Origin of the sequence: Neisseria perflava (assembly GCF_019334725.1) — a bacterium.
Lineage (GTDB): Bacteria > Pseudomonadota > Gammaproteobacteria > Burkholderiales > Neisseriaceae > Neisseria > Neisseria subflava_A.
On the sequence record NZ_CP079818.1, the window covers coordinates 859,844 to 917,514 of the forward strand.

51 protein-coding genes (2 of these 51 running past the window's edge) are annotated in these 57,671 nt (G+C 49.9%); 23 read left to right on the plus strand and 28 right to left on the minus strand.

Going from position 1 to position 57,671, the window contains the following annotated elements; translation table 11 throughout:
- The 3 genes from LPB400_RS04150 to LPB400_RS04160 form a co-directional block, all read right to left on the minus strand.
- Nucleotides 1-527, minus strand: the start of a protein-coding gene (locus LPB400_RS04150) for an NADH-dependent flavin oxidoreductase (protein ID WP_219089497.1). The gene continues 616 nt to the left of window position 1, outside the view; the window shows 527 of its 1,143 coding nt (coding positions 1-527); it begins with the start codon at nt 525-527; its stop codon lies off the left edge, out of view.
- A gap of 119 nt (nt 528-646) precedes the next feature.
- The gene (locus LPB400_RS04155) at nt 647-1,711 is read right to left on the minus strand and encodes a 2,3-butanediol dehydrogenase (protein ID WP_219089500.1); all 1,065 of its coding nucleotides are present in this window, start codon (nt 1,709-1,711) and stop codon (nt 647-649) included.
- A gap of 233 nt (nt 1,712-1,944) precedes the next feature.
- Complete coding sequence (locus tag LPB400_RS04160; RefSeq protein ID WP_219089502.1) at nt 1,945-3,003, minus strand: histone deacetylase family protein; 1,059 nt, start codon at nt 3,001-3,003, stop codon at nt 1,945-1,947.
- 178 nt (nt 3,004-3,181) lie between these two features.
- Between LPB400_RS04160 and yajC the strand changes: the two genes are divergently transcribed.
- The 4 genes from yajC (at nt 3,182) to LPB400_RS04180 (ending at nt 7,521) form a co-directional block, all read left to right on the plus strand.
- On the plus strand, nt 3,182-3,448 hold the full coding sequence (yajC, locus tag LPB400_RS04165; protein ID WP_003678762.1) for a preprotein translocase subunit YajC: 267 nt from the start codon (nt 3,182-3,184) through the stop codon (nt 3,446-3,448).
- Nucleotides 3,449-3,523: 75 nt separating this feature from the next.
- Complete coding sequence (gene secD, locus LPB400_RS04170) at nt 3,524-5,377, plus strand: protein translocase subunit SecD (RefSeq protein ID WP_219089504.1); 1,854 nt, start codon at nt 3,524-3,526, stop codon at nt 5,375-5,377.
- A 3-nt stretch (nt 5,378-5,380) separates the two neighbouring features.
- Nucleotides 5,381-6,316 (plus strand): protein translocase subunit SecF, encoded by a 936-nt coding sequence (secF, locus tag LPB400_RS04175; RefSeq protein WP_003686183.1) that lies wholly within the window; start codon nt 5,381-5,383, stop codon nt 6,314-6,316.
- 323 nt (nt 6,317-6,639) lie between these two features.
- A complete protein-coding gene (locus LPB400_RS04180; RefSeq protein WP_219089506.1) occupies nt 6,640-7,521 on the plus strand; it encodes a carbohydrate kinase family protein in 882 nt (293 codons plus the stop codon).
- A gap of 79 nt (nt 7,522-7,600) precedes the next feature.
- On the opposite strand, the gene LPB400_RS04185 is transcribed toward LPB400_RS04180, so the two are convergent.
- The 5 genes from LPB400_RS04185 to rimP form a co-directional block, all read right to left on the minus strand.
- A complete protein-coding gene (locus tag LPB400_RS04185) occupies nt 7,601-8,158 on the minus strand; it encodes a nitroreductase family protein (RefSeq protein WP_219089508.1) in 558 nt (185 codons plus the stop codon).
- Nucleotides 8,159-8,268: 110 nt separating this feature from the next.
- Complete coding sequence (locus LPB400_RS04190) at nt 8,269-11,007, minus strand: calcium-binding protein (RefSeq protein ID WP_219089510.1); 2,739 nt, start codon at nt 11,005-11,007, stop codon at nt 8,269-8,271.
- 351 nt (nt 11,008-11,358) lie between these two features.
- On the minus strand, nt 11,359-14,253 hold the full coding sequence (gene infB, locus LPB400_RS04195) for a translation initiation factor IF-2 (RefSeq protein ID WP_219089512.1): 2,895 nt from the start codon (nt 14,251-14,253) through the stop codon (nt 11,359-11,361).
- An 11-nt stretch (nt 14,254-14,264) separates the two neighbouring features.
- Nucleotides 14,265-15,770 (minus strand): transcription termination factor NusA, encoded by a 1,506-nt coding sequence (gene nusA, locus LPB400_RS04200; protein ID WP_219089514.1) that lies wholly within the window; start codon nt 15,768-15,770, stop codon nt 14,265-14,267.
- 27 nt (nt 15,771-15,797) lie between these two features.
- Nucleotides 15,798-16,229, minus strand: a complete 432-nt coding sequence (gene rimP / locus LPB400_RS04205) for a ribosome maturation factor RimP (RefSeq protein WP_219089516.1) — start codon at nt 16,227-16,229, stop codon at nt 15,798-15,800.
- A gap of 343 nt (nt 16,230-16,572) precedes the next feature.
- On the opposite strand from rimP, the gene serC reads away from it, so the two are divergent.
- Complete coding sequence (gene serC / locus LPB400_RS04210) at nt 16,573-17,679, plus strand: phosphoserine transaminase (protein ID WP_219089518.1); 1,107 nt, start codon at nt 16,573-16,575, stop codon at nt 17,677-17,679.
- Nucleotides 17,680-17,741: 62 nt separating this feature from the next.
- Here serC and LPB400_RS04215 read toward each other — a convergent pair whose 3' ends face one another.
- The 3 genes from LPB400_RS04215 to rnhA form a co-directional block, all read right to left on the minus strand.
- Nucleotides 17,742-18,935 (minus strand): LD-carboxypeptidase, encoded by a 1,194-nt coding sequence (locus LPB400_RS04215; protein ID WP_219089520.1) that lies wholly within the window; start codon nt 18,933-18,935, stop codon nt 17,742-17,744.
- 74 nt (nt 18,936-19,009) lie between these two features.
- On the minus strand, nt 19,010-19,408 hold the full coding sequence (locus LPB400_RS04220) for an HIT family protein (RefSeq protein ID WP_070843395.1): 399 nt from the start codon (nt 19,406-19,408) through the stop codon (nt 19,010-19,012).
- Nucleotides 19,409-19,729: 321 nt separating this feature from the next.
- Nucleotides 19,730-20,167 (minus strand): ribonuclease HI, encoded by a 438-nt coding sequence (rnhA, locus tag LPB400_RS04225; protein WP_070843396.1) that lies wholly within the window; start codon nt 20,165-20,167, stop codon nt 19,730-19,732.
- Between the two features lie 142 nt (nt 20,168-20,309).
- On the opposite strand from rnhA, the gene LPB400_RS04230 reads away from it, so the two are divergent.
- Both LPB400_RS04230 and tehB read left to right on the plus strand, forming a co-directional pair.
- Nucleotides 20,310-20,699 carry a PH domain-containing protein gene (locus LPB400_RS04230; RefSeq protein WP_049329817.1) on the plus strand — a complete coding sequence of 130 codons (390 nt, stop codon included), beginning with the start codon at nt 20,310-20,312 and terminating at the stop codon, nt 20,697-20,699.
- 12 nt (nt 20,700-20,711) lie between these two features.
- Entirely contained in the window at nt 20,712-21,581 is an 870-nt protein-coding gene (tehB, locus tag LPB400_RS04235) for an SAM-dependent methyltransferase TehB (RefSeq protein WP_070843397.1), read from the plus strand.
- A 56-nt stretch (nt 21,582-21,637) separates the two neighbouring features.
- On the opposite strand, the gene LPB400_RS04240 is transcribed toward tehB, so the two are convergent.
- Together LPB400_RS04240 and LPB400_RS04245 are read right to left on the minus strand one after the other, a co-directional pair.
- Nucleotides 21,638-22,138: a GNAT family N-acetyltransferase gene (locus tag LPB400_RS04240; RefSeq protein ID WP_070843398.1), complete on the minus strand. Its 501-nt coding sequence runs from the start codon at nt 22,136-22,138 to the stop codon at nt 21,638-21,640.
- 13 nt (nt 22,139-22,151) lie between these two features.
- Nucleotides 22,152-22,688, minus strand: coding sequence for an isochorismatase family protein (locus tag LPB400_RS04245; RefSeq protein ID WP_070843399.1), 537 nt, complete (start codon nt 22,686-22,688; stop codon nt 22,152-22,154).
- 153 nt (nt 22,689-22,841) lie between these two features.
- On the opposite strand from LPB400_RS04245, the gene argS reads away from it, so the two are divergent.
- Complete coding sequence (gene argS / locus LPB400_RS04250; protein WP_070843400.1) at nt 22,842-24,560, plus strand: arginine--tRNA ligase; 1,719 nt, start codon at nt 22,842-22,844, stop codon at nt 24,558-24,560.
- Nucleotides 24,561-24,717: 157 nt separating this feature from the next.
- Here argS and LPB400_RS04255 read toward each other — a convergent pair whose 3' ends face one another.
- Entirely contained in the window at nt 24,718-25,074 is a 357-nt protein-coding gene (locus LPB400_RS04255) for an STAS/SEC14 domain-containing protein (RefSeq protein WP_003745709.1), read from the minus strand.
- Nucleotides 25,075-25,092: 18 nt separating this feature from the next.
- Entirely contained in the window at nt 25,093-25,983 is an 891-nt protein-coding gene (locus LPB400_RS04260; protein ID WP_070713294.1) for a DMT family transporter, read from the minus strand.
- A 173-nt stretch (nt 25,984-26,156) separates the two neighbouring features.
- Here LPB400_RS04260 and LPB400_RS04265 point away from each other — a divergent pair, with 173 nt between their 5' ends.
- Nucleotides 26,157-26,504, plus strand: a complete 348-nt coding sequence (locus tag LPB400_RS04265; RefSeq protein WP_070583580.1) for a hypothetical protein — start codon at nt 26,157-26,159, stop codon at nt 26,502-26,504.
- Between the two features lie 73 nt (nt 26,505-26,577).
- Here LPB400_RS04265 and LPB400_RS04270 read toward each other — a convergent pair whose 3' ends face one another.
- Nucleotides 26,578-27,330, minus strand: coding sequence for a CPBP family glutamic-type intramembrane protease (locus LPB400_RS04270; RefSeq protein WP_070583579.1), 753 nt, complete (start codon nt 27,328-27,330; stop codon nt 26,578-26,580).
- A 206-nt stretch (nt 27,331-27,536) separates the two neighbouring features.
- On the opposite strand from LPB400_RS04270, the gene LPB400_RS04275 reads away from it, so the two are divergent.
- Nucleotides 27,537-27,935, plus strand: coding sequence for a DUF350 domain-containing protein (locus tag LPB400_RS04275; RefSeq protein WP_210389033.1), 399 nt, complete (start codon nt 27,537-27,539; stop codon nt 27,933-27,935).
- A gap of 201 nt (nt 27,936-28,136) precedes the next feature.
- Here the strand turns inward: LPB400_RS04275 and LPB400_RS04280 are convergent, their stop codons facing one another.
- Nucleotides 28,137-28,979 (minus strand): outer membrane beta-barrel protein, encoded by an 843-nt coding sequence (locus LPB400_RS04280; protein ID WP_219089524.1) that lies wholly within the window; start codon nt 28,977-28,979, stop codon nt 28,137-28,139.
- A gap of 406 nt (nt 28,980-29,385) precedes the next feature.
- Here LPB400_RS04280 and LPB400_RS04285 point away from each other — a divergent pair, with 406 nt between their 5' ends.
- From LPB400_RS04285 to LPB400_RS04305, 5 genes are all read left to right on the plus strand, one after another.
- Nucleotides 29,386-30,399 carry an SPFH domain-containing protein gene (locus tag LPB400_RS04285; protein ID WP_049335400.1) on the plus strand — a complete coding sequence of 338 codons (1,014 nt, stop codon included), beginning with the start codon at nt 29,386-29,388 and terminating at the stop codon, nt 30,397-30,399.
- A gap of 161 nt (nt 30,400-30,560) precedes the next feature.
- Nucleotides 30,561-32,081 carry a DUF4178 domain-containing protein gene (locus tag LPB400_RS04290; protein WP_199900398.1) on the plus strand — a complete coding sequence of 507 codons (1,521 nt, stop codon included), beginning with the start codon at nt 30,561-30,563 and terminating at the stop codon, nt 32,079-32,081.
- Nucleotide 32,082: 1 nt separating this feature from the next.
- The gene (locus LPB400_RS04295; protein ID WP_162837292.1) at nt 32,083-32,229 is read left to right on the plus strand and encodes a hypothetical protein; all 147 of its coding nucleotides are present in this window, start codon (nt 32,083-32,085) and stop codon (nt 32,227-32,229) included.
- Nucleotides 32,226-32,588 (plus strand): adenosylmethionine decarboxylase, encoded by a 363-nt coding sequence (gene speD / locus LPB400_RS04300; RefSeq protein WP_107768871.1) that lies wholly within the window; start codon nt 32,226-32,228, stop codon nt 32,586-32,588. The genes LPB400_RS04295 and speD overlap by 4 nt, the downstream gene beginning before the upstream one ends.
- Before the next feature lie 198 nt (nt 32,589-32,786).
- The gene (locus LPB400_RS04305; protein ID WP_107810239.1) at nt 32,787-34,391 is read left to right on the plus strand and encodes an NAD(P)-binding protein; all 1,605 of its coding nucleotides are present in this window, start codon (nt 32,787-32,789) and stop codon (nt 34,389-34,391) included.
- Between the two features lie 66 nt (nt 34,392-34,457).
- Here LPB400_RS04305 and LPB400_RS04310 read toward each other — a convergent pair whose 3' ends face one another.
- A complete protein-coding gene (locus LPB400_RS04310; protein ID WP_070461363.1) occupies nt 34,458-35,096 on the minus strand; it encodes a bifunctional 4-hydroxy-2-oxoglutarate aldolase/2-dehydro-3-deoxy-phosphogluconate aldolase in 639 nt (212 codons plus the stop codon).
- A gap of 90 nt (nt 35,097-35,186) precedes the next feature.
- Nucleotides 35,187-37,022: a phosphogluconate dehydratase gene (edd, locus tag LPB400_RS04315; protein ID WP_070461364.1), complete on the minus strand. Its 1,836-nt coding sequence runs from the start codon at nt 37,020-37,022 to the stop codon at nt 35,187-35,189.
- Between the two features lie 484 nt (nt 37,023-37,506).
- On the opposite strand from edd, the gene zwf reads away from it, so the two are divergent.
- The 5 genes from zwf to pgi all read left to right on the plus strand — a co-directional run bounded on the left by zwf (nt 37,507) and on the right by pgi (nt 43,385).
- A complete protein-coding gene (gene zwf / locus LPB400_RS04320; protein WP_070461365.1) occupies nt 37,507-38,952 on the plus strand; it encodes a glucose-6-phosphate dehydrogenase in 1,446 nt (481 codons plus the stop codon).
- A 63-nt stretch (nt 38,953-39,015) separates the two neighbouring features.
- Nucleotides 39,016-39,711: a 6-phosphogluconolactonase gene (gene pgl, locus LPB400_RS04325; protein ID WP_070461366.1), complete on the plus strand. Its 696-nt coding sequence runs from the start codon at nt 39,016-39,018 to the stop codon at nt 39,709-39,711.
- Nucleotides 39,692-40,672, plus strand: coding sequence for a glucokinase (locus tag LPB400_RS04330; RefSeq protein ID WP_070461367.1), 981 nt, complete (start codon nt 39,692-39,694; stop codon nt 40,670-40,672). The genes pgl and LPB400_RS04330 overlap by 20 nt, the downstream gene beginning before the upstream one ends.
- Nucleotides 40,673-40,749: 77 nt before the next feature.
- On the plus strand, nt 40,750-41,598 hold the full coding sequence (hexR, locus tag LPB400_RS04335; protein ID WP_004519348.1) for a DNA-binding transcriptional regulator HexR: 849 nt from the start codon (nt 40,750-40,752) through the stop codon (nt 41,596-41,598).
- Between the two features lie 143 nt (nt 41,599-41,741).
- On the plus strand, nt 41,742-43,385 hold the full coding sequence (gene pgi, locus LPB400_RS04340; RefSeq protein ID WP_070461368.1) for a glucose-6-phosphate isomerase: 1,644 nt from the start codon (nt 41,742-41,744) through the stop codon (nt 43,383-43,385).
- 52 nt (nt 43,386-43,437) lie between these two features.
- Here pgi and LPB400_RS04345 read toward each other — a convergent pair whose 3' ends face one another.
- The 7 genes from LPB400_RS04345 to LPB400_RS04375 form a co-directional block, all read right to left on the minus strand.
- Nucleotides 43,438-44,535 carry an NnrS family protein gene (locus LPB400_RS04345; RefSeq protein WP_070461369.1) on the minus strand — a complete coding sequence of 366 codons (1,098 nt, stop codon included), beginning with the start codon at nt 44,533-44,535 and terminating at the stop codon, nt 43,438-43,440.
- Between the two features lie 294 nt (nt 44,536-44,829).
- The gene (locus tag LPB400_RS04350; RefSeq protein WP_036491903.1) at nt 44,830-45,444 is read right to left on the minus strand and encodes a CadD family cadmium resistance transporter; all 615 of its coding nucleotides are present in this window, start codon (nt 45,442-45,444) and stop codon (nt 44,830-44,832) included.
- A gap of 309 nt (nt 45,445-45,753) precedes the next feature.
- Nucleotides 45,754-46,446, minus strand: coding sequence for an ATP-binding cassette domain-containing protein (locus tag LPB400_RS04355; protein ID WP_219089689.1), 693 nt, complete (start codon nt 46,444-46,446; stop codon nt 45,754-45,756).
- Nucleotides 46,446-47,243, minus strand: coding sequence for an ABC transporter permease (locus tag LPB400_RS04360; protein WP_219089526.1), 798 nt, complete (start codon nt 47,241-47,243; stop codon nt 46,446-46,448). The genes LPB400_RS04355 and LPB400_RS04360 overlap by 1 nt, the downstream gene beginning before the upstream one ends.
- Nucleotides 47,244-47,346: 103 nt before the next feature.
- The gene (locus LPB400_RS04365; RefSeq protein ID WP_070814351.1) at nt 47,347-48,189 is read right to left on the minus strand and encodes a GIY-YIG nuclease family protein; all 843 of its coding nucleotides are present in this window, start codon (nt 48,187-48,189) and stop codon (nt 47,347-47,349) included.
- Between the two features lie 147 nt (nt 48,190-48,336).
- Nucleotides 48,337-49,314 carry an ABC transporter substrate-binding protein gene (locus LPB400_RS04370; protein WP_219089528.1) on the minus strand — a complete coding sequence of 326 codons (978 nt, stop codon included), beginning with the start codon at nt 49,312-49,314 and terminating at the stop codon, nt 48,337-48,339.
- 57 nt (nt 49,315-49,371) lie between these two features.
- On the minus strand, nt 49,372-51,291 hold the full coding sequence (locus LPB400_RS04375; RefSeq protein ID WP_219089530.1) for a TonB-dependent receptor: 1,920 nt from the start codon (nt 51,289-51,291) through the stop codon (nt 49,372-49,374).
- A gap of 308 nt (nt 51,292-51,599) precedes the next feature.
- Between LPB400_RS04375 and fumC the strand changes: the two genes are divergently transcribed.
- Entirely contained in the window at nt 51,600-52,988 is a 1,389-nt protein-coding gene (fumC, locus tag LPB400_RS04380) for a class II fumarate hydratase (protein WP_219089532.1), read from the plus strand.
- A gap of 50 nt (nt 52,989-53,038) precedes the next feature.
- On the opposite strand, the gene LPB400_RS04385 is transcribed toward fumC, so the two are convergent.
- Nucleotides 53,039-53,437 carry a hypothetical protein gene (locus tag LPB400_RS04385; RefSeq protein ID WP_283122436.1) on the minus strand — a complete coding sequence of 133 codons (399 nt, stop codon included), beginning with the start codon at nt 53,435-53,437 and terminating at the stop codon, nt 53,039-53,041.
- Between the two features lie 294 nt (nt 53,438-53,731).
- Complete coding sequence (gene argH, locus LPB400_RS04390) at nt 53,732-55,111, minus strand: argininosuccinate lyase (protein WP_219089536.1); 1,380 nt, start codon at nt 55,109-55,111, stop codon at nt 53,732-53,734.
- 93 nt (nt 55,112-55,204) lie between these two features.
- Here argH and LPB400_RS04395 point away from each other — a divergent pair, with 93 nt between their 5' ends.
- Entirely contained in the window at nt 55,205-56,242 is a 1,038-nt protein-coding gene (locus LPB400_RS04395) for a sensor histidine kinase (RefSeq protein WP_049331614.1), read from the plus strand.
- Nucleotides 56,243-56,442: 200 nt separating this feature from the next.
- Nucleotides 56,443-57,671 carry the 5' end (the start) of a bifunctional aconitate hydratase 2/2-methylisocitrate dehydratase gene (acnB, locus tag LPB400_RS04400; RefSeq protein ID WP_219089538.1) on the plus strand. The gene runs 1,357 nt beyond the window's last position, so 1,229 of the gene's 2,586 nt are visible here — the first part of the coding sequence; it begins with the start codon at nt 56,443-56,445; its stop codon lies off the right edge, out of view.

Genomic DNA, 57,671 nt, shown 5'->3' on the forward strand with positions numbered 1-57,671 from the left:
AACTGTTGGATTAAATAGCCGTTCGCGCCGTGGATTTCCACGCCGTCAAAACCGGCACGAAGCGCCAAATCGGCGGCTTGCGCATAAGAGGCGATGAGTGCCTCGACTTCTTCTGCTGTCGCTTCGCGTGCGTGTTCGGCTTCGCTGGCGGAGGCGCTGATTTTGTCGAGACCGTCCAAAAGGTCATCAATGGCTTTGGAACCGCCGTGATGGATTTGCAAAATTGCTTTTGCGCCTTGCTGTTGCAGGATTTGTGCGGTTTCTTTCAGGCTGTCGAGGCAGTGTTCGCCTGTGGCTTCAGGTTGGCCGTGAAAGGCTTTGCCGTCTTTTTGAACCAAAGTGGCGGCAGTGATAAACATGCCCATATCGCCTGCGCGGTTGTTGAGGAAGGTACGCTCTTGGTCGCTGATTAAACCGTCGGCTTGTGAGCCGAAATGGGTCATGGGGGCGACGACAAGGCGGTTTTTGATGGTTACGCCGTTATTGAGGGTGTATGTTTGGAAGAGTGGGGCGTATTTTGGATTCATGGAGTTTGACTCTTGATAAGTGAATGGTCGGCATAGAATTGGGCCATTCGGTAATTTATCAAGTACACAGGCCGTCTGAAAAGTTTCAGACGGCCTGTTTTATTCTTTAAGCCTTAGGATTAAAGATTAGGATTGACAATGATTTTTACTGCGGATTCGTTGTTGTGGATCAAGCGCTCGAAGCCTTCGGAAATCAATTCGTCCAGTTTGATGCGCTGGGTGATGAAAGGCTCAAGGTTGATTTTGCCTTCTTCAACCAATTTGATGGTTTCGGCGTGGTCGTTGCAGTAGGCGATGGTGCCGCGCACGTCCAGCTCTTTCATTACAACGCTGTGGACGTTGATGGTGGCAGGGTGGCTCCAAATGGATACGATGACGACTTTCGCAGTCGGACGGCATGCTTCGACCATGGTGTCCAGCACTTTGTTGACGCTGGTGCATTCGAATGCAGCGTCTACGCCTTCGCCGTTGGTCAGTTTTTTCACTTCTTCAACGACATCGACTTCGGATGGGTCGAGGATGTAGTCGGCCACGCCGGCTTCGCGTGCTTTGTCTTTACGTGCTTTGCTCAATTCGGTGATGATGACTTTGATGCCTTTGGCTTTCAGTACGGCAGCCAACAGCAAACCGATTGGGCCTGCGCCGCCGACCAATGCGACGTCGCCTTCTTTCGCGCCACTGCGTACATAAGCATGGTGGCCGACAGACAGAGGCTCAATCAAAGCAGCTTGGTCTAATGGAATTTTGTCGGAAATAGGGTGTACCCAACGGCGTTTAACGGCGATTTTTTCAGACAAGCCGCCACCGCAGCCACCTAAACCGATGAAGTTCATGTCTTTGGAGAGGTGGTAGTTGCTGCCTTCGCCGGTCGGTACATCGTCGCGGATGATGTAGGGTTCAACGACAACGTGTTGGCCGACTTTGATGTCGTCCACGCCTTCGCCTACGGCATAAACCACGCCGGAGAACTCGTGCCCCATGGTTACAGGGGCTGACTCGCCGGAGATTGGGTGCGGATGGCCGCAAGGCGGAATGAAAATCGGGCCTTCCATGAATTCGTGCAGATCGGTACCGCAGATACCGCACCACGCAACATTAATGCCGACAGTACCCGGAGCTACGGTTGGCTCTGGAATGTCTTCGATGCGGATGTCACCTTTGTTGTAAAAACGTGCTGCTTTCATTGTAACGCTCCTTTTTTTAAAGTGGAGGCCGTCTGAAAAAGACGGTCAATTAGGGAAAGGGAAGCAGTGTGGCGTGTGAAATATTTTTATTGATATGTTTTATATTTGTTATTTTACTACTGATAATATGAAAATGGTTTGTCTTTGCTCAAATTAAAGTTTGTAAATGAAAAAAAGGCCGTCTGAAATGGATAATCTATTTTCAGACGGCCTGGGGCAATAGTTTGAATACGTTATGGTGTAGGATTGTTACTTTTGCCGCGCTTCAGATGCTTTTGGTAGGCGATGACGTAGTCGGCCTTGCTTAAGCCTGCCAATACGCGGATGTGGGCGGCGGCAGATTTAGACATGGATTCCAAGGTATATCCGCCCTCCAGCACGGAAACGATACGTCCTTGACAGCTTGCTGTTGCTTGGACGATTTTGTGTGTCAGCCAGGCAAAATCGGCTTCATGCAGGTTCAGACGGCCTGTTTCGTCTTGTTTGTGCCCGTCAAAACCGGCTGAAAGCAACACCAACTCGGGGCGGAAGGCCGTGAGCTTGGGAAGCCATTGTTCGCGGATGGTCGTACGGAAGATACGGCTGCCTGTGCCCGGTTTGAGGGGCGTATGCAGCATATTCTTATTGCCGGCGTATTGTTCCGCCTGAGGGAAGGGAAAGATGTCGGTTTCAAACAGGTTGAAAAACATCACGCGCGGATCGTCTTGGAGAATCTCCGCCGTACCGTCGCCGAAGTGGACGTCGAAATCGATGACGGCGATGCGTTGCAAGCGGTATTGGGCAATGGCGTGCATCACGCCGGCGGCGGTGTTGTTAATGAGGCAGAATCCGCCGGCGCTGTTGCTGTGGGCATGGTGGCCTGGCGGGCGGATGGCGCAAAAAGCATGCCAGGCTTTTTTGTTCATCACCATATCGACTGCCTTGATGACGGCGCCGGCCGCAAAACGGGCGGCTTGGAGGGAGTCGTGGCAGATGACGGTATCGTCGTCGATACGGTGGATTTTACCGGGAAGCGGCTGTGCGGCCTCTAATTCGTGCAGATAGTTGCGCGAGTGGACCAATGCCAGTTGCGCATCTTTGATTTCGGGTGCTTCAGCGGTTTGCAGATGACGCCAAATGCCTTCCTTTTTTAAGGCGGCTTGAATGGCGCTGATGCGTTCGGGCTTGTCGGGGTGGTTGGTGCCCGGCTGGTGCTGCAAAAATATCGGATGGGAAATCCATACGGTGCGGGCATTTTTGCCAAGTAGTCGACGCAGCAGGGTACGCACGCGCCAAATGATTTTTTTAAGCATGGAAAGTATGTATCGAACGAGTCGCACGGACTGCTAAATATGGTTAATAAATACGGAAATGCTTGGAAATTTTTCAGACGGCCTTTAGAATAGCTCAATTTTACAGTCCGACCAACTGCGTTTTGGGCTGTATGCAGTTTTTTTACTTTATCTTAAAACTCAAAAGAACGGATATATTATGAATCAAGCTGTGGCTCAATTTGCCCCTTTACTGCTGATTATGGTGGTGTTTTACTTCCTGATTATGCGTCCTCAACAAAAGAAATTCAAAGCACATCAAGCTATGCTGGCTGCTTTGAAAGTAGGCGATAAAGTCGTTTTGGCTGCAGGTTTCAAAGGCCGCGTGACCAAAGTCGGCGAGCAATTCTACACTGTCGACATCGGCCAAGGTGCGAGAATCGAAGTAGAAGTGGAACGCAACGCGATTGCCGCGAAAGCCGAATAATCCGTTTTTTTGCGAAAAGCCGCCTCATTTTCCGAGTGCGGCTGTTTGCCTTTATAAATAAAGCAAAGGTTTACCATGAACCGTTATCCTTTATGGAAATACCTGCTGATTGCGTTCACGATTGTGGTTGCGGCTGTTTACTCGCTGCCCAACCTTTTCGGTGAAACGCCTGCCGTACAGGTATCGACCAACCGACAAGCCATCGTGATCAACGATCAAACCCAGTCTAAAGTGTCTTCTGCGTTACAAAGCGCAGGTATTCAGACTGATGGTATGTTCATTGTCGATAATTCGCTGAAAGTGCGTTTTAAAGATACTGAAACGCAATTAAAAGCGCGTGATGTCATCGAAAACACTTTGGGCGAAGGCTATATTACCGCGCTCAACCTTTTGGCGGACAGTCCTGAGTGGATGGCGAAAATTAAAGCCAATCCGATGTTCTTGGGTCTGGACTTGCGCGGCGGTGTGCATTTCACCATGCAGGTGGACATGAAAGCCGCGATGCAGAAAACGTTTGAACGTTACGCCGGCGACATCCGCCGCGAATTGCGTCGCGAAAAAATCCGTACCGGTACGGTGCATCAGGCTGAAAATGGTCTGACTGTGCCTCTGCAAGATGCTGCCGATGTACAAAAGGCTTTGCCTCAGTTGCAAAAGATGTTCCCTGAAGCCACTTTGCTTGCAGACGGCAACAATATCGTGCTGACTCTGTCTGAAGAGGCGATCAATAAAGTACGTTCTGATGCGGTAAAACAAAACATCAACACTTTGCACAACCGTGTGAACGAATTGGGTGTGGCAGAACCGGTTATCCAACAATCCGGTCTTGACCGCATTGTTGTACAGCTGCCGGGCGTGCAAGATACTGCCAAAGCCAAAGACATTATCGGTCGTACCGCGACTTTGGAAGTGCGTATGGTGGAAGACGATCCGATTAAACTTCAAGAAGCCTTAAACGGTAATGTACCGACTGGTTATGAGTTACTGTCAAGCGGTGGCGATCATCCGGAAACTATTTTGGTCAACAAACAAGTTGAATTGACCGGCGACAACATCAACGACGCGCAACCTAGCTTTGACCAAATGGGTGCGCCTGCCGTGAGCCTGAGCTTGGACAGCGCAGGTGGCAGCATTTTTGGCGAATTGACTTCGGCCAATGTGGGTAAACGTATGGCTATGGTGTTGATCGACCAAGGTAAATCCGAAGTCGTGACTGCGCCTGTCATCCGCTCCGCCATTACCGGTGGCCGTGTGGAGATTTCCGGCAGCATGACAACTGCCGAAGCCAACGATACTTCATTGTTGCTGCGTGCCGGCTCGCTGGCTGCGCCTATGCAAATTGTCGAAGAACGTACCATCGGCCCGTCTTTGGGTAAAGAAAACATTGAAAAAGGTTTCAATTCCACCTTGTGGGGCTTTGCCGCTGTTGCTGCATTCATGGTGATTTACTATCGCTTGATGGGTTTCTTCTCTACCATTGCCTTGAGTACCAATATCTTGTTTTTGGTGGGTATTTTGTCTGCCATGCAGGCAACGCTGACCCTGCCGGGTATTGCCGCGTTGGCATTGACATTGGGTATGGCGATTGACTCTAACGTATTGATTAACGAGCGTATCCGTGAAGAATTACGCGGAGGCATACCACCTCAACAGGCCATCAACCTCGGTTTCCAACATGCTTGGGCAACCATTGTCGACTCTAACTTGACCTCTCTGATTGCTGGTATCGCTTTGTTGGTATTCGGTTCCGGCCCGGTACGTGGTTTTGCTGTTGTGCACTGTATCGGTATTCTGACCTCGATGTACTCGTCTGTGGTCGTGTTCCGTGCTTTGGTCAACCTGTGGTACGGCCGCCGTCGCAAATTGCGGAATATTTCCATTGGTGCGGTATGGAAGCCGAAAGCTGAAATGGCAGAAGGCAAGGAGTAAAACATGGAATTATTTAAAATCAAACGCGATATTCCGTTTATGAGCTACGGCAAACTGACGACCTTTATTTCGTTGGTTACGTTTATCGCCGCCGTGTTCTTTTTGGTAACCAAAGGCCTGAATTTCTCCGTCGAATTTACCGGCGGTACGGTGATGGAAGTCCAATATCAGCAGGGTGTTGATGTGAATAAAACACGCGAACGCCTCGATACGCTGAAAATGGGCGATGTACAGGTTCAGGCATTGGGTACGAACAAGCACATCATGATCCGCCTGCCGAACAAAGAAGGCGTAACCTCCGCCCAGTTGTCCAACCAAGTGATGGATTTGCTGAAAAAAGACAATCCTGACGTTACCTTGCGCCAAGTCGAATTCATCGGTCCTCAAGTCGGCGAAGAATTGGTCACTAACGGTTTGATGGCATTAGGTTTCGTGGTGGCAGGTATTATTATTTACTTGTCCATGCGTTTTGAGTGGCGTTTTGCAGTATCGGCGATTATTGCGAATATGCACGATATCGTGATCATTCTCGGCTGTTTCGCCTTCTTCCAATGGGAATTCTCTCTGACTGTCTTGGCAGGTATTTTGGCAGTTCTGGGTTATTCCGTGAACGAGTCTGTGGTGGTGTTTGACCGTATTCGTGAAAACTTCCGCAAACCGCATATGCGCGGCCATACTGTTCCGGAGGTCATCGACAATGCGATTACCGCAACCATGAGCCGTACCATCATTACTCACGGTTCGACCGAGGCAATGGTTGTTTCTATGCTGGTGTTCGGCGGTGCGGCCTTGCACGGTTTCTCTATGGCGCTGACCATCGGTATCGTGTTCGGTATTTACTCTTCCGTATTGGTTGCCAGCCCGCTCTTGCTGATGTTCGGTTTGAGCCGTGAGAACATTGCCAAAGAAGTGAAGAAAAAAGAAGAAGTGGTAGTTTAAACCTGCAATAATTCGATAAAGGCCGTCTGAAAATTGATTGAATCAGTTTTCAGACGGCCTTTTGTATTTAAATTTCAAAATGTTTTATTTTGATGAAATCAGAGGGGATAAATGTGAAAGAAAAAGAAAAAATATGGACGATATAATTTTGTGATGAATCAAGTTTATTGTCTGATATTCCCTTAATTGCTTGTCAGTCCTAATATTTTAAAACATAATACTTTTGCCCCCGATGCTGGAGTTTTACTACAAGTACATGATTTGCAAAAAATCTGTCGGGAGTGCAGACCCTGCCAATCAACCTCAAAAAAGGAAGGCCAAGAATGAAAGTAACCAGTTTCGGCGAAGTGCTGTGGGACGATTTTCCAAACGGAAAGGTATTGGGTGGCGCACCCTTGAATGTTGCTGTCCGTTTGCAGTCTTTGGGTATCGATGCTGCCATCATCAGCCGTCGCGGCGATGATGCCGATGGCGAAGAATTGCTACGTCAAATTCAAAGTAAAAACGTCAATACTGATTATTTGCAGGTTTGTCACGAATGTGCGACCAGCTTGGTGAAAGTACACTTGGACAAGTCTGGCAGTGCGTCTTATGAGATTGTTTATCCTTGCGCGTGGGACAGGATTGCGGTTAATGATGCGGCAATCAAACGTGTAGCAGAATCAGATGCTTTCGTTTTTGGCAGCTTGGCAACCCGCGATGAAGTTTCGCGTAAAAGCTTGGCGGTTTTGCTGAAAGAAGCCAAATTCAAAATTTTTGACGTTAATCTGCGTAAGCCTCATTACGATATTGACCGCTTGCTTGAGACCATGAAACAGTCCGATATGGTCAAACTCAATGATGATGAGTTGTATGAATTGGCTGCGGCTTATGGCTCTCCTTATCACAGTATCGAGCAAAATATCAGCTACCTCGTTGAGCTGACCGGCGTCAAAATCCTTTGCGTGACTTTGGGAAGCCATGGCGCGGTTTTGTATAAGGATGGCGAGTTATACCGTCATTGCGGTTTCCGTGTCAAAGTGGTGGATACTGTCGGCTCCGGAGATAGCTTCCTTGGCGGTTTGACCTACAAACTCCTGAACAATGCGCCTCCTCAAGAAGCCATTGCTTTTGCTTGTGCGCTGGGTGCATTGGTGGCTTCACGTCATGGCGCGACGGCGGATATTTCTTTGGAAGAAGTTGAAGCGTTTATGAATCCTGCTTGATATTTTGACAAGAGACATAAAAAGGCCGTCTGAAAACCATTAAATTAGGTTTTTCAGACGGCCTTAGTATTTTCAGGCTTTACCAATAAGTTGTAAAACATTCTAAGTTGGTATTTTTCGGGCCGCTTCCTTCTTCGGTCGGCGAACCAATCATCATCAGGCCGATGATTTTGTCTTTGTCGGCACACTCAAATGCTTCTCGCAACAATGGGCTGTTGACCCACATGCCCGTAATCCAAACATTGTCGAAGCCTTGAGCAGAAGCAGCCAGTTGCAATGCGTAGGCGGCGCAGCCGGCAGTCAACATTTGTTCCCATTCAGGTTTCGGTTTTGCTACTTCACGGTTCGGCGCGAATGTAACGCCGATAATCATAGGCGCCATGTTGCCGACGCGTTCGGCCTTTTTCATGGCATCATCGCCGAAGTTGAGTTCGGTAACGGTCTTGCCCAAAAGCTCGCGGAAACGTTGCAAACCGGCTTCGCTTTGAATCACAGTAAAGCGGAAAGGGCGCATATTGCCGTGATCGGGTACTTGTGTTGCCGCTTGCAGCATTTGTTCCAGTTGCTCGGCGTTGGGCGCCGGAGCAGCCAGTTTTTTGGAAGAGCGACGCGTGGTGAGGAGATTTAAGGCATCCATTTTTATTCTTTCTTGTGAATTCGAATGAGAATAATTATATAGCAGAACGATAAATAAATCAGCAAAGGACTAAGGCCGTCTGAATTAAGGTTTCAGACGGCCTTTGAGTTTTACAGGATACCGTTGTTTTGTGTATTTTCAGTCATCAGTGCTTTGCTGATTTCATCGGCGGTATAGCTCTTACCGTTTCCGAATACAAAGCTGTCGACATTATTGTTGGCAATGTCATGGATGGTCAGGGTTTCGCCTGTATCTTTGATGGTTAAGACCCAATCATCGCCGGTTTTCAACTGTAAATCTTTCAGCGTAAGCCCTTCTTTGAAAAGGACTTGGGTATTGCTGCCACCATACGGATTAAAGGTGTCGTTGCCGCTGTTTCTGCCAAACATGATAACGGTGTTTTCGGCACCCAGGTCGGTAATGGTATCGTTGCCGCCGGCCGTATCAACGATGTTGATGCCTCGACCCAAAGTAATGGTTTCATCGCTGCGGTTGCCCCTGTATTCGACAACAGAAGTGTAACGCGACAAATCTAAATCGCTGTTGTCGCTATTGGCGTGAATGGTGTGGTTGAAGTTGTTGTATACATCACGGTTGAGTTCTTCAACGGGTTGGCCGGTGTATTGGACGATGTTTGTATTGCCGATCATGTGCGGGATAGACAGTTTGAAGTGGTTGATCAGCTCGCCCATGCTGTATGAGGTATTGCCGTCAAACTGAAACTCGGAAATTGCACCATAAATACCGCTTTGGTTTTTGATGGTTAAAACATCGTCTGTGCCTTTAATGCGGATATGCCAAGTATCACCATCCAGCAGGGGATTGGTCACAAATTGAGAGCTGTCAGGCATGTTGATAATACTGGTTTTGTCGTAACCTTTTTCAATGGTAATTTCGAGGTCGTCAAGGGTAATGCCGCCGGTAAATTTCACGACGTTGGCGTTGAGTCTGTGTAGGCTTGCTTTGCTATCAAAACCGAAGTTGAAGTCAAAAATGGTGTCGTGACCGTAACCTTTGCCGAAAACATAGGTATCGTTGTGTTCGCCGCCTTCCATGTAATCATTGCCTGCGCCGCCGTCAAGCAGGTCGGCACCTACATGGGCATAGAGTTTGTCGTTACCGTTGCCGCCGTAGAGTTTATCGTCGGAATCTGGCTCAGTGCTGTAATAGGTTGCACTGTGTTCGCGCAAGATGTCATCGCCGTCGTGGCCATAGAGGGTGTCATGGCCGTCGTTGCCGCCGTCGATTTCATTGTTGGCTGCATTACCATGCAAAGTGTCATCGCCGTCAGTACCGGCAAATTTAATGGTTTCAGCTTTCACAGGTTGAAAGGCTTGTTGGAACTGAGTGGCAGTGTAAGTTTGGTCGTTAAACTGGAAGCGGTCGATGGAAATGCTGCCATCCGCACCGATTTGGTTTTGAATCAAGGCTGAACCTTGTTCTGAAGTAATTTCCCAGCTTTGGCTGCCATCATTGTTATGAATGGTCTTCAGGTTGAGCTTGGCATTGTTCAGGCCGTCTGAAAACTTGAGGGTATTGATGCCTTGGTTGTCGATAATGGTATCGTTGTCGCCGTAGATATAGGTATCGTTTCCGGCGCCACCTTTCAGAATGTCTTTACCTTTGCCGCCCACCAAAATGTCGTCGCCTGCATCACCGTTGATGACATCGTTACCGTCGCCGCCATCCAGATAATCGTTGCCCTCGCCGCCGTTGAGGTTGTCGTTGCCACCCATGCCGTAAACGGTATCATCACCGCGTCCGCTGTTGAGGCGGTTGCGGCCTTCGTTACCGGTCAGAATGTTATTGCTATTGTTGCCGGCGGCAAAAATATTGGCCGAGCCGGTCAAGGTAACATTTTCGACGTGGGTAGCGGCGGTATGGGAAATGCTGCTGAATACGGTGTCTTCGCCGCCGCCAGCTTGTTCGATAACCACGTCTTTTACATCATCAACGTAGTAAGTGTCATTGCCGTCTCCGCCTTCCATAATGTCGGCACCGGCTTTTCCGTCGATAATATCATCGCCGGATGTGCCGATAAGATGGTCATTGCCGTCGCTGCCATCTATGGTCTTGCCGCTTTCGGTATGCTCTGTCAGGGAAATATCGAAATATTTGGCAAAGCTGTTTACATCCAGTTTTTGTGTGCCAATGATGAATTGGGAGACTGCCGGTGTTGTACCGTTTTGAGTGTATTGGTTTTTGATGGTTAAAACGGCGTTGCTGTTTTTTACGGCAATCAGCCAGTCGTGACCACCAGTTTCGTTGTTTCGGACTTCAACGGTTAAATCGTTAAGGCTCAGGTCAGTATGGAAGCGGATGCTGTTGTGGCCTTGGTTGTCGATAACGGTGTCTTGCTCGCTTTTGGCAGAGAAAAGGTAGGTGTCGTCGCCTTCGCCACCTTCAAGCACATCATTACCTGCTTCGCCGTTGAGGGTGTCATTGCCTGTTTCGCCGAAAAGACGGTCGTTGCCTTCGCCGCCGTTGATGAAATCGTTGCCGCCGCCGCAATAAACGATGTCGTCACCGCGACCGCTGTTGAGGCGGTTGCGGCCTTCATTGCCGATGAGGATGTTGTTACTGTTGTTGCCTGCGCCGAAGATGTTGGCTGTACCGGTCAAAACAAGGTTTTCAACGTGGTTTGGAAGGGTATAGCTGACGTTGCTGTAAACCGTATCATCTCCGCCATTTGGGTTTTCAATGATTTTATCGTCGCTGCGGGTTACATAATAAACGTCATCTCCCGATGTGCCTGTTGTTGCTTGTGCAAGTGGGGATGGCTGCAATTGCTCTAAATGTCGTAATTCAAATTGCGCATTGCGGATGCGCATTGCTTTTTCGATTGTCATGATATTTTCTTTAGATATTGATGAGAGTAACAAGGAAGTAAACGTATCCGGCATATGGCCGGTATTGCTTAATTTGTATTGTGTTTAGACTGTATATACTAGTGCCGAAATTTGATAAAAACAACAGAAACGTTAAGATATGACAATATATAGAGAGCCTTATCAGGCTTAGTTTGCCGTCTATTCTTTTGCCAAATGGCTTTGCCTTGTGCGGCTGTTTTGTTTCTTATATACCACACATCAATTTCCATAGTTTCAAACTATGAATGGTTGTAAAAAGGCCGTCTGAAAAAAAAGAAGCAGGTTTCGCATTGCAAAACCTGCTTCTTTTTTTTCAGACGGCCTGTCTGATTACAGAGTACGGGCAACTTCGACGATGTCGAAACATTCGAGTTGGTCGCCTTCCATAATCTCGTTGTAGCCTTTGAGCATCAGACCACACTCGAAGCCCATGCGGACTTCTTTGACGTCTTCTTTGTAGCGTTTCAAAGAAGACAGCTCGCCGGTATGGATAACCACGTTGTTGCGGATGAGGCGGACATGGGAATCGCGTTTGACCACACCGTCGGTAACCATACAGCCTGCAATGTTGCCGACTTTGGAAACGGAGATAACCTGACGGATTTCGACCGTACCGGTTACTTGCTCTTTCTCTTCCGGAGAGAGCATACCGCTCATGGCGGCTTTCACGTCGTCGATGGCATCGTAAATGATGTTGTAGTAACGGATTTCCACGTTTTCATTCTCAGCCAGTTTGCGGGCGGAAGCATCTGCACGGACGTTAAAGCCGATGATGAATGCGCCGGAAGCGATGGCCAAGTTGACATCAGATTCGGTAATGCCGCCAACGCCGCTGTGCAACACGTTCACTTTCACTTCGTCTGTGGACAGTTTTTTCAGGCTGCCCGCCAAAGCTTCGTAAGAACCTTGTACGTCTGCTTTGATGATGACGGACAAGGATTGGGCTTGGTTTTCGCCCATGTTGTTGAACATGTTTTCCAGTTTTGCGGCCTGTTGTTTGGCCAAGCGCACGTCGCGGTATTTGCCTTGACGGAAGAGGGCGATTTCGCGCGCTTTTTTCTCGTCGGCCAATACCATTGCATCTTCGCCTGCGTTCGGAACGTCGGACAAGCCGAGGATTTCGACAGGGATAGACGGACCGGCTTCATTGATGGCTTTGCCGTTTTCGTCAACCATTGCACGGATTTTACCGAATGCAGTACCGGCCAGCAGCATATCGCCCTTTTTCAGCGTACCGCTTTGTACCAAGAGGGTGGCAACCGCGCCGCGGCCTTTGTCCAAACGTGCCTCTACGATGATACCTTTGGCAGGTGCATCGACTGGGGCAGTCAGTTCCAAAACTTCGGCTTCGAGCAAGACGGCTTCGAGCAATGCATCGATGTTCAGGCCTTTTTTAGCGGAAACGTCGATAAATTGTACATCGCCGCCCCATTCGTCCGGCACGACTTCGTGCGCGGTCAGCTCTTGGCGGATACGCTCTGGGTTGGCGGCTTCTTTATCGATTTTGTTGACGGCAACCACAATTGGTACGCCCGCAGCTTTAGCATGGGCAATCGCCTCGATGGTTTGCGGCATCACGCCGTCGTCGGCTGCTACAACAAGAATCACGATATCGGTTGCTTTCGCACCGCGCGCACGCATGGCGGTAAACGCTTCGTGACCCGGAGTATCCAAGAAGGTAATCACGCCGCGAGGGGTTTCAACGTGGTATGCGCCGATGTGTTGGGTAATGCCGCCCGCTTCGCCTTGTACCACTTTGGCGCGGCGGATGTAGTCCAGTAGGGAAGTTTTACCGTGGTCAACGTGACCCATCACGGTAACAACCGGAGGACGCGGCAATGCTTCGGCTTCTACTGCTTCAACGCCTTCATCCAAGAAGGCTTCAGGATCGTCGGCGGCGGCAGGTTTGCCGATGTGGCCGAGTTCTTCCACAACAATCAGGGCAGTGTCTTGGTCGATGGATTGGTTGATGGTTACCATCATGCCCATTTTCATCAGGGCTTTAACCACTTCGACGCCTTTAACGGCCATTTTGTGTGCCAAGTCGGCAACGGTAATGGTTTCAGGCACTAAAACTTCGTGTACGACAGGTTCGGTCGGCGCTTGGAAGGCGTGTTGGTTTGGCTCAAGTTTGAGTTTTTTGCCTTTTTTGCCGCCGCGTACGCGCTCGTCGTCGCCAGTGCGTGTATTGTTGCGGTCGCGACCACCTTTGCCGCCTTTGCCTTTAGCATTGCGGCCTTGAGTGTCTTCATCACGCTCACGACGGTCTTCTTTTTTACTGCGCGCGTTGTGTTCGGATTTGCCTTCGCCGGATGCTGCTTTAGCTTTCTCGGCAGGTTTACTGCGTTCGCCTGATTTGGCTTCTTTAGTAGGTTTTGAGTCTTTCTCGGCCTGTTGTTTTATGGCTTCACGGCGTGCTTGACGCTCTTGTTTTTCTTTCAACAAGGCTTCTTGATGCGCACGCAGGGCGGCGGCACGACGGGCTTCTTCATCGCGTTGAGCCTGTTCTTCCACGCTGACGACAGGTTGCGGTACGGCAGGAGCGGCAGGTTTAGCTGCCTTTTTCGCTTCTTTGCCTTTGCCGCCTTTGTCTTGTTTGGCTTTGGCAGGTTTCTTGGCTTCGGCTGGTTTTTCAGCTTCAACGGATTTTTCAGACGGCTTGTTGTCTGCTTTAGCTTCAACTTTTACTTCGGTCTTGGCTTCTACAGCTTCAACCGGTTTGGCTTCTTCTTTTTTAGCTTCGGCAGGTTTGCCTTCCGCTTTTGGTGCGGCTTTGGCTGCTTTCAGTCTGGCTGCTTCGGCCTCTGCTTTGGCGCGGGCTTCGGCTTTTGCGGCTGCTTCTGCTTCAGCTTTGGCTTTTTCTTCGGCAGCTTTTGCGGCTGCTTTTTCTGCTTCGGCTTTTTGGTTTTCAGCCGCTACTTTGGCTTTGGCTTCCGCGGCCAATTCTTCGGAAGAAGGAATGGTAACGGCACGGCTGCGGCGGCGTGTTTCCACTTTTACGCCGTCAACGGTGCTGACTTCGGTTTTTTTGCGGCGGATGCTGATGGTGCCGCTGTTGCTGCCATTTTTCTTTTGCAGGTAAGCGGTCAGCAATTGTTTGTCGTCAGTGGTCAGGCTGTCATTACCGCTGTTTTTGTTGACGCCGGCTTCTTTCAATTGTTTGAGCAAATCATCGACGGGGCGGTTTAGTTCGGCGGCAAATTGTGCTACGGTTGTATTACTCATTCAGTACCCCCTTAGTTGTTTTCTTCAGTAAACCAGTGTTCGCGTGCAGCCAAAATCACTTTTTTGGCTTCTTCTTCGTCAACACCGGTAATTTCGACCAATTCGTCAACAGACAATTCGGCTAGATCGTCGCGTTGGGTCACGCCTGCTTCGGCAAGCTTGCGCAACATATCGGAATCTACGCCGTCCAGATTGCGCATGTCTTCAGACACTTCGCCCAGTTTTTCTTCTGCCGCGATGGTCATGGTCAGGATGGCGTCGCGTGCGCGGTTGCGTAGGGTTTCAACGATTTCTTCGTCAAAGCCTTCGATGGCGAGCAATTCTGCCGCCGGAACGTAAGCCACTTCTTCCAATGTGGCAAAACCTTCTTCAACCAAAATATCGGCGGTTTCGTCGTCGATGTTCAAGTGGGTGGTGAAGAGGTTGCGGATAACGGCGTCTTCGGCGGCATTGCGCTCGTCGGCTTCTTCAACGGTCATGATGTTCAGCTGCCAGCCGGTCAGGATGGAAGCCAGGCGGACGTTTTGACCGCCGCGGCCGATGGCCAGCGCCAGTTGGTTTTCATCAACAATCACGTCAACGGCGTGTTTATCTTCGTCAATCACGATGCGGCTCACTTCGGCAGGAGACAGCGCGTTCATCACGAATTGGGCAGGCTCGGGAGACCACAAAACGATGTCGATGCGTTCGCCGGACAATTCGTTGCTCACGGCGTTGACACGGGAACCGCGCACGCCGATACAAGTACCTTGCGGATCGATGCGTTGGTCGTTGGCTTTAACGGCAACTTTGGCGCGTTGGCCTGGATCGCGTGCTACTTCGCGGATTTCCAACAGGCCGTCTGCAATTTCAGGCACTTCGTTGGCGTAGAGTTTGGCCAAGAAGTCGCCGCTGGTACGGCTCAAAATAACTTGTTTGCGGCCGGTGTTGCCGATTTCGTCCACACGCAGGAAGAGGGCGCGGATGCGGTCGCCGCTGCGGAAGTTCTCGCGCGGAATCATTTCTTCGCGTGGAATCAGTGCGTCAAGTTTGCCCGTGACGACTTCAACGATAATACCGTGGCGCTCGACGCGTTTTACGGTACCGGAAACGATGTCTTCTTTAGAAGCGAGGAACTCGTTCAGGTTTTGCTCGCGCTCGGCATCGCGGATGCGTTGCAGGATGATTTGTTTGGCGGTTTGCGCTGCTTGGCGGCCGAAGCCTTCGTTTGGCAGCTGCTCTTCGTAGTATTCGCCGATTTGGATGGTGGTGCCGGGGATTTCTTCTTGGATTTCCTCGATGGTTTTTTCTACGTCAGGGTAGGTGTAGTCTTCATCGGCAACAATCAGCCAGCGGCGGAAGGTTTGGTATTCGCCGGTATCGCGATCGATTTCGACGCGCACGTCCATGTGCTCGCGGTCGGCTTTTTTCTTGGCGGCAGTAGAGAGGGCGAATTCAAGGGCTTTGAATACGACTTCCGTTTCAACGTTTTTTTCACTTGCCAGCGCTTCGGCCAGCTGTAACATTTCGCGACTCATTTTCTAGAATCTCCAAGTAATCGGTTTTTAAAATTTAAATTCGGGGCGCAAACGGGCTTTGTCGATGTTGCTCAATTCGATTTGGGCGGTTTTGCCGTCGAAAGAGACGGTAACGATGTCGTTTTCGCAAGATTCGATGCGGCCGATGAAGTTTTTCTGACCATCAATCGGCAGGCGTGTTTTGATTTTGGCGTTCTGGCCGGCAAAGCGCACGAAGTCGGCGGCTTTTTTCAACGGTCGGTCAAGGCCCGGGCTGGAGATTTCCAAGCGTTTGTAGTCGATGTCTTCAACCATAAACACGCGGCTCAGATGGTTGCTGACAGTGGCGCAGTCTTCGACGGTGATGCCGCCGTCTTTATCAATGAAAATGCGCAAATCGCCTTGCGCGGTTAGTTCGAAATCGACCAGCTCGTAGCCCAAGCCGGGCAGGGTTTTATCAAGAATGCTTTGAATATCCATGCTTCTCCAGAAGTACATAAACAAAAAAATGGCCGCGCGGCCATTTTTCGTGTGATTTGAAAAATTGGCCTATTATAACTGTTTTCCAGATAAAAGAAAAGCGTTGATTTGGCGTGGATTTTTTGAAGTGATTGCTTAAATGGAAGAGATTGGGATGAGGCCGTCTGAAAAGGGAATTGTTGACAAGTTTTAATTTGGCTTTTCTGAAATTTTTTTAGAAAACAAAGAATTGGTATTGCTTTGTTTTCAGACGGCCTTGGATTTCCTGATTTTTCGTGCTTGCACAATGTGCAAGGCGGTTCTACAATTTCTTCATACCCTCCGAATAAGAAAGATGGCCGCTATGTCCGCACACCCGATTTATAATTTTTCCGCAGGTCCTGCCGTATTGCCGGAAGCCGTATTGCGTACCGCGCAACAGGAAATGCTCGACTACAACGGTACGGGTTTTCCCGTGATGGCGATGAGCCACCGTTCGGATATGTTTTTGAGCATTCTGCATCATGCCGAACAAGACTTGCGCCAGCTTTTGAATATTCCGTCTAACTATAAAATCCTGTTTTTACAGGGCGGTGCGACCACGCAATTCAATATGGCGGCCATGAATTTGGCGCACGGTTTTGCGACTGCCGACACGGTGGTAACGGGCAACTGGAGCCGTATTGCCTATGAACAGATGAGCCGTTTGAGCAATGCCGAAATCCGTTTGGCCGCGCATGGTGGCGAGCAATATGCCTATAAAAACCTGCCTGCGGTTGAGGATTGGGATGTCAACCCGAATTCCGCGTTTGTTCATTTTGCGATTAATGAAACCGTAAACGGCTTGCAGTATCAAAACGTCCCCAAACTTTCAGACGGCCTGCCGCCGCTGGTGTGCGATATGTCCAGCGAGATTTTGTCGCGTGAGTTTGATGTATCAGATTACGGCTTGATTTATGCCGGCGCGCAAAAAAATATCGGCCCTGCCGGTGCGACCGTGGTCATTATCCGCGAGGATTTGCTGGAGCGTTGTCCGAACGATATCCCCGATGTGTTCAACTACCGTTCTCATATCAACCGCGACGGTATGTACAACACGCCGTCCACTTATGCGATTTATATGTCGGGCTTGGTGTTCCGCTGGCTGCAAACGCAGGGCGGTGTGAAAAAAATTGAAGCGGTCAATCGAATGAAGGCGCAAACCTTGTATGAGGCGATAGACGGCAGCAGCGGTTTTTACATCAACGATATTCATCCTGATGCGCGTTCCAAAATGAACGTGGTCTTCAAAACCACAAGCGAGGATTTGGACCGCCGCTTTGTGTTGGAAGCCGAGTTGCAGGGCTTGTGCCTGCTCAAGGGCTATAAAACCGTCGGCGGCATGCGCGCCAGCATTTACAATGCGATGCCGCTTGAAGGTGTGAACGCGTTGGCCGAATTTATGAAAGATTTCCAACGACGTTACGGTTAAGACTTAAGATAAAAAGGCCGTCTGAAACTGGGTTTCAGACGGCCTTTTTATTTGAATTAGCCTTATTCGGTCACTTCTTCAGTGATGCTGTCGCGGTAGATGGTGCTGTCGTAAGTCGGCACGGGAGGCGGCAGCAGGTTGTTGAGTGTCAGCGCGGACGGGTTCAGCGTCGGGTAGCCGCTGAAGGTTACGGAATAACCGCCGTTGCCGGTACTGCGGACTTTGGCGTGCGCGCCCAACGGGAAAGTGGTTTTGTTGGTGATGTGGCCGAATGGGAAACCGGTCAACACAGGAATCTTGGCGATGCGCGAAATGTGGTTGACGACGGCGGAGAAGTCGTAGCTGGAATCGTACGCGTCGCGGATGGTGCCCATGCGGAAATCGCCGAAGATGATGGCGCGTTGTTTTTGCAAAACACCTGACAGATAAAGTGTATTGAGCATACGCTCGATGCGGTAAGGCTGCTCGCTGACGTCTTCGATAAAGAGGATGCCGCCTTGAATGTCGGGCATGTAGGGCGTACCGGCGAGGGAAGCGAGAACGCTGAGGTTGCCGCCCCACAATGTGCCTTCGACGTTGACATCGGCGCGTTGGATGGTCGGAACATCAACGATGTTGACGTTGTTGGTCGTGCCGCGGATGAAGGAATCCATGGTAAAGACGCTGGGGTCTGCTTTGCCGAATTCGCTGTACACCATCGGGCCTGCAAAGCTCATCATATTGCCTTTGGCCAACAGGGCGAGTTGGACGGCGCAAACGTCGCTGAAACCGAAGAACAATGTGCCGCGTTCGCGCATTCTGGCGCCGAGTGAGGCAAAGTCGATTTGCGGCAGGATGCGTGCCGCGCCGTAGCCGCCGCGCAAGCCCATGAGGACTTTGGGTGTTTCAACACGGCCGCTGGCAACGTCTTGGAAGTCGGCGGAACGTTGGGCATCGGAGCCGGCAAAGCGTTGATAGCGTCGGCTGCCTGCTTGTTGGTTAGTCACGGTAAAACCTGCGTTGTAGAGGCGGGTCAGGCCGGTGGTTACGCGGTTGGGGTCTTCGGCGAAGCCTGACGGCGCAACAACGCGCAGGAGGTTGTCGCCGGAACGTGGCGGATGGGGTTGCTTAGGTTGCACGGTTTGGGCTTTCGCGGTGGTGGAAGTGGTTTTGGTTTGCGGCGTGGTGGTCGTGCCTGTACCGCAGGCTTGCAACAACCCTGCGCCTGCCGCGGCAGAGCAGGTGCGCAGGAAATGGCGGCGCGTGGTGGAAGTCATTGAGGTTTTTCTTTCGTTATATGTTCAGACGGCCTGAAGTTCGGCGTGTCGGACCTTGCAGGCCGTCTGAAAGTTTAAGCGATTAAGTTTTTGATTTGTTCCGGCCAGTTTTCGGGCAAGGCCATACCGTGTTCGCGGACGGGCGCAGCCCAAATCGGCGCGGGGAAATTGGCGTCGTTTTCAAAACGGGCGATGACGTGCCAATGCAGGTGTGGCACAACATTGCCGAGGCTGGCCAGATTGATTTTGGCCGGGCGGAAGACTTGGCGCATTGCGGCTTCAACCTGATACACCATTTCCATGATTTCGTTGCGTTCGGCAGGGGAAAGGTCGGTCATCTCGGAGACATGGTTATTCCAAATAACGCGGCAGAATGCCGGTGCGCCGGCTTCATTGTGGACGGCGATCACGCGCAGGTTTGGCGTTTGCAGCAAAATATCTTCGTTGTCGGCAGTGCAGATGGGGCAGGTCATGGTTTTCTCTTTTTTAGTCTGAATAGGAATCGGATGATTGCCATCAGGATTTTTAGAATGAGGTAAATAGCAGTCAGCGTGATGAATGTGAACAGCCACGGTTCAGGTATAAACCACCAAAATAAATAGGTAGGCGTGATTCAGTCGGCACATTCTTCGGCACTCTTAACGTGATCGCATAAGCCAAAGCGAAAAAAATCATCGACATCATGAAAGGGCGAATAGGCGGACATAAGTGCTTTTGGCGTCACACAAATCAATGCAATGATAGCAATCCAAAAGAATGGTTTGAGATATTTGAGTACAGTCATGGGTGAAGTGTTATGCAAATTTTGCCGCCCCTTGATTAGCAAGCTCGTCGGCTTTTTCGTTTTCAGAGTGTCCGGCGTGGCCTTTGACCCACGTCCAGCGGACATCGTGCTGTTGAACCAGACTATCCAGCTCTTTCCATAAATCGTCGTTTTTAACCGGTTTTTTGGCGGCAGTTTTCCAGCCGTTTTTTTTCCAGCCGTGTATCCAGCTTTCCATGCCGTTTTTGACGTATTGCGAGTCGGTGCAGATAACGACTTGGCAGCGGCGTTTTAAGGATTTCAGTCCTTCGATAACGGCGGTCAGCTCCATGCGGTTGTTGGTGGTTTCGGCTTCGCCGCCGAACAGTTCTTTTTCGTGTGTGCCGTAGCGCATAAATACCCCCCAGCCGCCTGCGCCGGGGTTGCCTTTGCATGCGCCGTCTGTGTAGAGGTAAACGGGTTTATCCATGGGCATGTCTTTGTCGAATAAGGCGGTATCATAACATAAGGCCGTCTGAAATATCGGCAAATGCCGTCTGAAATATCGGCAAATACGGTTTGCGCGTGTAAAATACCCTGCACTTTATCACTCGTATAGAAAGCAGGTAGATATGGGATTGTTCAGCGGCCTTTTGGGCAATGCTTCGCAAAAAGACGCAGATGCGGTGGAACGCGATTTGGCAAATATCCTGATTGATGGCGAACAGGTAAAAATGGCATTCAGCCTGGTGCGCGATTTGATTGTGTTTACCGAATATCGGCTGGTGTTGGTGGACAAACAGGGTTTGACCGGCAAGAAAGTGTCTTACCGTTCGATTCCGTACCGTTCCGTATCGCGCTTTTCGGTGGAAACCTCGGGCCATTTCGATTTGGATGCCGAGCTGAAGATTTGGGTTTCTTCCAGCGAAGCACCAACCGAAACCTTGCAGTTTAAAAGCGACAAGAGCGTGATTGCCATTCAAAAAGCCTTGGCAGAAGCTGTGTTGAAACCGTCAAAATAGAAAGGAAATATGATGAGCGAACAGCAAGAATTGTTTTGTTACAAACAGATGCCGGTGTGGACGGCGGACGAGATTCCCGAAGCTTTGTTGTCCAAACACAATACCGCCGCCGGTACTTGGGGCTGCCTCAATGTCCTCCAAGGCCGTCTGAACTTCAATGAAGTGGACGAGGCGGGCAATGTTACGGCTACGCACGAGCTGACGCCTGAAAGCGATGATTGGATTATCCATCCGCAAGCATGGCACTTTATCGCGCCGCAAACGCAAGATACGGAAATCCAACTGTCGTTTTACTGCGAGGCGGCGGACTATTTTAATAAGAAATACGGCATGAGCGCGACACATTCGGCCGTCCGTGCCGCCGAAGGCATCGTGCCCGTCGGCAAGGTTTTGGATATGGGCTGCGGTCAGGGGCGCAATGCGCTGTATTTGGGTTTGAAAGGTTTTGACGTTACCGCTGTCGATAATAATCCCCATGCGGTTCAAAACGTGGAAGAGCTGGCGCGTATTGAAGAGTTGAATGTCCGCGCGTTTGAATACGACCTCAACGCCGCCAATATTCAGGAAAACTTCGATTATATGGTGGCGACCGTGGTGTTTATGTTCCTGATGCCGCGTTACGTTCCTGACGTGATTGCCAATATGAAGGAACACACCAACCCCAGCGGCTACAACCTGATAGTGTCTGCGATGGATACTGAAGATTTCCCTTGCCCGATGCCGTTCCCATTCAAGTTCGGCGAGGGCGAGTTGCGCGAATACTATAAGGATTGGGAATTGGTGGAATACAAGGAAGAGCTGGGCTCGATGCACGCGAAAGACGAATTTGGCAATCCGATTCAGTTTAAATTCGTTACCATGCTGGCGAAGAAACCGGAATAAAGGTTTTGCCGTCAAAAGGCCGTCTGAATTCAGTTTTCAGACGGCCTTTGTCGTAATCAATCCACAATCCTTTTGCCCAAAATCACCACGTCTGCCAACATGGTGTCCAAATCGCAGACTTGCGGCAGCCGCCCCCATTCTTCAAAACCGAAACGGTGAAACAGGTTCAGGCTCGGATAGTTGTGGCCGAACACAAGCGCGATGACGTTGCGGATGTCTAAGGATGGCGCGCGTTCGAGCATATGCCGCAACAGGATTTTGCCTACGCCTGCGCCGCGCATATCGTGGCGGACATAAACGCTGACTTCCGCACTGATGTGGTAGGCGTAGCGCGGATGGTAGTCGCTGAAACTGCCCCAGGCCAATACGGTGCCGTCGGCATCGTAAAGGGCGTAGATCGGGCGTTTGTCCGTGTGCGCGGCAAACCACATTTCACGCTCGGCAACCGTGGTCGGCGATAAATCGGCGGTGGATTGGCGCGTGGCCACGGTGCTGTTGTAAATATCGACGATGGCGGGCAAGTCTTGGCGCAGGGCAGGGCGGATGGTGTATTGCATTTCAGACGGCCTGTTATTGAATCAGTTTGGAGATAGTCTTAAAGGCCGGATGTTTGGCATCGCCGAGCAGTTGGAACAAAATACTTTCGACATTGGAAACGGTAATGCCCTGACGGCTTAGTTGCGCCAAACCATTGTCGCGGTTGGCTGTTGTGCGCGAGGCGGTGCATTCGAAAGGCAGGGATACGGCGTAACCTTGCGTCTTCAAATCCAAGGCCGTCTGAAGCATACAGATATGCGCTTCTGCTCCCACTAAAATAACGTTTTTGATGTCGTTTTTGCGTAAGATTTCCTGAATTTCAGGTAAAAACGCCGAGAATCGGGTTTTCTCGACAACAGGCGTACCTTCTGGCAACAGCAGCGATACGGCGGATACGGTGCTGCCCAAACCTTTCGGATATTGTTCGGTTACGGCAAAGGGTACGTCCAAAGCCGTCAAACCTTGAATCAGCAGGCGGCAGCGTTCCACCATTTCGTCCGCGCCGGAAAGGGCGGGCAGCAGGCGTTCTTGAATATCGACAATCAGACAAAGCGTATTTTTGGGGTTCATGGCTTTTCCTTTCAGACGGCCTTTACGGCAAGATCGTTGAATCAGAATGCAATCATATAACAAGCCGCTGGAAAAGTATTGCAGCTTGCCCTGTTTTAAAGCCCGAAATTCTTTTAAAATACCGCCTGATTTGAATTGATAGAGACCGACAACATGAATTTATACCAAACCGTCGAACGTGAAGCCCAAGCAGCCTTTGCCGCTGCCGGTTTGTCCGACAGCCCCGTCGTATTGCAGGCGGCGAAAAATCCCGACTTCGGCGATTTCCAAATCAACGGCGTGATGGGTGCGGCGAAAAAAGCCAAACAAAATCCGCGCGAATTGGCGCAAAAAGTGGCCGAGGCATTGGCGGACAACGCTGTGATTGAAAGTGCGGAAGTAGCCGGCCCGGGCTTTATCAACCTGCGCCTGCGTCCTGAGTTCCTCGCCCAAAACATTCAGACGGCCTTGAGCGACGCGCGTTTCGGCGTAGCGAAAACCGACAAACCTCAAACCGTCGTTATCGACTATTCCTCTCCTAATCTTGCCAAAGAAATGCACGTCGGCCATCTGCGTTCCAGCATCATCGGCGACAGCATTTCGCGCGTGTTGGAATTTATGGGCAACACCGTTATCCGTCAAAACCACGTCGGCGACTGGGGTACGCAGTTCGGCATGTTGGTCGCTTATTTGGTTGAGCAGCAAAAAGACAATGCCGCGTTTGAGCTGGCGGATTTGGAGCAGTTTTACCGCGCCGCCAAAGTGCGCTTTGACGAAGATCCTGCCTTCGCCGACACCGCACGCGAATACGTTGTGAAGCTGCAAGGCGGCGATGAAACCGTTTTGGCATTGTGGAAACAGTTTGTCGATATTTCACTCTCGCACGCCCAAGCCGTTTATGACACGCTGGGCTTGAAACTGCGTCCTGAAGACGTGGCAGGCGAATCGAAATACAACGACGATTTGCAACCCGTAGTCGATGATTTGGTCGAAAAAGGTTTGGCAGTCGAAGACGACGGCGCGAAAGTCGTGTTCTTGGACGAGTTCAAAAACAAAGACGGCGAACCTGCCGCATTTATCGTGCAAAAACAAGGCGGCGGCTTCCTTTATGCTTCCACCGACTTGGCATGTTTGCGCTACCGTGTCGGCACGCTTCATGCAGACCGCTTGCTGTACGTCGTCGACCACCGCCAAGCCCTGCACTTTGAGCAACTCTTTACCACTTCCCGCAAAGCAGGCTATCTGCCGGAAGATGTAAAAGCCGAGTTTATCGGCTTCGGCACCATGATGGGCAAAGACGGTAAACCGTTCAAAACGCGCAGCGGCGACACCGTAAAACTGGTTGACCTGCTGACCGAAGCCGTTGAACGCGCCACCGCTTTGGTGAAAGAGAAAAACCCTGAATTGGGCACAGACGAAGCAGGTAAAATTGGTAAAACCGTCGGCATCGGTGCAGTCAAATACGCCGACTTGAGCAAAAACCGCACCAGCGATTATGTGTTCGACTGGGACGCCATGCTTTCGTTTGAAGGCAATACCGCCCCCTACCTGCAATACGCCTACACACGCGTACAAAGCGTATTCCGCAAAGCCGGCGAATGGGACGCAACTGCGCCAACCGTTTTGACCGAACCTTTGGAAAAACAACTGGCCGCAGAGCTGTTGAAATTTGAAGACGTACTGCAAAGCGTGGCAGATACCGCTTATCCGCACTACCTCGCCGCCTACCTCTATCAAATCGCCACTCTGTTCAGCCGCTTCTACGAAGCCTGCCCGATTTTGAAATCAGAAGGTGCAACCCGCAACAGCCGCCTGCAACTGGCGAAGCTGACCGGCGACACGCTGAAACAAGGCTTGGAGTTGTTGGGTATTGATGTATTGAGTGTTATGTAAGTTTTTGAATAAAAACGATGAAAGGCCGTCTGAAACCTTGCAGGTTGCAAGGTTTCAGACGGCCTTTTTGATGCTTTAAAAAATATTGTGATACCGTTGATTTTGAGCCTAAGCGGTTTTGAATTTGCTCAGGTAATGCGTTCAGACGGCCTTGTCTTTATTTCAAATTGCTTGCCAACAACCAAGCCTGCGCTTCGGTAGCATCGCTGAAATATTTTGGGTGTTGGTTGGTCAGGAGACTGGAAAGGCGCGCGCCGAGTTTGATCCAGATGTCGTCGGTAATGACGGCAACGCGGCCGAAGTCGGTTTCGTGTTGGTTGAGGAATTTGATTTGCTCGACCGCCATATCGATGGTGAAGTCTTTTAGCATGGACAAATCCAACAGGATGTCGGGCAGATGGATTTTTTGTTTTGCGGCCAACAAGGCTTCTTCCAATTGGCGGAAATCGTCCAAAGTGAACTCGTTGTACAGCGCTACGTTTAAGCCGTAAGATTGTTCGCGGATGGAAATCATGGTGTTCTCCTTGTTAAATTATTGCTTCATCAGAAATTTTTTGATTGAGGCCGGAGTAAAACTGCTGAACACGCCGCCTGCAACAATGATAACCATGCCGGCGGCTTCCTGCCAAGTGATTTTATCGCCGAAAAGCAGTACGCCGGATAGGGCGGAGAAAACGACGGTTAGGTAGGAAAGCGAGGCAACGGTAAATTTCTTCCCGACCTTATAGGCGCGGGTCATGGCCAATTGTGCAATCATGGCGGAGATGCCGATGCCGGCCAGATAGGGCAGGGAAGACGCGGTCAGCGGATGCCAGCCGGTAAAGCAGCTCCAAATGGCGGACATAATCAGGCCGGTAAGCGACAGATAAAACACCACGCGCCAGCCCGGTTCGCCCAAAAGCGAGAGTTCGCGCACTTGCAAATACGCCCAGCCTGACATGGCGCCGCCTGCCAAACTGACCAGTGCGGCAAATTCTTGTCCGCCTTGAAAAGATGGGTTGAGCAACAGGATAACGCCGATAAAGCCCATAACCAAAATGGCTTGGGTATAAAGTGTAATTCGTTCTTTTAAAATGAAAAATGAAAAAATGGCAAGCCAGATGGAGGACGTGTAGTTGAGCGTGACGCCTGTTGCCAGCGGCAGATGTATGACGGAATAAAGCGTGCACATCATGGCAAGCGTGCCGATGACGCTGCGGTTGAGATGGGTTTTCCAATGCGGCGTGGAAAATGTGTTGCCTTGCGCTTTGGCCATGATGCCTAAGAACAGGGTGGAGACCAGCATGCGCCAAAAGACCAGCTCGCCGCTGGAAAAGCCGAAATGTGTAGAGGCGGCTTTGACGGAGAGGTTCATGACGGTAAAGCCGAGCGCGGCAATAACCACCCATGCCGAGCCGAGCGGATCTTTTCTGATGGTTTCCATTTGATGGGTATGTAAAGCGATTTTATTAATAAGAAAATATTATACAGGTCAATCAGGCCGTCTGAAAAATATCGTTGGGCTTCAACGGCCTTTTATTAGAAAATGAGAATTATTATTGAACAATGAAGTGGGTTTTTATAGAATGGGGGTTCTGTTTTTAAGAAAGGCTTGCCATGAAAGTATCCAATATTTCTGCCGTATTGCTGTCCGCTTTGTTTTCCGTTGCCGTTTCTGCCGCGCCTTTGGGGGAGGTTTCTTCCGAAAACGGTAAGATTTTCAGCGGCGAAAATTACATGGTCGTTAAGAAAGACATGAAGAAAGGGGAGCAGATTAAGCCGCACGATCATCCGGGTTTTAAAACGTTGATTTTTGCCGTTGGAAAAGGAAGCTTTGACGTGACGCTGAATCAGACTGAAAAACATACGGTCGGCGCAGGCTCGATTTTGCGGTTTGGCGGCGATGCAGTGATTGAGGCAGTTGCAACCGAAGATGCTGATGTGGCAATTACTTTGATTAAGTAAACCGATAGATAATAAAAGGCCGTCTGAAAAATGATGTTTCAGACGGCCTTGTTTATTCATACAACCGTTGCCATTAAGCGCAAATCAAATAGATGAAGCCGGAGCCGAAGATATCTGCCAAGGCGTGAATCAGGAAAAACGGCAGCAGGTTTTTGACTTTGTATTTGTAGAAGAAGTAGTACATCAAGCCGAAAACAACGCCGATAACGGTCGCCCAAAGCATGCCTTGGTAAGTATGGAAGGAGACGCGAACCAAGGTCGAATAGGCCAATGCTTGCCATTTGTATTTGTCTTCCACGCAGGTTAAAAGGCCGAGGAAACAGAATTCTTCGTAAAAGCCGTTTAAAAGGCCGTAGAGGATGGCCATCGGCGCAAGGGCGGCGAATTTGTCGAAGATGGATAATGGTTTGATGTATTGGAATATTTCAGTGGTAAAGTAATTGTAGCCGCCGCTTAACGAAGTCACCGCATCGGCGGTCAGACCCATCAGGATAAAAATTACAGGCGTCCAAAACAATACGCCTAAATTAAAGCGAATCGGCAATTGTTTGAAGTCGAAACGGCGAATAATGAGGTAAATCAGAGCAATAGCAAGCAGCGTCAACTGCAGGCTCATGTTTTCCGAATAAGCCACGCCGGTTACCGCAGTATCGCGCACTTCTTCGGTAGCAGCAGCTGTTTCCACTTGCGGCATCAGGCTGGCGATATAAAGTTGGGTAGAACGGTAGGCAAATTGACCGAACAGGATGGCGGTAACAATCAGCATGTCAAACCAGCGCAGATGGCGCAAAGGCTCTTTAGGGCGGATAGCGGCGAGCATGCTCATAATTCTCCTCTTTACTCTAATTAAATGGCAGTGCGCAATAGTTACATAAACATACAAAAATCGTCAACAATTATCGTAATAAAACATGAATTAAAAATCAGGCTGTTTCAGACGGCCTGAAGCGCTTCTAAAATGCCGTATTTTCAGAAGGGTTTATCTTCAAAAATATGGCATAATCACTTTATTGCAAACTAAGGAATCTTATCGTGAGTATTTCTCTGTCCCAATATCTGCTGTACCTGCAATATATGTTGGCAGGTATCGCCATGACTGTAGTTTTCGGTGCCGTATATCTGCGGATTACCCCCGCCGAAGAATTGCGCCTGATTAAAAACGGCAACCTTGCCTGCGCCTTATCGTTTGGCGGCGCGTTGGTCGGTTTCTGTCTGACGCTTGCCTCAAGCATTGCACACAGCGTCAGCTTCATCGATTTTATCCTGTGGGGACTTGCCGCAGCAGTGATTCAGATTTTTGTCTATTTCGCTGCAACAATGATGATTAAAGACGCTACCCCAGAACTTATCGGCAACAATGTCGCCGTCGGCGCGCTGTTTGGTGCAGTGTCCATCTCGATCGGCATTTTGAATGCGGCTTGCTTGACTTGATTTTGATGGTCGGTTGGATAGCAAAAGATGTGCTGATCCTGACTCCTGCCTGGAGAAATTATCGGTAGATTTTTTTGACTGATAATGGCTTATGCCTGATGGTATTGGCGTTATAGTGAAATTCTGAAAGTATCAAAAAATTCAGACGGCCTGTTATATACAAGGCCGTCTGAAACGTTTTAACTACTTAAACTCATCAAATTAGAAAGAGTATTGCAATCTTATGCCCGCTTCGTGGGTGTGGTTTTTAGGTTCTATAGATCCCAATCCATATGAGTCATACTCTTCCGTAACGGTAAGGTTCGATTCTTTAACTTTCCAGCCGCGATAGAATGGAGTGAGGCTGATTTTGGAGCCGTTAGCGAATTTTTTAGATATAGGCACTTCAACCTCAATCCCTTGTCCGCCGCCTTGTTTCATTCGGGTTTCTACCTGGTCGGGTTCGTAAGAATATTGGCGGCCTTTTACGGCACGATTGTAGGCAATGCGGGGAGATATCTCAAAGTTTGCAGGAAGGGCGATATTTACTCCGGTATTGATTTGCGCATATGTAGTTCGGTTTTTGCGGTCATAATCATTTGGATCAATGCGGCTGCTTAAGTCTCTCAGAACGCGGTGTCCCAAGCCGGCTCCGGCAGTAATGCTAAAGCGATCGTTAATCGGGAGTGTATATTCGTATAAGGCACGGATATCGTATGCGCGGCGTGGTGCATTTTTGAGTGTGGCTGAGCCATAACTTGCTGAATCGTCGATATAATCCTCAGTTATATATTGTACGCTTCCCGTGTAATCTGTTTTACCGCGCGAATAACGGCCTTCTAATTTTGCCGCATGGCGATCGTTGAAACGGTATTTTACGCCGGCATTAATAGACCATAAGTTGCCTTTTTGCTGCATTAAGCGACTACCATCTTTTTCGTATTCGCGATAGGTCTCGTTGTAATATTCGCTACCAACGGTAAATTCAACAGGGCGGGCAGCCTGTGTACTTACGGCAGCAGAGAGTGCTAACACTGCAAAACAGAAATGAGCAGAATTTTTCATATAAATTCCTTTTACTTTATGAAAGCCAATGTGATAATTTGACAATACATCATGATGAATTTCTAGGATTTGGTAAATATTAACAGGTGTAGTGAACGCTTGGTATAGTGTTTAATGATTTTCTACCTGTATTTGTCTTTTTTATGATATAGCGCAGGTAAAAGCAGAAAAATAGTGTAAAACAGAGTCTGCATGAATTTTAATGATATGTTAATGTTTCTGGGTCGGCTAGTGGGTTTAACACTAAAAATAGATAGAGCAACCCACTCTATTCCCATGCATAAAGACATTTTGAATGTTTATATCATATGACATTCTATTTATATAAAATAAGCGATATAACCGACTAGGCAAATTGACCTGACTGCCCATAAGTTATCCCTTCTTCTTCAAATAAGGAACTGCGATGTTCAACTTTATCAAGAAACAGTTTATCGACGTTATTCAATGGCCGAATCCCGATGACAGCCTGCTGATGTGGCGTTTTCCGATTGCCGATGAGGAGATCCAAAACGGTGCGAGCCTGACTGTGCGTGAGGCGCAGATGGCGATGTTTGTCGATGAAGGCGTAACCGCCGACGTGTTCGGTCCGGGGCGTTATACGCTAAATACGCAAACGTTGCCTGTGCTGACCAACTTGAAAAACTGGGACAAGCTTTTTGAGTCTCCGTTTAAATCGGATGTTTACTTTTTCAATACCAAACAACAGCTTGCACGTAAATGGGGTACATCCCAACCTGTTACCGTGCGCGATGCCGAGTTTGGCGCGGTGCAACTGCGTTCGTTCGGTATGTATTCTTACCGCATCAGCGATCCGGCAAAATTCTTTAAAGAAGTCAGCGGTGTGGCGGCGCAATACAGCGGCGTAGACTTGGAAAACCAACTGCGCAATATCGCAGTCACCCAGTTGGCGGCCGCGTTCGGCAGCTCCGGTATCCCATTCTTGGATATGGCGGCGAACCAAGTTTTGCTGTCGCAAAAAATCGGCGAATTGCTTGGCGCGGAATTTGCCAAGCTGGGTTTGGCACTGGAAAACTTCACTGTTGAAAGCATTACTTTGCCCGCGTCTATTCAGGCTGCGTTGGATAAGAAAATTTCGATGGGTGTTATCGGCGATTTGGGACGCTACACCCAATATCAAACCGCCGAATCTATTCCGCTTGCGGCACAAAATGAAGGCGGACTTGCCGGAATCGGTGCAGGTTTGGGCGTAGGTGCCGGTATTGGTCAGGCGATGGCGGGTGCCATGGCTGGCATGATGCAGCCGAATGCGCAACAGGCTCAGCAAAATGCTCAGCCGGTTGCCGAAGATCCGCAGGCTAAATTGGTGAAACTCAAGTCTTTGCTGGATGGCGGTTTGATTTCGCAAGAAGATTTTGACAAAGCCAAGGCTGAAGTGTTGAAACAGCTGATTGGTTGATCAATTGAAGGCCGTCTGAAAAATATCATTCAAAAGAAGCGTTGAGCTGCTTCTATGAAAAGGTTTCAGACGGCCTTTCAAATGATTTGATTAAGCCTGTCCGACTTCAAAAACGTTAAGGCCGTCTGAAACACTCCAACCCATTCTGAAAAAGCAAACCCATGTCTCAAACTCCTTTCTTCAAAACCGACTGCCCAAGCTGCGGAGCACCTGTCGAGGCGCATTCTGCTTCTGCCGTGACGCTGGTGTGCGGCTATTGCAACAGCATGCTGGTGCGGCAAGATAACGGCGTTGTCGACTCCGGCCGCGATTCCGCGTTGCTGGAAGATTTTAGTCCGCTGCAAATCGGAACCAGCGGTACATTTGTCGCACAACGCTTTACCTTGGTCGGACGGCTTCAGGTGCAGTACGACGATGGCGCGTGGAACGAATGGTATGCGCTGTTTGACGACGGCAGGGCCGGTTGGCTTTCTGAGGCGGGCGATTTGTATGTGATGACCATGCCGGTCGAAATCGATAGTCCGCCGAGATTTGAAGACACGCGAGCCGGGTTTAGCGAGCTGATTTTTCAAGATAAACGCTATATTGCCTCCGATGTCCGCAACATCAGCTTGAAACATGCGGCCGCGCAGGGTGAGTTGCCGTTTGTTTTGAAAGAGGATACAGAAAATCGGGTTTCCGACTGGCGTTGCGAAAACCTTTTCATCACGCTCGATTACAGCAGCGAAACACCTGAAGCCTTCTTCGGGCGGATGGTAAACCTAGATGATTTGAAGCTGGAAAACACCCGCAGCGAAGACGAAATCAAAGAAAGCGCAGGCCGTCTGAAAGGCAGTATTTCCTCAGAAAACTGTCCCAACTGCGGCTCGTCCGTCCACTGGGTCAACGGCCTCACCGCCCATCTCAACTGCCCAAGCTGCGGCAGCGAATTGGCAATCGGCAAAGACAAAGCCGAACTCATTACCGCCAACGCCATGCGAACGGCGCAGCAAAGCCTGTTTACCCTGCCCGTCGGCAGACAAGGCCGTCTGAAAAATCGCGAATTTTACGTTATGGGCGCAGTCAGATACGCCGAAACAGACGCGCAGGAAACATTTGAAAACCTGTTCAGCGGCCTCAACCGTACGCTCACGCCCGAAGGGCAATGGACGGAGTATCTGCTTTACAACCCTACACAGGGTTTCTTATGGTTGGTTGAATCTGATGAAGGTTGGAATATTTCCGAAACCTTGAACGATTGGCCGCGCCTCGACCGCAACCGCCAACCGCAAGGCTATGGCAAACTTTATGACTATGGCGGACAGGTCAAGGTTGCCAGCGGAGCGTTTTATTGGCGTGTCCGAAACGGTGATTTGAACTATTACAGCGATTACCGAGACGGACAAAGCCGTAAGATTGGCTCCGAACTAAACAGTCACGAAATGGCATGGACTAGAAGTGCCCCAATTGCTTATCGGGAAATTGCAGATGCGTTTAATCTGACCAGCCAAGCTCCGCATTACACTGCAAACATGGCGGCGGACGGCATTGATAAATCATTAAGAATGATAATGACCGCCATCTTGGTTGTCGTCAACCTCCCTGCGCTTTTGACCGGCGACAGTTCTGCTGCACTTACCGTCATCTTTGTAGGATGCTGGTTGTTGTGGAGCATGGGTAAAAAAGACGAGGACGAGGATTAATATGTCAAGAATCACTTACATCATTTTCAGCACCATCATCATCGTCATCTCCATGATCATCAGCTACGGCTCTTCCGACTCCGACGGCTCGCGTATGCACTCCGGCGGCTATTACGGCGGCAGCGGTTATTCCGGAGGCCATAAATGACCCATGCACCCGGTAATCATGGCCTATTGGACTTATACGGTTGCGACGAAGCCATCTTAAAAGATGAAGGCCGTCTGAAAACCGCTTTGGCAGCTGCTGCACAAGCCGCAGAAGCCACCATATTAACCGAACATTTCCACACCTTCGGCGGCGCAGGCGGCGTAACCGGCGTTTTACTGCTCGCCGAGTCCCATATCAGTATCCACACTTGGCCGGAACACCGCTTCGCCGCCATTGATGCATTTATCTGCGGCGGCATGAAATTGGAAAAAGTGAAGGAAATCTTGTGCAGGGAGTTGGCGGCGGAACGGGTGGATTGGACGGTTGTAAATAGAGGCAGTGATTTGACTTTATTTTAGTTTTATCAATATTGGCAAGAGGGGCAAAAGTTCAACGCCAAGCATACGCCATTTGATATTTCAGGAGATGTTAATTTATTGCTGGTTAAGTGTTATCGGTTCTATAACATGAAGGCATTTGGAAATAATGGGTATCTTACAGAGAAAAGGGTGTATGACTTGCTTTCCTAAAAAAATACTGAAAAGCAATAATTTATTATGCTAACCCGCCGTCAATTTCTCAGTTATACCGCCGCGCTTGGTGCCGCTTCTGCTTTCTCTTGGCAGACTTACAAATACCTCAACCGCAAACCGCCGGTTTCTATTAACCGTGTCGGCTTGCCGTTGGGGCATTTGTTGCGCGATCGGGAATTGTTGCAAGCGCCGCCCCGTCGTTATGAATGCAATACGTTGATACTCGGCGGCGGTGCGGCTGGGTTGGGGGCGTTGTGGTATTTGGCGAAGCATAATCACTGCGATGTATTGTTGGCAGAAGGGTTTGAACGCAATGGCAACAATGCTGCCTATACGTCTTCAGACGGCCTGAAAGCGCCGAGCGGTGCGCATTATTTGGCTTTGCCGTCGAAAGAAAGCGTGTATGTGCGCGAGATGTTGGTAGATTTCGGTATCTTGCAGTCGGACGGCAGCTTTAGGGAAACCGATTTGGTCTATGCGCCCGAATCGCGCCTCTTATATCAGGATAAATGGGTGGAACATTTATTGCCGAAAGAAGATGCGGATTCCAAACGGTTTTTTGATTTAATCGGCCGTCTGAAACAGTCTTACGGCGATGACGGTAAGAAAATTTTTGCTATTCCGATTGCGCTGTCATCGGCAGATGAGACATGGCGCAAACTCGATCATCTGACGTTTAAACAATGGCTTGATCAAGAGGACTACCACTCGCCTGAGCTTTTATGGTATCTCGATTATTGTTGCCGCGACGATTACGGACAAGGCATTGGGCAAGTGTCTGCCTTTGCCGGGCTGCATTATTTTGCCGCCCGCAACAATGCAGAAACCGTCCTCACTTGGCCCGAAGGTTTGGCACATCTTTCTGAAAACCTGCGCCGTCATGCCGGTTTGCAGGAAGGTTGGCAATGGCCGTCTGAAAATAGTATCCGTTTGGAGAAACCTGCTTCGGTTAATGCTTCTGCCGTCAAAATCAAACCGCTTTCAGACGGCCGGATTGAAGTGTGGCTGCGTGATAATGCAAAAGGGGAAACCGTTGCTGTCACCGCGCAACACGTTATCTCCGCCATGCCGCTGATGGTTGCCGCCTGCATTATTGAATTTCCCGAACAATTTGGTCTGGACATCCCAGAATACGCGCCATGGCTGGTTTCTAATTTTGAACTGCACAGTTTCCCGAAAGAAAAAAACAACAGCGAACTTGCGTGGGACAATGTGGTTTACGGCAGCCAAGGGCTGGGCTATGTTGTTGCGACCAACCAGTTTATCCGGGTTGCCCGTCCTGAACGCACGATTTTTACCGCCTACGCCGCGCTCAATCACGATGCGCCACAAGTCGTCCGCCGCCAGCTGCTTGAAGCAAGCGACGAAGAGCTGCTCCAGCTTGCCGCCCAAGATCTGCTTACCGCTTACGGCGAAGGCTTTTGGCGGCACGTTTCCCATGTTGATATTACCGTTCGCGGGCATGGTATGAGCGTGCCGAAGCCCGGCTATTTAAGCGATGAGGCTTTATTAAAAATCAGAAACCGAAATGGCGGATTGTTGTTTGCACACAGTGATTTAAGCAGCTATTCGGTATTTGAAGAGGCTTTGTATTGGGGTGTGGAAGCGGCACGGAAAGTGTTGGCTTAATTGATATAAAAAGGCCGTCTGAAATCATATTCAGACGGCCTTTTCTCTTTTAACTTAATAACCTGATTAGGCTTTTGGTTTCAAAGCGGCAGCTTCGCGAGCCAGACGGGTGATGGTATCCCAGTCTTTGTTTTTGATGGCTTCTTTCGGAGTCAGCCATGAGCCGCCGACGCACAAGACATTAGGCAGCGCTAAGTACTCGGGTGCAGTTACCAGGCTGATGCCGCCGGTCGGGCAGAAGCGAACGTCGGCATAAGGGCCATAGAGTGCTTTGAGCATGGCTTTGCCGCCAACGACTTCGGCAGGGAAGAGTTTGAGGGTGTCGATACCGTGTTCCAAAGCCAGTTGGACTTCGCCCGGAGTGGCAACGCCGGGAATCAGGGGGATGCCGCTGTTGTGGCTGGCTTTGGCGAGGGATTCGTGCAAACCAGGGCTGATGGCGAAAACTGCGCCTGCGTCTTCGACGGCTTTGAGCTGTTCGGGATTGGTTACCGTACCCGCGCCGACGATGGCGTTAGGCACTTCTTTGGCAATCAGGCGGATGGCGTCGAGGCCGACGGGGGTGCGCAGGGTGATTTCGAGGGTGGGGATGCCGCCTTCGACAAGGGCGTGGGACAAATCGACGGCGGTGCTCAAGTCGTCAATCGCCATCACAGGCACAACTGCGCCGGCTGTCAGAATTTCACGAGGGGTCAGTTTGGACATTTTAGGTCTCCGTTGGGGACTGTATCGTAATAGGGTTGTTAACATGGTTTCAGACGGCCTGATTGTTTTAAAAGGCCGTCTGAAAATGGTTTAGGCAAATTCGCCGCCGAAGCTCATAGCACCGGTTTCTGCGCTACTGGTCATGCTGCGGAAGTTGGCGAAAAGTTCGCGGCCGCAACCTTGTTGGTTAGCGCTCAAATCGATGCGTTCGACTTCGCGGGCATTCCATTCGGCTTCGTTAATCAGGACGTTGAGTTCGCCGGTAACGGAGTCGAAGCGGATCAGGTCGCCGGTACGGATTTTGGCGATATTGCCGCCCATCAGGGCTTCAGGCGTCATGTGGATGGATGCAGGCACTTTGCCGGATGCACCGGACATACGGCCGTCAGTCAGCAGCGCCACTTTAAAACCGCGGTCTTGCAGGATGCCCAAAGGCGGGGTCAGTTTGTGCAATTCGGGCATACCGTTGGCACGCGGGCCTTGGTAGCGGACAACGCAGACGAAATCGCGTTCCAACTCGCCGCGTTCAAACGCAGCCAACACTTCGCGTTGGTCGTTGAATACGATGGCGGGCGCTTCAATGATGCGGCAACCTTCGCGCACGGCAGATACTTTAATCACGCCGCGACCGATGTTGCCTTTCATCAGGCGCAAACCACCGTCTGGGGAGAACGGATTGTCGGCTTTGCGCAGGATGTCATCGTTGCCGCTGGTTTCGGGGGCTTCGCGCCATTCGAGTTTGCCGTCGATGAGGAAAGGCTCTTTGGTGTAGTGGCGCATACCGTGTCCGACGACGGTATCGACATCGTCGTGCAATAAGCCTGCGTCCAGCAATTCGCGGATAACGAAAGGCAGGCCGCCTGCTGCGGTAAAGTGGTTCACGTCGGCTTTGCCGTTGGGGTACACGCGGATCAGCAATGGGATGATGGAGGAAATTTCGTCGAAGTCGTCCCAGTTCAAAATCACGCCTGCGGCACGTGCCATGGCAACGAGGTGCATGGTGTGGTTGGTCGAGCCGCCGGTTGCCATCAGGCCGATCAGGGCGTTGATGAAGGATTTTTCGGTCAACATTTCGCCCAATGGTTTGATGGTGCCGTTTTTGATGCCGCGTGCGAGGTGTCCGGCAGCGTAGCGGGTTAGGGCTTCGCGCAGGTCGGTATAAGGATGGACGAAGGCGGCGGCAGGCAGGTGTACGCCCATCATTTCCATCATCATTTGGTTGGAGTTGGCAGTACCGTAGAAGGTACAAGTACCCGGGCTGTGGTAAGAGCCCATTTCGCTTTCAAGCAAGGCATCGCGGCCAACTTTGCCTTCGGCGAAAAGCTGGCGGGTACGGGCTTTTTCTTTATTGCCGATACCGCTGGACATCGGGCCTGCGGGGACGAAGATGCCTGGAATATGGCCGAAAGACAACGCACCGATCATCAGGCCGGGAACAATTTTGTCGCACACGCCCATAAACAGGCTGCCGTCAAACATTTGATGCGACAGACCGATAGCGGTACTCATGGCAATCACGTCGCGGGAGAACAGCGACAATTCCATACCGGCATAACCTTGCGTGATGCCGTCGCACATGGCGGGCGTGCCGCCGGCGACTTGGGCGGTTGCGCCGTTTTTCTGTGCTTCGTCTTTGATTTGGTCAGGGAAGTCTTTAAACGGCTGGTGTGCGGAAACCATGTCGTTGTAGGCAGTGATGATGCCTAAGTTGGGGACGGTTTCCTGAAGCATTTCGATTTTGATGCTTTTAGGCATGGCGGCATAGCCGTGAGCCAGATTGCTGCAGCCGAGTTGGTTGCGCTCTAAGCGTCCCATCTGTTTGGCACTACGGATTTTCGCCAGATATTTTTCACGCGTCGGGCGGCTGCGCTCGATGATGCGCTCGGTAATCTCGGCGAGTTTAGGGTGAATCGGAGTGGGGTTCATGGGCTGTCTCCTGGCTAAACGATATGATAGGGATTTTGTTTGCGCGTTTCTGATTTTTGTATTGGGTGTTTTCTTCAGACGGCCTTGAGCTGTGGGAATGAATAATATGGGCCGTCTGAATATTTGAAGATTTTCTCTTCGAAGCGTCCGCATATTATAGTACAAAATCTGTAATTTTGTTACAAAATAATTTACTAAGTGGAAGAAATTTGATTTAAATCGAGGTATGGTCAATTCGTAAAATGGCAGGCTGCAAAAGTCATCAAACTTTTATGTTAAATCAAACAATTTGTAAAAATGAGAATAGACAAAATGTGTAGCCATGTGTAGTATTACTACTCATTAGCCCGCTTGTTTGAAATTTTGGTGCAGGCGATTGGTTTTTTACTGCTTATTGCTTAAAGGCTTTTGATTCTAATCGATTTTTATAGATGACGACAGTCCAAAAGTTTTGAAGCAAGCTTCCTCAACGAGAGATGAAACAATGAGTACACAGACAAATTTTGATTTGGTGTTGTTTGGCGCGACCGGCGATTTGGCAATGCGTAAACTTTTGCCTTGCCTGTATCAGGCGCATGTAGCCGGTTTGCTTCATCCCGAAGGTCGTATTTTGGGCGTAAGCCGTAGCGAATTGGATACCGCCGGCTTTTTGGCTAAAGTGGAAACGAATTCTAAAATCCATGTCAAACAAAACTTCTCAGAAGAAGCGTGGGCATCGTTTATCCAACGTCTTGAGTATTTGAAAGTCGATGTGACAAAGAAAGACGACTTCATTGCTTTGGGCGACTTGGTAAAAGCGCGCAAGAATACTGAGAATGTCGTGATCTACCTCTCAACTGCGCCGAAATTCTTTGCGCAAGCCTGTGAAAACCTTGCCGAAATCGGTTTGAATGCCGATAACGTGCGCGTAGTTTTGGAAAAACCGTTGGGTACGGACTTGGCTTCTTCCCAGCAAATCAATACAGATGTGGCCCGTTATTTCAAAGAAGAGCAGATCTACCGTATCGACCATTATTTAGGTAAAGAAAGCCTGCAAAACCTGCTGGCCTTGCGTTTTGCCAATGTGATGTTCGAGCCTTTGTGGAACAACAAATATATTGAAAGTGTACAGCTGACCATCGCCGAGCAGTTGGGCGTGGAAGAACGCGGCGAGTTTTACGACATTACCGGCGCGTTGCGCGATATGGTGCAAAACCACTTGATGCAAATGCTTTGTATGACTGCCATGGAAGCACCGGCGAGCTTGGATGCGGATGCCGTACGCGACGAGAAAGTAAAAGTCATTAAATCGCTGAAACCGCTGACCATCGAATCCGTCAACGAAAATGTTATTCGCGGCCAATATGTTGCAGCAAACGGCATGAACGGCTATCTGGAAGAAGTCGATGTACCGAAAGACAGCTTCACTGAAACCTATGTTGCCATCAAAGCCGAAATTGAAAACGAGCGTTGGAAAGGCGTACCTTTCTACCTACGTACCGGCAAACGCATGGCAGGAAAAGTGGCGGAAATCGTGTTGAACTTCCATCCGCTGCAAAACCATATTTTTGACAACAGCCAACCTGCGCCGAATCGTTTGGTTATTGAACTACAACCGACCGAATCCGTCCGCCTTTACACTCAAGTAAAAACCCCGGGTGCAGGCAACAAAGTCGAAGTGACACCGATTGGCGTGGACTTGGGCACAGCAGTAGAGGGCCGCCGCGCTGAGGCTTATGAGCGCCTGCTGCTGGATGTGATTAACGGCAAACTCGCTTTGTTCAACCGCCGCGACGAACTCGAAGCCGCTTGGGAATATGTGATGCCTATCCTGGAAAACTGGGCGAACAATACAACGCCTCCGCATGCTTACGAAGCCCATTCTTGGGGTCCTGAAGCTGCGCGCGCGCTGTTGGCGCGTGACGGCAACAAGTGGCACGAAGAGCAATAATATTTCTTTCAGACGGCCTTGTTTTCCAACAAAAGGCCGTCTGAAACCATGAAAGGACGAAACATGTTTGTTTGGCACGAACAAGAAAACGCTGCAACTGCCGCGCAGGCTCTCGCTGATGCCGTTGCCGCTGCATTACAAACCGCGTTGAATGAGAAAGGCCATGCGGTTTTGGCTGTTTCCGGCGGTCGTTCGCCGATTGCGTTTTTCGAGGCTTTGTCGCAAAAAGATTTAAATTGGCAAAATGTCGGCATTACTTTGGTGGACGAGCGTATTGTCCCGACCACGCATGCCGACAGCAATACAGGCTTGGTACGTGAATATCTGCTCAAAAATAACGCGGCCGTTGCCACATGGATTCCTGTTGTTGAAGACGGAAAGTCTGAAACTGAATTACAACCTGAAGTTGTCGTTGCTTATGCATTGAAACATTACAAGCAACCTGACGTGCTGGTGTTGGGCATGGGAGGAGACGGGCATACAGCGTCGTTGTTCCCTCAAGCGCCTCAATTACAGGCCGCAATCAATGAAGCTGATGACCCGACATTGATTCATACTACGCCGGTTACCGCGCCGCATGAGCGTGTGAGCATGACTTTGGGTGCGATTGCCAAGACGCCGAATGTATTTTTGGCCATTCAAGGCGCAGAGAAAAAAGCAGTATTTGATAAAGCTGCCACAAGGGCTGATACCGAATATCCGACCAGCCTGATTCTCAATCACCAAGGAATTAACTGCCATGTCTACTATGCACACTGAAGCTTATCCCCGCCTGGTCGCCGATATCGGCGGTACGAATGCCCGTTTTGCGCTTGAAACTGCACCGCAAGTGATTGAGAAGGCTGAAGTTTTACCTTGTAAAGATTACGATACCGTCGTTGATGCCGTCAAAACTTATTTGGAACGCGCAGGCAGCCCGAAAGTTTTGCACGCCGCCTTTGCGATTGCCAATCCGATTTTGGGCGACTGGGTGCAGATGACCAACCACCACTGGGCGTTTTCCATCGAGACCACCCGTCAGGCTTTGGGTTTTGAAACGTTGATTCTGTTGAACGATTTTACCGCCCAAGCTTTGGCAGTGACCAAAACTGAAAAGAATGACTTGGTACAAATCGGCGGTCAAAAGCCCATCGAATTTGCACCTAAAGCCGTTATCGGCCCGGGTACCGGTTTGGGTGTCAGCGGTTTGGTGCACAGCGCTGCCGGCTGGGTGGCATTGGCAGGCGAGGGCGGCCATACCAGCTTCCCGCCGTTTGACGATATGGAAGTGTTGATTTGGCAATACGCTAAAAACAAATACGGCCATGTTTCTGCCGAGCGTTTCTTGAGCGGCGCAGGTTTGAGCCTGATTTACGAAGCATTGGCCAAACGCGACAACATCAAACAATGCCGTCTGAAACCTTCGGAAATCACCGATAAGGCATTGAGCGGAACATCGCCGATTTGCCGTCAGACTTTGGATATTTTCTGCGCCATGCTGGGTACGGTTGCTTCCAATTTGGCTTTGTCATTGGGTGCGCGCGGCGGCGTGTATTTGTGCGGCGGCATTATCCCGCGCGTGTTGGATTACTTTAAAACGTCCCCGTTCCGCAGCCGCTTTGAAAATAAAGGCCGCTTTGAGGCTTATCTTGCCGCTATTCCCGTGTATGTCGTATTGAGCGAGTTTCCGGGCATCGTCGGCGCGGCGGTCGCATTAGACAATCATTTAAATAACGTTTAAACACACAAACGGCGGTGCAGGGCAGGGGGTGGAAAAAACCCTTGTCCTGAACGTCAAAAAATCAAAGGGTAGAGTATATGTTAAGCAAAATCAGCGAATCATTGTCCAATCTCTCCGGCGCAGAACGCAAAGTTGCCGAATCTGCGTTGGCCGAGCCGAAATGGTTCGTTCATGCCGCTGTGGCCGAAATCGCCGAGCGTGCATCCGTCAGTCAGCCGACTGTAATCCGTTTCTGCCGCAGCTTGGGTTACAAAGGCTTGCCTGAGTTCAAACTCGCTTTGTCTGCCAGTATCGGTCATGAAGGTATGCCTTACGTTCATGAAGAATTAAACGCCGATGACAACATGGGCAGCGTGGTCGAAAAAGTGTTGGGCAACGCCGCAGCCTCCCTCTTGGGCGAGCGCCGCTTTCTGAAAGAATCCGAGCTGGAAAACGCGATTGCCATTCTGATGCACGCGCGACGCGTTGAGTTTTATGGAGTCGGCAACTCCGGCATCGTTGCCCAAGATGCGCAACACAAATTCTTCCGCTTCGGTATGTCCACCGTTGCCTATGTCGATACGCATACCCAGTTGATGGCAGCTTCCGTGTTGACCGAGCAGGATGTGTTGGTGGCGATTTCTAATACCGGCTCATCTATCGAATTGTTGGACGCGGCCAGTATCGCCAAAGAAAACGGCGCAGCCGTTATCGCGCTGACCCGCAATGATTCGCCGTTGGCTCAAATGGCCGACTGTGTATTGAGCATTGCCACTCAGGAAAATGCCGAGCTTTATACGCCTATGGTGTCCCGCCTTCTGCAGTTGGCCGTTATCGACATTCTTGCTATCGGCTTGGCCTTGCGCTTGGGCGATACTGCCAGCACGCAACTGCAAAAAAGTAAAAAAAGCATACATAACAAACACATCGAATACGATAAAGATTGATTCTTCACTGATATCTTCAGACGGCTCCAACCCACATCAAGGCCGTCTGAAACCTCAAAAAACGGAAACCACCCCGTTCCCGTTTCAGACGACCTCACGGCCGTTTTCTCAACAAAACTGTCCACTATCCAGGAGAGCATCCGATGAAACACCTTCACGATTTACCAGCTTGGTCAAAATTATGGATACATTTTGACGAAACCAAAGAACAACACATGCGTGAAATGTTCGAGCAAGATCCCGAACGTGCCGAGCGCTACTGGCTGCAGGTTGGCGGCCTGACTTTGGATTATTCTAAAAACCGTATCAACGACGAAACCATGGCACTGTTGTTCGAGCTGGCGCGTGAAGCAGGCGTACCGGAGCGGATGCAGCAAATGTTCCACGGCGAAAAAATCAATACGACAGAAAACCGCGCCGTACTCCACGTTGCCCTGCGCAACCGTACCAACGCCCCTATCGTCGTGGATGGCGAAGATGTCATGCCTAAGGTTAACCATGTCCTGCAACGCATGGGCGAGTTCGCGCATGAAGTCCGCAGCGGTAGCTGGTTGGGCTATACCAATCAAGTCATTACCGACGTCGTCAATATCGGTATCGGCGGCTCTGACCTCGGCCCTCTGATGATGTGTACCGCGCTCAAGCCTTTCGGCCATCCGCGTTTGAACATGCACTTCGTCTCCAATGTGGACGGCTCCCAACTGCGCGACGTATTGTCCAAAGTCCACCCCGAGACCACCCTCTTCATCATCGCCTCCAAAACCTTTACCACCCAAGAAACCCTGACCAACGCCCTGACCGCACGTAAATGGTTCTTGGATCATGCAGGCGATGAAAGCGCCGTGGCCAAACACTTCGTTGCCGTATCGACCAACCAAAAAGCCGTTGCCGAATTCGGTATCGATACCGCCAATATGTTTGAATTTTGGGACTGGGTCGGCGGACGATACAGCCTCTGGTCGGCCATCGGCCTGCCGATTATGCTGTATCTCGGCGAAGAAAACTTCATCGAAATGCTCAACGGCGCACACCTGATGGACCAACACTTCATCAACACGCCGCTGGAGCGCAACCTGCCGGTTATCCTTGCCCTTATCGGTGTTTGGTACATCAACTACTACGGCGGCGGCAGCCACGTTATCGCTCCTTACGACCAACATCTCCACCGCCTGCCCAAATTCATCCAGCAGCTCGACATGGAGAGTAACGGCAAACAAGTTACCCTTGACGGTAAACCGGTCGGTTACGAAACTTCCCCGATTATTTGGGGCGAAACCGGTATCAACGGCCAGCATGCCTTCTTCCAACTGCTGCACCAAGGTACGCACATCACGCCGATTGACCTGATTGCATCCCTTGAAAAACGCAGCAATTTGCAAGGCCACCACGAAATCCTGTTGGCAAACGTCTTTGCCCAAGCCGAAGCCTTTATGCGAGGTAAAACGCCTGACGAAGTACGCGCCGAGCTTCAAGCACAAGGCATGGACGAAGCGCGTATCGAAGAGCTGGTTCCACACAAAACCTTCTCCGGCAACCGCCCGACCAACCTCATCCTCATGGACAAAATCAACCCGCGCAATATGGGCAGCCTGATTGCCATGTACGAACACAAAACCTTCGTGCAAGGCATTATTTGGGGCATCAACAGCTTTGACCAATGGGGCGTAGAACTCGGCAAACAGTTGGCCAAAACCATTCTTGCCGAATTGACCGGCGAGACTGAAGTGCAAAAACACGACAGCTCCACTACACGCCTGATTAATCTTTATTTGAACGCCAACAAATAAAGCATTTATTTAAAACAAAAGGCCGTCTGAAAGTTTCAGACGGCCTTTTGTTTCATTCCGGATCATCCGTAAACGCATTTTCCCGAAATATCGGTACAAACGTGAAAAGATACAGTACGAACACGGCGATGGTCAGAATCGCAGGAACGGTAATGAAAAATATCGGGTTCACGTTCATCAAGAAAGCGCGCGAGATGGCGGCCATAAAGAGTAGGGGGATGGCAATGCGGCAGAGTTTCGGGTAGTCGAGTTTGGTAAAGCCGCTGTGCCACAGTCCGGCGGTCAGCCACACCATCATCACGCCGCCCATCATACCGCCGAGGGTAATCAAGTGTAATGGGGCGGAGGAAGGCAGATTTTGCAGTTTCTCCACGCCTGTCCACAGATAGCCTGCGGCGGCAAAAAGCTGGAGCAGGTAATAAGTGCAGACGTAGTGTTTGCGCAGGAGTTCGTGATGGTGGAGCTCACGCAGCTTGGCGAGCAGGATGAATCCGACGGCAAGCGCGGTAAAACCGGCGGTTTGTGCGGGCAGCCAAAGTTCGGCGGCGGCGTGCAGCAGCAGGAAAGTAATGGCGATGTTTTTATAAACGATATTTGGAATAAAAACAGGGTCTTTCAGACGGCATTCTTTAAGGGCTTCCGCGCCCAAAAGAATGCTGACGCGGACGGATACAAACATGACAGCTGCTATGTTCAGATGTACTTGCGCGCGCAGTAAGTTCAAATCGCCAGTTGCGGCGTAGGCCGTCTGAAAAACGGTAAATGCGGCGAGCAGCATTAGTAGGGCGAAGTTATCAGTGTTGCGATCAAGCCAAATCAGCCAAGTGCAGAACAGCAGCAATACCAGCCAATAGACAGCAACGAAAAACGAGGCAGTTTGCGGCGAAAAGGGCAGTATGGCGGATGCGGCGAGCAGTAATGCCGCCATCAAAGTAGCGACAGGTTTCAGACGGCCTTGATAGCCCGTCCATTCAAGCATGGCGGCAGTCAGAAAACCGCCGTATGCCGCAGGCAGCATGAGCTCTAAGAAGATTTGGCGGTGCAAAATGACGGCACCGGGGCCGATGAAAAACACCAACGCGCCGAGTATGGCAAGCACCGCCGCACCGACGAAAAACGGCCGCATGGGGTGGGTAAAAAACTTATTCATAGTTTGGCTTGATTCTGCATGAAGATGCTTTCGGATATAGATTTATTGGGAGGACAGGGCTGTATTTTTGCCAAACAGGCAAGCCTTCGGCTTGCTTACCCTCTCCCTAGCCCTCTCCCACGGGGAGAGGGGATTAAACTGCCAAACCCGAACATTTTTAGGTTTACCTGACATCTGATTCTCAATTCTACGTTCTTTGATTTTCAGCAACCTGATCCCCTCTCCCCGTGGGAGAGGTTTAGGGAGAGGGCAACGAACCGCAAGGTTTGTCAGATACTCAAATGCCCGTATCATTCATATTATTGATATTATTGTTTGAATTGTATTATTTTCAATAATAATAAATAATCCTAAACCAATATAAATAACAGCCATTATCCAACGACTAAACTTCTCTACAATTTCACCAACACCTGAAATATTAGCCAATCTTTGTGCTGTATATACTAAAACAAAAATCAATATTAAAAATACAAGAAGAGTAACTAATAAGTCGACAAGATCTAAAGTCACAAAGTAAGGAACAAAAAGTCCAATATTATCTGCACCACAACTAGCAACTGTAACCAAAGCAACAATACCGACTAATTTTGACAACCCTTTTTCATCCAATTCTTTTTTAGCTCTTTTTTCGCCCTCACAATCGTCGTAAATAGCAACTTTAATACCTAAGTAAATCGGTATTAAACCTAATAAACCCAACACCCATTTTTCCGGAACATAATGCAAAACAAAAGCTAGAAATAAACTAACTAATATTAAAATTACAGAACCTAAATATTGTCCGATATAAATATCTCGATATTCTTTTCTAGTATTTGCTCTAGCAAAAAATATTAATAGTATTACCAACAAATCTACTGCTGTAGCAATATATAAAACAGCAGCAGTAATCACAGTTGAAAACATAAAGCACCTCATAATGAATCCCCTGCCCCCTTGGCACCACGGCTTTTTCAAAAACCGAATCGCGTTCGGATAACAGATTCGTATCTTTCGCTAAAGAGGCAAGCCTGCGGCTTGCTTACCCTCTCCCTAGCCATCTCCCACGGGGAGAGGGAATTGGGCTGTCGAGCCTGAACATTTTCAGGTTTACCTGACATCTGATTCCCAATTCTACGGCTCTCTGATTTTGAGAAACCTGATCCCCTTTCCCCGTGGGAGAGGGTTAGGGAGAGGGCAACGAACCGCAAGGTTTGTCAGAAATTTAAATTCCTATCACTCATAATAATGAATCCCCTGAAACTCTCTTGCCACCACGGTTTCTTCAAAAGCCGAATCGCGTTCGGACAGCGGCGTAGGCAGGGTAATCACGTTTTGCACGTTCATGCCCTTAGTGGAAAGCAGCATGATTTCATGGCTCAGGCGTGCGGCTTCGAAGCGGTCGTGCGTTACCAGCATACACGCCATGCCCTGCCGCTCGATTTTTTCCACCAGCATGGCGACCAAAATATCGCGCAAATCGCGGTCCAAACCGACGAACGGCTCGTCCAGCAAGGCAAGGTCGCAGCCGCACAGCAGCAGGCGCAAAAATGCTACCCGTTTCGCCATGCCGCCGGACAATTCGGTCGGATATTTGTTCAAATCGCCCGCAGTCAGCCCGACTTTCGCCGCCAGCGCGATGATTTCGCCTTCATCGGGTTTGTCCATAAAAATAGCGATATTCTGCATCGCGGTCAAGTTTCCCGGCAGGCGGTTTTCCTGAAACAGAAAACCCGTTTTGCGGAAAGTATTGCGTATCGTGCCCGATTTCGGCGTTTCCAAGCCCGCAATCAAACGCAAAACCGTCGTCTTGCCACAGCCGCTCGGCCCGAACAAAGCTTTCACTTCGCCATGTTGCAGGTTCAAACTGAAATCGCGCACGATGGGGTCGCGGAGAATTTCAAAACGTACGTTTTCAAGACAGAGCATCATCTCCTCCACGGCATAAACAAAATTTCCAAAGGCTTGGTAATCAGGTATTCAAACAGCGACACAAACACGATAACCAACACCACATAAGCCATCACCGTCGAAGTCTCCAGCATCGCCCTCGCGTCCGCAATCCGCGCGCCCACGCCTTCGCTCGCGCCCAAGAGTTCCGCCATAATCACTACCTTCACCCCCATCGCCACCGCCACGCCGATGCTGGAAATCACATAGCCCGTCAAATGCGGGATATACAGATAACGGATTTTTTTCAGACGGCCTAATTTATAAGCGTCAAACAATTCCTCATGCTGCTTGTTCACACTCGCCATCCCGACCGCCGCACTCGCAAACGTCAGCGGCGCAACCAACACAATGATGGTAAACAACACGCTCGGATTGCCGAAACCGAACCAAAACAACGCCATCACTACCCAAATAATCGGCGGCATCGCCAACAAAATCGTAATCACAGGCTTGAGCAACGCCATCGCCGTCTTAAAACTGCCCGCCACCAGCCCCGCCGCCAATCCCGCTACCAGCGCAACTGAAATCCCCACCACCGACCGCCACAGCGAAATCCCGATTTCGTTTTCCTGAAAATGTTGCAATAAATCCAAAGACTTTTGAAACACCTCTACCGGCGCAGGCAGCATAAACTCACCAAATACGGCACTGCCCAACGCCCACAACGCCACCACCACCATCGCCACACTCAGACCGGCAAAGCCGCTCCAAAGGTAGTCGATGATGTAAAACACCGCAGGCTGTGGTTTGCGGATTTTGTCGGTTTTAATCATGGTTTGAGTATTGGTTTGTATTTTGAAATCAGCAGGTTGGGTATGTGGATGCTTTAATCCAATTTTCAGATTATTAGTGTTATTTTCAGGTAGTCAACAGTAACTACGGTGTACTGCAAATTGTATTAAGTTTTGCAATGGCGTTATAGTTATGGAAACGTGCATAAACACTGCATTTGTTGCTGTCTTTCAAATTAAATAAAGAGTCATACCAATAAGCAATTAATGCACGTCTGACCCCATCTTTTTTTAAAAAATCTAGCGCGATATCAAAGGTACCATTTAAAAAAATGGAAACCGCTCTCGGTAAAACTGTTTTGTAATAACTCTTTTCAATATATCCATGTTGTTCAATCCAAGAAATTGTTCCTGGAAAATCTAAAATTAATTTATCTAACAATATCATATGGGTGCTTTGTGTATTCTTTCTATTTAAGGTACTAAAAGCTACCTCATGAGACCCGATATTCAACGTAAAATATCTGCCGCCATTTGTTGACGGGAAAAGTGAAAATGTCCATACCCCTTGGTATTCCAACCAGTGTGCCAATCCGGACAATATGAATAAATTCTTTAGATAAGAACATAAATATTCATCTTGAAACATCCTATCTACTTTGGGTTTGTGAATAATCAGGTTTTCATCCAAATCATTCAAAGCATCAGATGCTTCTTTAACGCTTAAATAAAAAAGTTCCTTTTGGTTAGCCTGATTTGTATTTAGACAGCTTCTAAATCGATAATGCAAATAATGTTCTACTTTCCGCCAATTATTTACTTGTCTAAAATCTGCCAGTTCCCATTTTCCTAATTTTTTATAAGGTTCAGTTTGGTTGATTTCTTTAATACGCTTAATCGGTGGATAATTACTACCTCCAATTTTTACACTATCACAATTTTTAGAAGTCAAAATATAGACATATCCTATAGATTTAGTATCAAACATAATTTAAAGTACGCTTCTTCAAAATATATTTATTTTACATTCATAATAGCAAATTGGGTTATGACCAAAAATCTTATTATATCCGTTTGATGTTGTTAGTTTTGAAGCACCAAACTTTGGTGGGCGGGGATGCCCACCCTGAGGTTTTTAAGCCAAGAAGAACCCGTTATCCGGCAGCTTGCCGCCCAAGAGTTTCGGGTTGAACTGCATCAGAATTTCGTAAAACTTCAAAATCTCGTTCTTCACTTCGCTGCCTTTGGTTACCGTCAGCCGCGCACCGTCTAAGCCCATGACCAGGGCGGGTTCGGGGGCGGGGAGGTAGTTTTTGCCGATTTTTGCCGCGCTTTGGCGGTTGGCAAGTATCCAGTTGAGCGCGTTTTTCAAATCCTGATGGAAGATGTCGAACTGCGCCTTGTGCGCGTGGAAATATTCTTCGTTGGCGATGATGCCCGCCATCGGAATCAGCGGTTTGGTGTCAAACGCCTGCCCCCATGCCTTCACCAAATCAAAACTGCGCACGACGTTTACGCCCATGGTTTTGCCTTTGAGTATGCTTGCGCTTGCCATCGGTTCGGGCAGGATGGCGGCGTGGTAATCCTTGCTCAAAAACAGCCCCACCGCTTCGGGCGGCGTGGCGGTGTAAGTGATGCCGACTTTGTGCGCGTCGATTTTCAGTTTTTTCAACAAGGCTTGCAGCACGATGTCGGGCATGTCGTTTTTAAACGGTACGAGGATTTTTTTGCCGACCAAATCCTGCGGCGAGGTAATCGCGCTGCCTTTACACATCAGCTGCGTGATGCCGTTGGTCAAAATATTGACCATGCCGACTTTCTGCCCTTGGTTGCGCAGGTTTACGCCGACATTGCTCGGACTCATCATGACTTTAAATTGTCCGCTTGCCACGCCTGCACGCAGTTGGTCGGGCGAACGCCAGATTTTCAGCGATACATCTGCCTGCTTCGCCAGCTTGCCTTGCAACGCCGCTACGGCGATGGTAACGCTGGGCATTGCCGGTGCGCCGTATACGGTAAATTGTTCTTTACCGGCTGCTAACAATGAAGGTGAAACGCCTGCGGCTGCCAGCGCGGCGGTCATTTTTAAGAAATCGCGTCTTTTCATATCCATTTTTTATCTCCTAATTCTTAATAAGCCAATGCAGGCATTCTTTCAAACGGCCTGATTTTAAAATGCCGCATGCAAACTCAACCAATATGTCCTGCCCGGTGCATACACGACACTGGGGGATAGAGCGAGGACGTGGTCGCCGCTGATGTATTCGGCGTATTTTTTGTTGAACACGTTGTTCACGCCCAGGCGTAAGCCGTATTTGTCTTTGAAGTTTACGCCTGCGTACACGTCGGCAACGGTAAAGCCTTTGGCGGCTTCGCGTTTGTCTATGCCCAAACCGCTTGCGGCATCAAAATCGCCGCGCGTTTGTTTGGCGACAAAGCGTGTGGCGGCGCCGATGTTGTAGCTGCCGTGGGCAAAGTAATTTTTGTAGTCAGCTTGGACGGTTGCTTCAAACGGACGGATTTGATAGAGCGGCCTGCCGTCGGTTTCATTGTGTCCGTAGTTGTAGGCGGCTTTGATGCCTGCCGCCCAATGCGGATTGAAGTTGTAACGCGCATAGGCCTGAGCGGTAAACAATCGCGCGTCCACGTTGCGTGTGATGATGCCGCCGCCTTTGGAGGCCGTACCGCTTTGTCCGTGGGCGCGGTCAAAAATAATCAAGTCTTTGACTTTATCTGCTACAAGCGTGCCGCCTACGTTCCAGCCCGCGCCTGCCAACGAGTTCATGTAGCCGTTGTAGTAGTCGTTGCGGCTGTCGGCGGTGAGCTTGATGCGGTTGTGTTTTTCGGTTTTCAGCAGGGGATTGCCTGCGATGGCGGCGGCTGGGTTTTGGTTCATCAGCATGCCGTTCATGCGGTTTTGTACGATGGCGGCAAGCGAGTTGAAGCGTTCAGTGTTGTCGCCGATTCGTTCTAAGTGAGCAAGGGAAACGCTGTATTTTTGCGTTTCAGACGGCGTGAAATCGTATTTGAGTTCACCGGAGAAGGCATGACGGCGAACTTTGCCGTTGAAGTCGTAGCCGTAATGGGTTTTCCAGATTTGTTGCGATGAGGCGAAGGCAAGGTTGCGGTTCATCGGATGGGCGGGCTGCGCCGTATTTTTGCGTACGTCCGCTTCGTTGATTTCGTAGCTTAAGCCCAAGCCTAATTTGTGTCGGTCGTCAAATTTGTAGGACAGGGTATCGGCGATGCGCCAGCGGTCGATATGCACATCGGCGAAACGGTAGCCGTTGAGGAAATCGCGCATGGCGGTGTGGGTGTTGCGTTCGCCGTTTTGGCTGTCGTTGCGGTAGCTGACGGCGGCGGTGTTGTGGAATTTGCCGAAATCCGCGTCGTGTTTGAGCGAGAAATCATATACTTTGCGGTCAAGTTCTACGAACACTTGCTGCGGCGTGTTATTTGGGCGCAGGGAGTAATTGTCGGCACGGCGTTTGAGTTTGATGACGCCTGCTTCTGCGCTGACCGTATTGCTCAAATCGGCATTGCCCCAACGTGCGTTGAGTTTGGCGATATGGCGTTCGGTGTCCAATGCATCGTTGACGAACTGCGGCTGGCGGTCGTTGTTGATGTCGTCGTGTAGGTAGGTGAGGCGGTATTCTTGATTTTCAGACGGCACGAAACCGAGTACCAAAGCTTGATTAAAACGGCTGTATTTCCAATCGGTCTGATTGCCGTCGCCGTCTTTATAGCCGTTGGCCTTGGTGTGATTGAGGTTGGCCACGCCGTACACTTTTGCCCCACGCGCTTGCGCGGTAACGGAGTTGTAAAAGCTTTTGCCGTAGAAGCCGCTGTTTGCTTTCAACGGACGGAAGGCTTGGTCTATGTTTTCGGTAACAAAGTAATGATCGCTGCGGTCGGTGCGGTCGAATTGGTTTTCGGGGAAATAGCCTTGTGCGGCGGTCGGTGCAATCGGTTTGGGAGGGGAGAAGGTTTTGACAGGCTGGATTTCATCAGGGTCTGCCAAGGTTTCGGCAAAACCGTTTGCGGCGGCAAAACTGCTCATTAACAGGTAAACCAAATGTTTTCGTTTCATCTTCATCTCCTGATAATCATTTTTATTCATTATGCTCTTGGAGAGAAGCAAAGTAAAGAAACGATAAGGTATTTATTGTCGATAAATACCTAGCGCAAAATACAAATCGGCAAGGAGGAAAATTTTTAGAAGAGGGGAGCGGCGGCGCAGGATGTATTTGCTCCGAAATCGGGTTTTATCTTCTATTAATATTTCAGGTTGATAAAGCAAAAGGCCGTCTGAAAACCCCTCCCTTTTCAGACGGCCTTTTGCTGGGTATAATAAATTTACGAATCATTATTATTTCTGTTTAAATATAGGAGAAATGCATGAGTACCCGTACCGAACACGACACCATGGGCAATGTTGAAGTCCCGTCCGAAGCCTATTGGGGCGCGCAGACCCAGCGCAGCCGCAACAATTTCAAAATCGGCGGCGAAACCCTGCCGCAGCCGTTGATTTATGCTTTGGCGCTGGTAAAAAAAGCCGCAGCCGCCACCAATGTCGCCCTCGGCAGGATTAAGCCTGAGCAGGCGGATTTGATTACGCAGGCGGCGGACGACGTGTTGAACGGCAAGCTCGACGGGCAGTTTCCATTGGTAGTGTGGCAGACCGGCTCCGGCACGCAGTCCAATATGAACATGAACGAAGTGCTGGCGAACCGCGCCAACGAAATCGCCGGTACGGGTTTGGCGGCGTACCAGCCCGTCCATCCTAACGACCATGTGAACCATGCGCAATCGACCAACGACGCATTCCCGACCTCCATCCATGTCGCCGCCGCGATTGAAATCAACCGCCACCTCATTCCCGCCGTCCAAGCCCTGCGCGACACATTGGATAAAAAAGCCAAAGAATTTGCCCCCATCGTCAAAATCGGCCGCACCCACTTGCAGGACGCGACGCCGCTGACTTTGGGACAAGAATTTTCCGGCTACGTTTCCCAGCTTGATCACGGCTTAGGCCGTCTGAACGACGCGCTCAAAGGTTTGTACGAACTCGCTTTGGGCGGCACGGCGGTCGGCACGGGTTTGAACAGCCATCCCGAATACGCCGAAAAAGCCGCTGCCAAACTTGCCGAATTGTCCGGCCTGCCGTTTGTCAGCGCGCCGAACAAATTTGAAGCCTTGGGCGGACGCGATGCCGCCGTTGCCGCTTCGGGCGCACTGAAAACGCTGGCGGCAAGCCTGAACAAAATCGCCAACGACATCCGCTGGCTGGCAAGCGGTCCGCGCTGCGGTTTGGGAGAAATCAAAATCCCCGAAAACGAGCCGGGTTCGTCCATCATGCCGGGTAAAGTCAACCCGACCCAATGCGAAGCGATGACCATGGTGTGCTGCCAAGTGTTCGGCAACGACGTCACCATCGGCATGGCGGGCGCATCGGGCAATTTCGAGCTGAACGTCTATATGCCCGTTATCGCTTACAACCTCTTGCAATCCATCCGCCTGTTGGGCGATGCGTGCAACAGCTTCAATGAAAACTGCGCCGTCGGCATCGAACCCGTACCGGAAAAAATCGACTATTTCCTGCACCATTCCTTGATGCTGGTTACTGCGTTAAACCGCAAAATCGGCTACGAAAACGCCGCCAAAGTCGCTAAAACCGCCTACAAAAACGACAAATCGTTGCGCGAAACCGCCATCGAATTGGGCTTGTTGACAGGCGAAGAGTTTGACGAATTGGTCGTTCCTGCCGATATGGTTCATCCGCGTTAAGCTTTAATAATGAAACATGCCGTCTGAAAATGTTTTCAGACGACATGTTTTTATGCTGCGGTTTCCTTTTCCTCAAATAGGGTAAAAATCATTGGCAGCAGATTGATGCCCATTAGAAACATTATTGAGCTCAAAAATGTACGCCAGGCGTAATGCCACGCTTCCTTTCTGTCTGCTTGAGGTAGGAGCGATGCAGAATAGCGGTTGTGTAGGGTTTTTGCGGTGTCATTGTTTTCCAAATAGTCCAACGAAAGTACCAATAATTTGCCCGTGTCCTTGTGTTGTAAGAATTTGGCATGTTCAACCCAGATGCCCGGCTTGGCGTATTCGCATAAAGATTCAATGCCGACGCAAGAGGCCAAGCTGTTTTGGTTGTTTTGCAAAATCGACAACTCGTTTTTTTCAGCCTGCATGGTGGCGGCGGAGGTTTGATGAAGGTATGCGCTCATGCCGTTGCCCTCTATTGCTTGAAAATCATGGAGATGGCTGAATCCGCCATTTTCCCAGGCGACGAATAAGGCATAGCATCCGCTGAATAGGCAGATCATAGCCAATTTAAAGACAATATTTTTCATCCTTGCTCCTTTTGTTTGAAGACGGCGGCAAAGTCAGGAGGCGTGTTTTCTCGTTTGAAGGTAAGTTTAGGTTTTATCTGTTTTTATTGTGAGGTTGAGTGTAACACGGGTAATCAAAAGGCCGTCTGAAAATTTTCAGACGGCCTTTTATTGTCTGTTTAGATGGGTTTAAGCCAATATTTCACGCCAGCGTTTAACTTGGAAACGGACTTGTTCAGGCGCGGTGCCGCCCAAGTGGTTGCGCGCGTTTAAGCTGCCTTCGGGTGTCAGCACGCTGTAAACATCGTCGGCAATCAAACTGCTGAAACCTTGCAGGACTTCAAGTGGCAATTCGCTCAAATCAACGCCAGCTTCATCAGCATGGCGCACGGCTTGGGCAACAACTTCGTGGCTGTCGCGGAAAGGCATGCCTTTTTTCACCAAGTAATCCGCCAAGTCGGTAGCCGTTGCAAAACCCTGCATTACGGCGGCGCGCATATTGTCAGGTTTGACGGTCACGCCGCGCATCATGTCTGCGTAAATGCGCAGGGTGTCGATAAGTGTATCGGCAGTGTCAAACAAAGGCTCTTTGTCTTCCTGATTGTCTTTGTTGTATGCCAAAGGTTGCGATTTCATCAGGGTAACCAGGCCGATCAGGTGGCCAATCACGCGACCGGATTTGCCGCGCACAAGTTCGGGTACGTCGGGGTTTTTCTTTTGCGGCATGATGGAAGAGCCGGTGCAGAAACGGTCGGCAATATCGATAAAGCCGAAACGCGGGCTCATCCACAAAATCAATTCTTCGGAAAGACGGCTCAGGTGAACCATAATCAGAGAAGCGGCAGCCGTGAACTCAATGGCAAAATCGCGGTCAGATACGGCATCGAGCGAGTTTTGGCAGATTTGCTCAAAGCCCAACAGTTCGGCGGTAATTTCGCGTTGAATCGGGTAGGTGGTACCGGCAAGGGCTGCAGCGCCGAGCGGCATACGGTTGACGCGTTTGCGGCAGTCGGCCATGCGCTCGAAATCGCGGCCGAGCATTTCAACATAGGCGAGCATGTGATGCCCGAAGCTGACCGGTTGGGCAACTTGCAGGTGGGTAAAGCCTGGCATAACGGTTTCGGCGTTTTGTTCCGCCAAATCAACCAAGGCCGTCTGAAGGTTTTGAATCAGGCTTTGAATAACGGTAATTTGATCGCGGAGCCACAGGCGGATGTCGGTAGCAACTTGGTCGTTGCGGCTGCGGCCGGTGTGCAGGCGTTTGCCGGCATCGCCGATTTTGTCGGTGAGGCGGCGTTCGATGTTCATGTGGACATCTTCCAAATCCAGTGACCAGGAAATCGTTCCTTCTTTGATTTCTGCTATAATCTCGGCCATGCCCTGACGGATGGCGGAGAGGTCGTCTTCGCTCAAAACGCCCGACTGTGTCAGCATTTGCGCATGTGCCAGCGAGCCTTGGATGTCCCATTCTGCCAGTCGTTTGTCAAAATCAATCGAGCCGGTATATTTTTTGACCAGCTCGGAAACAGGTTCGTTAAAACGGCCTGACCAGGTTTTGTCCTTGCTCATATCAGCATCCTTAAAATATAAATAAAAAAACAGGGTCTACGTCTTCAATATAGCAGACCCGTCTATACATTATGAAAGAAAACGGTTGAAATCATGTCTATTATACGTCAAATAAACCAGAATTTCGCAGTGCCGGATTTGCGCAATTCCGCAACTCTGGTGCGCCTGCTCATTGTTTTGTTAATCAGTTTGTTTATCTTTCCGTTGATGACGGTATCGGGTGTGCCTTATCCGGAACAGATTTTCCAACATTTTTCATGGGCTTGTCCCGTCATCCTTTTAATTTTACTTAAAGTCTATTTCTTACAGGCATTTGCGCCGTCCTTGCTTCGCTCGCAGTACAGCGTTGTGGTTTCCTACGTCTCCAACCTGCTGATTTTCTTGTTTGTCGATTTAGTGATTTTGAAGACAGAGATTTGGCCGTTGATTCAACACTTCTTCTTGCTGACCTTTTTTTGTTTCAGTTTTATGTACATCGAAGCGGCCCGCCGAAACAGCCTTGCACCTTCCATTTCCGAAGCCAGATTGAGCGCGTTGACAGCGCGTATCCGTCCGCATTTCTTGTTTAACAGCCTGAATGCCGCCATCAGCTTAATCCGTCTGCGTCCGTATGATGCGGAAACTTTGCTGGAGAATCTGGCCAATCTGTTCCGCGCGCAACTGCGCGACGGTAGTCAAAACAGTACCTTAGGGCAGGAAATCGAGTGGGCGCAGGAATATATTGCCATCGAGCAAATCCGTATGGGACATATGCGCGTACAGGTTATGTGGCAACACCATGCCCCCGACGATGCAGAAACGCCGCATCTGCTGCTACAACCGCTTTTGGAAAATGCCGTATTCCATGGTGTCGAATCTATCCACCGTCCAGGGATAATTACGGTATTAACAAAATTGGAAAAATCATCTATTTTCATCAGTATCGAAAATCCGTGCGGAACGGAACCTAACGAAAATACCAAGCCGCATAAAGGCAATTCTATGGCTCTGCGCAATCTGAAAGAGCGCCTGACTTTGATGTATGACACCGACGCGAAAATCAGAAACATCCAATCAGACGGCCTGTTCCGCGTTGAAATCATATTGCCGTACCGTAAAAAATCAGCCGAAGTTTCCCGTCTGTTTGGCTAAAACGCATAGAAGAGGGCGGCTTTAGATAGGTTAGACTATTAACACATTAAATAAAATAGTTTAAATTTATTACATTCAGTAACATAACTGTTCCCATTTTTTGAAAACTGGTCTATGATGCTTAAAAGGATTGTTTACAATCTTTAATTGCAAATCATTTGCAATTGCCCAGAAGAAAAAACAGAAAAAGGAACAAAGAGATGTTAGAAGCCTATCGTAAAGCCGCCGCCGAGCGCGCCACCCTTGGTATTCCCCCCCTTCCTCTGACTGCTCAGCAGACTGCTGATTTGGTTGAGCTGCTGAAAAATCCACCTGCCGGTGAAGGTGAGTTCTTGGTTGAGCTGTTGGCTCACCGCGTACCGCCCGGTGTGGACGATGCCGCCAAAGTTAAAGCCTCATTTTTGGCAGCCGTTGCGGAAGGCAGCGCATCCAGTCCGCTGATTTCCCCTGAGTATGCTACCGAGCTGTTGGGTACCATGCTTGGCGGTTACAACATTCATGCACTCATCGAACTCTTGGACAACGACAAACTTGCGCCTATCGCTGCAAATGGTCTGAAACACACTCTGTTGATGTTCGACTCTTTCCACGATGTTCAAGAAAAAGCCGAAAAAGGCAACAAATACGCGCAAGAAGTATTGCAATCTTGGGCAGATGCCGAATGGTTCACTTCTCGCGCCAAAGTTCCAGAAAAAATCACTGTTACCGTCTTCAAAGTCGACGGCGAAACCAATACAGACGACCTCTCTCCTGCACCTGACGCATGGAGCCGTCCTGATATCCCTCTGCACGCGCTGGCGATGTTGAAAAACCCGCGCGACGGCATCAATCCCGACAAACCGGGTGAAGTTGGTCCGATTAAATTGTTGGAAGAACTCAAAGCCAAAGGCCATCCCGTTGCTTATGTCGGCGACGTGGTCGGTACCGGTTCTTCACGTAAATCTGCTACCAACTCCGTGATTTGGCATACAGGCGAAGATATTCCGTTCGTACCGAACAAACGTTTCGGTGGCGTATGTCTGGGTGGCAAAATTGCTCCTATTTTCTTCAATACTCAAGAAGACTCCGGCGCATTGCCGATTGAAGTCGATGTATCTGCTCTGAAAATGGGCGATGTCGTCGATATCCTGCCTTATGAAGGCAAAATCGTGAAAAACGGCGAAACCGTTGCCGAGTTCAGCCTGAAATCTCAAGTCTTGCTGGACGAAGTGCAAGCCGGTGGCCGTATTAACCTGATTATCGGTCGCGGTCTGACTGCTAAAGCACGCGAAGCACTGAAACTGCCTGCTTCTACCGAATTCCGTCTGCCTCAAGCGCCTGCTGAAAGCAAAGCCGGTTTCACCTTGGCTCAAAAAATGGTTGGCCGTGCCTGCGGTTTGCCAGAAGGCAAAGGCGTGCGCCCAGGTACTTACTGCGAACCACGTATGAC

What these genes read in the sequence shown, in the direction of transcription:
- LPB400_RS04155 (WP_219089500.1), bottom strand. Translation starts at nt 1,711, where the DNA reads ATGAAAGCAGCACGTTTTTACAACAAAGGTGACATCCGCATCGAAGAC.
- LPB400_RS04160 (WP_219089502.1), bottom strand. Translation starts at nt 3,003, where the DNA reads ATGCTTAAAAAAATCATTTGGCGCGTGCGTACCCTGCTGCGTCGACTA.
- yajC (WP_003678762.1), top strand. Translation starts at nt 3,182, where the DNA reads ATGAATCAAGCTGTGGCTCAATTTGCCCCTTTACTGCTGATTATGGTG.
- secD (WP_219089504.1), top strand. Translation starts at nt 3,524, where the DNA reads ATGAACCGTTATCCTTTATGGAAATACCTGCTGATTGCGTTCACGATT.
- secF (WP_003686183.1), top strand. Translation starts at nt 5,381, where the DNA reads ATGGAATTATTTAAAATCAAACGCGATATTCCGTTTATGAGCTACGGC.
- LPB400_RS04180 (WP_219089506.1), top strand. Translation starts at nt 6,640, where the DNA reads ATGAAAGTAACCAGTTTCGGCGAAGTGCTGTGGGACGATTTTCCAAAC.
- LPB400_RS04185 (WP_219089508.1), bottom strand. Translation starts at nt 8,158, where the DNA reads ATGGATGCCTTAAATCTCCTCACCACGCGTCGCTCTTCCAAAAAACTG.
- LPB400_RS04190 (WP_219089510.1), bottom strand. Translation starts at nt 11,007, where the DNA reads ATGACAATCGAAAAAGCAATGCGCATCCGCAATGCGCAATTTGAATTA.
- infB (WP_219089512.1), bottom strand. Translation starts at nt 14,253, where the DNA reads ATGAGTAATACAACCGTAGCACAATTTGCCGCCGAACTAAACCGCCCC.
- nusA (WP_219089514.1), bottom strand. Translation starts at nt 15,770, where the DNA reads ATGAGTCGCGAAATGTTACAGCTGGCCGAAGCGCTGGCAAGTGAAAAA.
- rimP (WP_219089516.1), bottom strand. Translation starts at nt 16,229, where the DNA reads ATGGATATTCAAAGCATTCTTGATAAAACCCTGCCCGGCTTGGGCTAC.
- serC (WP_219089518.1), top strand. Translation starts at nt 16,573, where the DNA reads ATGTCCGCACACCCGATTTATAATTTTTCCGCAGGTCCTGCCGTATTG.
- LPB400_RS04215 (WP_219089520.1), bottom strand. Translation starts at nt 18,935, where the DNA reads ATGACTTCCACCACGCGCCGCCATTTCCTGCGCACCTGCTCTGCCGCG.
- LPB400_RS04220 (WP_070843395.1), bottom strand. Translation starts at nt 19,408, where the DNA reads ATGACCTGCCCCATCTGCACTGCCGACAACGAAGATATTTTGCTGCAA.
- rnhA (WP_070843396.1), bottom strand. Translation starts at nt 20,167, where the DNA reads ATGGATAAACCCGTTTACCTCTACACAGACGGCGCATGCAAAGGCAAC.
- LPB400_RS04230 (WP_049329817.1), top strand. Translation starts at nt 20,310, where the DNA reads ATGGGATTGTTCAGCGGCCTTTTGGGCAATGCTTCGCAAAAAGACGCA.
- tehB (WP_070843397.1), top strand. Translation starts at nt 20,712, where the DNA reads ATGAGCGAACAGCAAGAATTGTTTTGTTACAAACAGATGCCGGTGTGG.
- LPB400_RS04240 (WP_070843398.1), bottom strand. Translation starts at nt 22,138, where the DNA reads ATGCAATACACCATCCGCCCTGCCCTGCGCCAAGACTTGCCCGCCATC.
- LPB400_RS04245 (WP_070843399.1), bottom strand. Translation starts at nt 22,688, where the DNA reads ATGAACCCCAAAAATACGCTTTGTCTGATTGTCGATATTCAAGAACGC.
- argS (WP_070843400.1), top strand. Translation starts at nt 22,842, where the DNA reads ATGAATTTATACCAAACCGTCGAACGTGAAGCCCAAGCAGCCTTTGCC.
- LPB400_RS04255 (WP_003745709.1), bottom strand. Translation starts at nt 25,074, where the DNA reads ATGATTTCCATCCGCGAACAATCTTACGGCTTAAACGTAGCGCTGTAC.
- LPB400_RS04260 (WP_070713294.1), bottom strand. Translation starts at nt 25,983, where the DNA reads ATGGAAACCATCAGAAAAGATCCGCTCGGCTCGGCATGGGTGGTTATT.
- LPB400_RS04265 (WP_070583580.1), top strand. Translation starts at nt 26,157, where the DNA reads ATGAAAGTATCCAATATTTCTGCCGTATTGCTGTCCGCTTTGTTTTCC.
- LPB400_RS04270 (WP_070583579.1), bottom strand. Translation starts at nt 27,330, where the DNA reads ATGAGCATGCTCGCCGCTATCCGCCCTAAAGAGCCTTTGCGCCATCTG.
- LPB400_RS04280 (WP_219089524.1), bottom strand. Translation starts at nt 28,979, where the DNA reads ATGAAAAATTCTGCTCATTTCTGTTTTGCAGTGTTAGCACTCTCTGCT.
- LPB400_RS04285 (WP_049335400.1), top strand. Translation starts at nt 29,386, where the DNA reads ATGTTCAACTTTATCAAGAAACAGTTTATCGACGTTATTCAATGGCCG.
- LPB400_RS04290 (WP_199900398.1), top strand. Translation starts at nt 30,561, where the DNA reads ATGTCTCAAACTCCTTTCTTCAAAACCGACTGCCCAAGCTGCGGAGCA.
- LPB400_RS04295 (WP_162837292.1), top strand. Translation starts at nt 32,083, where the DNA reads ATGTCAAGAATCACTTACATCATTTTCAGCACCATCATCATCGTCATC.
- speD (WP_107768871.1), top strand. Translation starts at nt 32,226, where the DNA reads ATGACCCATGCACCCGGTAATCATGGCCTATTGGACTTATACGGTTGC.
- LPB400_RS04305 (WP_107810239.1), top strand. Translation starts at nt 32,787, where the DNA reads ATGCTAACCCGCCGTCAATTTCTCAGTTATACCGCCGCGCTTGGTGCC.
- LPB400_RS04310 (WP_070461363.1), bottom strand. Translation starts at nt 35,096, where the DNA reads ATGTCCAAACTGACCCCTCGTGAAATTCTGACAGCCGGCGCAGTTGTG.
- edd (WP_070461364.1), bottom strand. Translation starts at nt 37,022, where the DNA reads ATGAACCCCACTCCGATTCACCCTAAACTCGCCGAGATTACCGAGCGC.
- zwf (WP_070461365.1), top strand. Translation starts at nt 37,507, where the DNA reads ATGAGTACACAGACAAATTTTGATTTGGTGTTGTTTGGCGCGACCGGC.
- pgl (WP_070461366.1), top strand. Translation starts at nt 39,016, where the DNA reads ATGTTTGTTTGGCACGAACAAGAAAACGCTGCAACTGCCGCGCAGGCT.
- LPB400_RS04330 (WP_070461367.1), top strand. Translation starts at nt 39,692, where the DNA reads ATGTCTACTATGCACACTGAAGCTTATCCCCGCCTGGTCGCCGATATC.
- hexR (WP_004519348.1), top strand. Translation starts at nt 40,750, where the DNA reads ATGTTAAGCAAAATCAGCGAATCATTGTCCAATCTCTCCGGCGCAGAA.
- pgi (WP_070461368.1), top strand. Translation starts at nt 41,742, where the DNA reads ATGAAACACCTTCACGATTTACCAGCTTGGTCAAAATTATGGATACAT.
- LPB400_RS04345 (WP_070461369.1), bottom strand. Translation starts at nt 44,535, where the DNA reads ATGAATAAGTTTTTTACCCACCCCATGCGGCCGTTTTTCGTCGGTGCG.
- LPB400_RS04350 (WP_036491903.1), bottom strand. Translation starts at nt 45,444, where the DNA reads ATGTTTTCAACTGTGATTACTGCTGCTGTTTTATATATTGCTACAGCA.
- LPB400_RS04355 (WP_219089689.1), bottom strand. Translation starts at nt 46,446, where the DNA reads ATGCTCTGTCTTGAAAACGTACGTTTTGAAATTCTCCGCGACCCCATC.
- LPB400_RS04360 (WP_219089526.1), bottom strand. Translation starts at nt 47,243, where the DNA reads ATGATTAAAACCGACAAAATCCGCAAACCACAGCCTGCGGTGTTTTAC.
- LPB400_RS04365 (WP_070814351.1), bottom strand. Translation starts at nt 48,189, where the DNA reads ATGTTTGATACTAAATCTATAGGATATGTCTATATTTTGACTTCTAAA.
- LPB400_RS04370 (WP_219089528.1), bottom strand. Translation starts at nt 49,314, where the DNA reads ATGGATATGAAAAGACGCGATTTCTTAAAAATGACCGCCGCGCTGGCA.
- LPB400_RS04375 (WP_219089530.1), bottom strand. Translation starts at nt 51,291, where the DNA reads ATGAAACGAAAACATTTGGTTTACCTGTTAATGAGCAGTTTTGCCGCC.
- fumC (WP_219089532.1), top strand. Translation starts at nt 51,600, where the DNA reads ATGAGTACCCGTACCGAACACGACACCATGGGCAATGTTGAAGTCCCG.
- LPB400_RS04385 (WP_283122436.1), bottom strand. Translation starts at nt 53,437, where the DNA reads ATGAGCGCATACCTTCATCAAACCTCCGCCGCCACCATGCAGGCTGAA.
- argH (WP_219089536.1), bottom strand. Translation starts at nt 55,111, where the DNA reads ATGAGCAAGGACAAAACCTGGTCAGGCCGTTTTAACGAACCTGTTTCC.
- LPB400_RS04395 (WP_049331614.1), top strand. Translation starts at nt 55,205, where the DNA reads ATGTCTATTATACGTCAAATAAACCAGAATTTCGCAGTGCCGGATTTG.